The organism is Streptomyces sp. NPDC041784, assembly GCF_055591025.1.
On record NZ_JBVJAB010000017.1, the window covers coordinates 119,623 to 177,293 of the forward strand.

Consider the following 57,671-nt stretch of genomic DNA (forward strand, 5'->3'; position numbering starts at 1 on the left):
GATGACACCGGCGACACCGGCCGCGGCCTGGCTGTGCCCGATGTTGGACTTCACCGAGCCCAGCCACAGCGGCTGTTCCCGGTCCTGGCCGTAGGTGGCCAGCAGGGCGTGGGCCTCGATCGGGTCGCCCAGCCTGGTGCCGGTGCCGTGCGCCTCCACCGCGTCCACCTCGGCGGCCGAGAGCCGGGCGTTGGCGAGCGCCTGGCGGATCACGCGCTGCTGCGAGGGGCCGTTCGGCGCCGTGAGGCCGTTGGACGCGCCGTCCTGGTTGACGGCCGAGCCGCGGATCACCGCGAGCACCCGGTGGCCGTTGCGGCGGGCGTCGGACAGCCGCTCCAGGAGGAGCATGCCGACGCCCTCGGCCATGCCCATGCCGTCCGCGTCGGCGGAGAAGGCCTTGCAGCGGCCGTCCCTGGCCAGGCCGCGCTGGCGGCTGAACTCGACCAGCGGGCCGGGCGTTGCCATCACGGCGACGCCGCCGGCCAGCGCGAGGGTGCACTCGCCCGACCGCAGGGCCTGGGCGGCCAGATGGAGGGCGACCAGCGAGGAGGAACACGCCGTGTCCACGGTGACCGCGGGGCCTTCGAGGCCGAGCGCGTAGGCGACGCGACCGGAGAGGACACTGGTCGCGCTGCCGGTGAGCAGGTGTCCCTCGACGCCCTCGGCCGGTTCGTGGAGCCGGGGGCCGTAGTACTGGTGGCTGGCGCCGGCGAAGACGCCGGTGCGGGTGCCCTTCAACGCGGTGGGGTCGATGCCCGCCCGCTCCAGCGCCTCCCATGAGGTCTCCAGCACCAGGCGCTGCTGGGGGTCCATGGCCAGCGCCTCGCGCGGGCTGATCCCGAACAGTGCGGGGTCGAAGTCCCCGGCGTCGTGCAGGAAGCCGCCCTCGCGGACGTAGGTGGTGCCGGAGGTCTCCGGATCGGGGTCGTACAGCCCGTCGAGGTCCCAGCCGCGGTCGGTGGGCAGTCCGGAGATGCCGTCGCCGCCGGAGGTCACCAGTCGCCAGAGGGCCTCGGGCGAGTCGACGCCGCCGGGGTAGCGGCAGGCCATGCCGACGACGGCGACCGGCTCGTGGGCGGCTGCGGCGAGTTCGCGGTTCTGCTGTCGCAGGCGCTCGGTCTCCTTGAGGGACGCCCGCAGCGCTTCAACGACCTTGTCGGTGGTTGCAGTCATGTCTTGCCTCACACTTCGGGCGTCGTCAGGAGTCGTTGGTGTCGAGCGCCAGCTGGATGAGCCCCTCGACGTCCATCAGGTCGATCGCGCCGGCCTCGGCCTGTGCCTCGGGGCGCGGTGGCTCGTCGGCGGCGGGGTCGTCGGCCAGCTTGAGCAGGGCGTCCAGCAGTCCGGCCTCCTGGAGCCGGGCGAGCGGGATGGAGGTGAGGACGCGTCTGGTCTCCGCCTCGTCCGCCGGGAGGTCCGTGGGGAACTCCGCCCGGACGTCCGCCGGTTCGGGCTCCGTGTCGGGGCCGAGGATCTGTTCGCGCAGGAACTCCGCGAGCACCGTCGGGGTCGGGTGGTCGAAGACGGCGGTGACGGGGATGCGCAGTCCGGTGGCCTCGTTGAGCCGGTTGCGCAGTTCCACCGAGGTCAGCGAGTCGAAGCCGACATCCTTGAAGGGCCGGTTGACCTCGACCGACTCCGCGCCGCCCCGGCCGAGCACGGTCGCCACCTCGGCGCGCACCAGGTCCACCAGGGCCCGCTTGCGCTGGGACAGGGTGAGTCCGGTGAGCCGTCGGCGCCACTGGGTGGTGCCGTCCTCGTCGGTGTCCTTCGCCCCCGTGGCGGCCAGCAGTTCGCGGACCTCGGGGACGCCGCTCAGCAGCGGGCTGGGGCGGGCCGCGGTGAACGCGGTCGCGAACCGTTCCCAGTCCACGTCCGCGACCACCGGGTAGGTCTCGTCCCGGTCCAGGACGTGTCGCAGCGCCTCGATCGCCAGCCGGGGCGGCAGCAGGGGCAGTCCGCGCCGGTCCAGGGTGTCCCCGGCGATGTGGTCGGCGACCATGCCGCGTTCGGCCCACGGCCCCCAGGCCACCGAGGTGGCCGCGAGGCCGCGCGCCCGGCGGTGCTGGGCGAGCGCGTCCAGGTAGGCGTTGGCGGCGGAGTACGCGGCGTGTTCGGCGCTGCCCCAGACACCCGCGATGGACGAGAACAGGACGAACGCGTCGAGCGGGTGGTCGTGGAGCAGCTCGTCGAGGTGGGCCGCGCCGCGGACCTTGGCACCGGTCACCTCGGCCAGTTCGGCGTGGTCGAGCGTGTCCAGGGTGGCCAGCCGGTTGACGCCCGCCGTGTGGAAGACGGCGGTGAGCGGATGCTCCCGCCGGACCTCCGTGAGCAGGGCGGCGAGTGCGTCCCGGTCGGCCACGTCACAGGCCGCCAGGGTCACCCGGGCGCCGAGCCCGGCCAGGTCGGCTTCGAGGGCGGCGGCGTCCGGGGCGGCGCGGCCGGCCCGGCTGACCAGGACCACGTGGTCCGCGCCGCTCCGGGCGAGCAGGCGGGCGACCTGGCTGCCGAGCGCGCCGGTGCCACCGGTGACCAGCACCGTGCCGCGCGGCCGCCAGGGGCCGCCGTCCGCCGGGGTGCCGGCGGGCACGGGCACGAGCCGGCAGCCGAGGACGCCGGAGGCGCGGACCGCCAGCTGGTCCTCGGGCCCGGGGTCGGCGAGCACACCGCGCAGCCGGGTGCGGACGCCGTCGTCGATCGATTCCGGCAGGTCCACCAGACCGCCCCAGCGCCTGGGGTGTTCGAGGCCCGCCACGCGTCCCAGTCCCCAGGTCAGCGCCTGGAGCGGGCCGGCCACCGGGTCGGAGAGGTCCGCCCGTACGGCGCCCCGGGTGGCGCACCACAGCGGCGCGCCGATCTCCAGGTCGCCGAGCGCCTGGATCAGGGCCAGGTTGAGCACCTGCCCGAGCGGCAGTTCCGGGTGGGCCGGGTACGCGGTCTCGTCCAGGGCGAGCAGGGACAGCACGCCGTCCACCCCGGCCGCCGCCGGCTCGCGCAGGCGGGCGGCGAGCGCCGCGCGGTCGGTGTCGTCGGCGGTCACCGTCACCCGGACGGTGCGGGACGCCAGGTCGCCCAGGGCGTCGGCGGTCCGCCGGGCCTCCGGCGTCGGCGGGACCAGCAGCAGCCAGGTGCCGGACGGGGTGTGCGGGGCCCGTTCGGGCAGGGCCTGCCAGTCGATCCGGTAGCGCCAGCCGTCCAGGGTGCCGAGGTCGTGGCTGCGCCGCCGCCACGAGGAGAGCACGGGCAGCACGGCGCCCAGCGCGGAGCGGTCGTCCGCTCCGCCGACGCGCAGGGCGTCGGCCAGCGCCGCCAGGTCCTCCTGCTCGACGGCCGCCCAGAAGCGGTCCTCCGTCGGGTCGGCCGCGCGGACCGCCGGGGCGGCGGGCGTGGGCCAGAACCGCTCCCGCTGGAAGGCGTACGTCGGCAGCTCCACCCGCGCCGGGTCCACCCCAGGATCCCGGTCGCCGAGGACGGCCGCCCAGTCGACCCGGGTGCCCCGGGTGTAGGCCTCGCCGAGCGAGGTGAGGAAGCGTTCCGCTCCGCCCTGGTCGCGGCGCAGCGAGCCGACCACGCTGCCGTCGAGCACCGGCTCGTCGCCCGCGTCGAGGGTCTCCTGGACGGCCATGGACAGCACGGGGTGCGGGCTGATCTCGACGAACACCCGGTGGCCGGCGTCGAGCAGCGTGCGCACGGTCGGCGCGAACTGCACGGTCCGCCGCAGGTTGGTGTACCAGTACTCCGCGTCCAGGCCGGTGGTGTCGAGGCGTTCGCCGGTGACCGTGGAGTGGAACGGCACCCGGGAGGCGGCCGGCGCGATCGGGGCCAGCAGCTCCAGCAGTTCCGCGCGGATGGACTCGACCTGCGGCGAGTGCGAGGCGTAGTCCACCGGGATACGGCGGGCCCGGACACCCGTGGCGGTCAGCGCGGCGTGCAGCCCGTCCAGCGCCTCGGGGTCACCGGAGAGCACGACGGAACCGGGCCCGTTGAGCGCGGCGACGGCGAGCCGGTCGGCCCAGGGGGCCAGCCAGGGGCCGAGTTCGGCCTCGGGCAGCGCGACGGACATCATGCCGCCGCGTCCGGCGAGCGCGACCAGGGCCCGGCTGCGCAGGGCGACGACCCGCGCCGCGTCCGGCAGGGTCAGCGCCCCGGCCACGCAGGCGGCGGCGATCTCGCCCTGGGAGTGTCCGATCACGGCGTCGGGGTGCACGCCGCAGGAGCGCCAGAGCGCGGCGAGCGCGACCATGACCGCGAACAGCACCGGCTGGACGACGTCGACACGGTCCAGGGACGGCGCGCCCTCCGCCTCGCCGAGCACGTCCATCAGCGACCAGTCGACGTACGGGGCGAGGGCGTCCTCGCAGGCCAGCAGCTGTTCCCGGAAGACGTCCGAGGACGCCATGAGGTCGCGGGCCATGCCGGCCCACTGGGCGCCCTGGCCGGGGAAGACGAAGACGACCTTGCCGCCGGGTCCCGCGGTGCCCCGGACCAGTCCGGGGGCGCTCTCGCCCGCGGCGAGGGCCCGCAGCCCGTCCAGGAGGTCGTCCCGGTGCCGTGCCACGACCGCCGCCCGGTGTTCCAGCGCGGTCCGGCCGGAGTGGAGGGCGTGCGCCACGTCCGCGACCGCGGGGGCGGGCTCGGTACGCATTCGCGCCAGCAGACGGGCCGCCTGGCCGCGCAGGGCGGCGTCGCTCGCGCCGGACACCAGCCAGGCGGTCGGCTCCCCGGTCTCCCGCGTCTCCCCCGTCTCCCGCGTCTCCTCGGTCGACGCGGGACGAGGAACGTCCGGCGCCTGCTCGACGATCACATGGGCGTTGGTGCCGCTGACACCGAAGGACGAGACACCGGCCCGTCGGGGCCGTTCGGCCGCGGGCCACGGCGTGTGCTCGGTGAGCAGCGCCACCGCCCCCGCCGACCAGTCCACATGCGGCGACGGCTCGTCCACGTGCAACGTGCGCGGCAGCTCACCGTGCCGCATCGCCAGCACCATCTTGATCACACCCGCCACACCCGCAGCCGCCTGCGTGTGCCCGATGTTCGACTTCACCGAACCGAGCCACAACGGCCGGTCCCCCGCACGCTCCTGACCGTACGTCGCCAGCAACGCCTGCGCCTCGATCGGATCACCGAGCGTCGTCCCCGTACCGTGCGCCTCCACCGCATCCACATCCGCCGCACCGAGCCCGGCATTGGCCAGCGCCTGCCGGATCACCCGCTGCTGCGACGGACCGTTCGGCGCCGTCAGGCCATTGGACGCACCGTCCTGATTGACCGCACTGCCCCGCAGCACCGCCAGCACCGGATGCCCGTTGCGCTCCGCGTCCGACAGCCGCTCCACGAGCAGCATGCCGACGCCCTCACCCCAGCCGGTCCCGTCCGCCGTGGCGGAGAACGCCTTGCAGCGGCCGTCCTCGGACAGCCCGCGCTGCCGGGAGAACTCGATGAACAGCCCCGGGGTCGACAGCACCGTCACACCGCCGGCCAGTGCCATGGAGCACTCGCCCGACCGCAGCGCCTGGGCCGCGAGGTGCAGGGCGACCAGCGAGGAGGAGCACGCGGTGTCCACCGTCACGGCCGGGCCCTCGAAGCCGAAGGTGTAGGCGACCCGGCCGGACAGCACGCTGCCCGCGTTGCCGGTGCCGATGTAGCCCTCGGCGGCGTCCGAGGAGGCGCCGGACAGGACGCCGTAGTCCTGGTTGCTGATACCGGCGAACACACCGGTCGGGCTGCCCTTCAGCGAGACCGGGTCGATGCCCGCCCGCTCCAGGACCTCCCAGGAGGTCTCCAGCAGGAGCCGCTGCTGCGGGTCCATCGCCAGCGCCTCGCGCGGGCTGATGCCGAAGAAGTCGGCGTCGAAGTCGGCCACGTCGTGGAGGAAGCCGCCGGCCCGGGTGTACGAGGTGCCCTGGTGGTCGGGGTCGGGGTGGTAGAGCCGCTCCAGGTCCCAGCCGCGGTCGGTGGGGAAACCGGAGATCGCGTCTGTGCCCCCGGTGACCAGCTCCCACAGCTCCTCCGGGGACGTCACCCCGCCGGGGAAGCGGCAGGCCATGCCCACGATGGCGATCGGTTCCAGGTCCCCGCCGGCGGTGACGGCGGCGTACGGCACCGGCTCGTCCGCCGTCGATCCGGCCAGCTCCGCCACGAGGTGGCGTGCCAGCGCGGCCGGGGTCGGATGGTCGAACACGAGGGTGGCGGGGAGCCGGAGGCCGGTGGCCTGGCCGAGCCGGTTGCGCAGCTGGACGGCGGCCAGCGAGTCGAACCCGGCCTCCTTGAAGGCCTTGCCGGCGGGTACGGCCGTCGCCGAGGCGTGTCCGAGGACGAGGGCGACCTGGTCGCGCACCAGCGACAGCAGCGCCGGTTCCCGTTCGTCGGCGGGCAGCTCCGCGATCCGCGCGCGCCACTGCGCGGACCGGTCGGCGTCCGGCCGGTCCGTGCCGGTGAGGTGCCGGCGGGCCTCGGGGAGGTCCGCCAGCAGGGCGCTCGGGCGCTCGGCGGCGAACACGCCGGTGAACCGGCTCCAGTCGATGTCCGCGACGACGGTCAGCGCCGCCCCGCTCTCCACGGCCCGGCGCAGTGCCTCGACGGCCGGTTCGCGGTCCATCGGGGCCAGGCCGATGCGCCGCAGCCGGTCGTCGGCGGTGTCGTCGCCGGCGGCCATGCCCGCGCCCGCCCACGGGCCCCAGGCGATGGAGGTCGCGGGCAGGCCGTCGGCCCTGCGCCGCTCGGCGAGCGCGTCCAAGTAGGCGTTCGCGGCGGCGTAGTTGGCCTGTCCGGCGTTGCCGAGCGTGCCGGCCACCGACGAGAACAGCACGAACGCCGACAGCTCCCGATCCGCCGTCAGCTCGTGGAGGGTGCGGGCCGCGTCCGCCTTGGACCGCAGCACCTCGGCGAACCGTTCCGCCGACTGTCCGTCCAGCACACCGTCGTCCAGCACACCGGCCGCGTGGATCACGGCGGTCAGCGGCTGCTCGTCCGGCACCGAGGCCAGCAGGGCGGCCAGCGCCTCCCGGTCGGCGGCGTCGCAGGCCGCGACCGTCACCTCGGCGCCGAGCGCCGTCAGTTCGTCCCGCAGTTCGGCGGCGCCCTCGGCGGCCATGCCCCGACGGCTGGTCAGCAGCAGCCGGCCTGCCCCCTGCCGCACCAGCCACCGCGCGACCTCGGCGCCCAGGGCACCGGTTCCGCCGGTCACCAGTACGGTGCCGGCGACCTGCCAGGGCTCGACGGCCGTCGCCCGCGCGGCGCGGGTCAGTCGGCGGACGAACACGCCCGAGGCCCGGATCGCCAGCTGGTCCTCGTCCGCGAGGCCCGCCAGCACGGCCGTCAGCCGGGCCACGGACCGCTCGTCCGGCGTCTCGGGCAGGTCCACCAGACCGCCCCAGCGGTCCGGGTGCTCCAGGCCGGCCACCCGGCCCAGCCCCCAGATCGGCGCCTGTTCCGGGTGGGCGGGACGGTCGGACCGGCCCACGGACACGGCCCCGGTCGTCAGACACCACAGCGGCGCCTGCACCCCGGCGTCGCCGAGCGCCTGCACCAGCGCGAGCGTCCCGGCCAGCCCGTACGACGCGAGCGTCCCGCTCGGCTCGTAGGACGCGAGCGTCCCGGCCGGTTCGTACGACGTGGCCGGCACGCGTACGTGCGGCTCCTCGGTCCGGGCCAGCAGCGACACCACACCGTTGACCGGGCCGTCGGCCTCGGCGGCCAGTGCGGCGATCCGCTCGGCGAGGACGGCGCGTTCGGCCGCGTCGGCATCGACCACCACCGGCAGCACCCGCGCGCCGCGCGCGGTCAGCGCCGCCACGCACCCGGCGCCCCACGGGTCGTCCTCCGAGCGCTCCGGCAGCACCACGAGCCAGGTGCCCGACAGCACCGGCTCCGGCGCGTCCGCCACCGTCCGCCAGCTGATCCGGTACTGCCAGGAGTCCGCCGCGTTCCGGCTCCGGTGCCGCCTGCGCCAGGAGGCGAGGGCCGGCAGCACCGCGTCCAGGGAGTCCTCCCCCAGCTCCAGGGTCTCGGCCACGGTCGCCGCGTCGGCCCGCTCCACCGCGTCCCAGAACGCCGCGTCCACCCCGTCCACGGGGTCGGCGCCGAGCGGCGCGTCCGGCCAGTACCGCTCCCGCTGGAAGGCGTACGTCGGCAGGTCCACCTGCCGTGCGCCCCGGCCCGCGAAGAACGCCGCCCAGTCGACCGGAACGCCCCGCACGTGCGCCTCGGCGACCGCCGAGGTCAACGCGGGGCCTTCGGCGCGCTCCCGGCGCAGCACGGGCACGAGGACGGCCGTGGACCCCTCGGGCAGGCACTCCTGTCCCATCGCGGACAGCACCGCGTCCGGGCCGAGTTCGACGAACGTCGTGACACCGCGCTCGGCCAAGGTCCGCACACCGTCGGCGAACCGGACGGCCTCACGGACATGCCGGACCCAGTACTCCGGGTCGCACAGCTCGTCGGCGGTGGCGAGCCCACCGGTCAGGTTCGACACGACGGGGATGCGCGGAGACTCGTACGACACCCCCTCGGCCACGTGCCGGAACTCGGCCAGCATCGGCTCCATGCGCGGCGAGTGGAAGGCGTGGGAGACCGTCAGCCGCTTGGTCTTACGGCCCTCGAACGCTGCCACGACCTGCTCTACGGCATCCTCGTCACCCGAGATCACCACGGACGACGGGCCGTTGACCGCGGCGATCGAGACACGACCGCCGAGGACCGCCGTCACCTCCGCCTCGGTCGCCTGCACCGCCACCATCGCGCCGCCCTCCGGCAACGCCTGCATCAACCGACCCCGCGCGGCAACCAGCGCGCAGGCGTCGTCGAGGGACCACACCCCCGCGACATGCGCCGCCGACAGCTCGCCGATGGAATGCCCGGCCAGGAAGTCCGGCACCACACCCCACGACTCCAGCAGCCGGAACAGCGCCACCTCCAGCGCGAACAGACCCGCCTGCGTGTACACCGTCCGGTCGAGAGCCGTGCCGTCCTCGAACACCACGTCCCGCAACGGCCGCTCCAGCCGGCCCTCGAACCCGGCACACACCGCGTCGAACGCCTCGGCGAACACGGGGAAGGTGCCGTACAACTCACGCCCCATACCGGCCTGTTGCGACCCCTGCCCCGTGAACAGGAAGGCTGACTTGGCGCCTTGGGAGGTGAGCCCGCGCACCACGCCGGCCGCGTACCGGCCTTCCGCGAGCGCGGTCAGGGCGGTCAGGAGGCCGTCCCGGTCGGCGGCGGTCACGGCCGCGCGGTGGTCCAGCGCCGCGCGGGCGGTGGCGAGGGTGAGGGCGATGTCGGCCGGAGCGACGGTGTCCGCGGTCCGGGCGTGGGCGAGCAGTCGCCGTGCCTGGTCGCGCAGGCCGGGCTCGGTGCGGGCCGAGAGCAGCCAGGGCACCGTCGGGGAGGACACGGTGGTCTCGGTGGCGGCGGGCCGGTCGGCGGGCGGGGCCTGTTCGATGACGGCGTGGGCGTTGGTGCCGCCGATGCCGAAGGAGGAGACGGCCGCCCGGCGCGGGCGGTCCACCGAGGGCCACTCCTGCGCCCGCGTCAGCAGTTCCACAGCGCCCGCGGACCAGTCCACCTGGCGTGACGGCTCGTCGACGTGCAGGGTGCGCGGCAGCACACCGTGCCGCATCGCCATCACCATCTTGATGACACCGGCGACACCGGCCGCGGCCTGCGTGTGCCCGATGTTCGACTTGATCGAGCCCAGCCACAGCGGCCGGTCCTCGGGGCGGTCCTGGCCGTAGGTGGCCAGCAGCGCCTGGACCTCGATCGGGTCGCCCAGCCGGGTCCCCGTGCCGTGCGCCTCCACCACGTCGACGTCGGTGGTGGACAGTCCGGCACCGGCGAGCGCCTGGCGGATCACCCGCTGCTGCGAGGGGCCGTTGGGCGCGGTCAGGCCGTTGGACGCGCCGTCCTGGTTGACGGCCGAGCCGCGCAGCACCGCGAGCACCTGGTGGCCGTTGCGCCGGGCGTCCGACAGACGCTCGACGAGCAGCAGACCGACGCCCTCGGACCAGCCGGTGCCGTCCGCGGCGTCGGCGAAGGACTTGCAGCGGCCGTCGGGGGACAGTCCGCGCTGCCGGGAGAACTCCACGAACGTGGTCGGGGTGGCCATCACGGTGACGCCGCCCGCGAGCGCCAGTTCGCACTCGCCCTGGCGCAGGGCCTGGGCGGCGAGGTGCAGGGCGACCAGCGAGGAGGAGCAGGCGGTGTCGACGGTGACGGCCGGGCCCTCCAGGCCGAAGGTGTAGGCGACGCGGCCGGACAGGACGCTGCCCGCGGTGCCGGTGACGGTGTAGCCCTCGGCCTCGTCGGAGAGTCCCGCCGCCTGGGTGGCGTAGTCGTGGTACATCAGGCCGGCGAAAACGCCGGTGCGGGTGCCCTTGAGGGCGGCGGGGTCGATGCCCGCCCGTTCGAAGACCTCCCAGGAGGTCTCCAGGAGCAGCCGCTGCTGCGGGTCCATGGCCAGCGCCTCACGCGGGCTGATCCCGAACAGTCCGGCGTCGAAGTGCCCGGCGTCGTAGAGGAATCCACCGGTGCGGGAGTAGGTCGTAGCGGCGTGATCGGGGTCCGGGTGGTACAGGCTGTCGAGGTCCCAGCCGCGGTCGGTGGGGAAGTCCCCGATGCCCTCCTGTTCGGAGCGGACCAGCTGCCACAGGTCCTCCGGGGAGGCGACGCCGCCCGGGTAGCGGCAGGCCATGGCGACGATGGCGATCGGCTCGTCCGGGTCGGCGGCGGGCCGGGGGGCGGGCGCGGCGGCCGTCGGCCGGTGGTCGCGCAGGAGTGCGCCGTGCAGGTGGCGGGCGACGGCGCGCGGGGTGGGGTGGTCGAAGACCAGGGTCGGGGGCAGGCGCAGGCCGACGGCGGTGCCCAGCTGGTTGCGGAGTTCGATCGCGGTCAGCGAGTCGTAGCCGAGGTCCTTGAAGGCCTGGTCGGCTCCGACGGCGTCGGCGGAGCCGTGGCCGAGGACGGCCGCCACGTGGTCGCGGACCAGGGTGAGCAGGGTGCGGTGCTGTTCGGCCTCGGGCAGGGCGGCGAGCCGCTCGGCGAGCGAGGAGGCCGGCGCGTCGGAGGCGGCGGCCGGCGTGGTGCGGGTGGTGCCGGCGGGCCGCACGAGGTGGCGCAGCAGGCCGGGGACGGGTCGCCCGGCGGCCTGGGCGCGGAGTCCGGGGAGGTCGAGCCGGACCGGTACCAGCAGCGCCCGGTCCTGGTGGACGGCGGCGTCGAGGAGTTCCAGTGCCTGGTCGGTGGGCAGGGGCAGGATGCCCGAGCGGGCCATCCGGGTGAGGTCGGTGCCGGCCAGGTCGCCGGTCATGCCGGACGCCTGCTCCCACAGGCCCCAGGCGGGTGCCGTGGCGGGCAGGCCCTGGGCGTGGCGGGTCTGGGCGAGGGCCTCGGTGAAGGTGTTGGCGGCCGCGTAGTTGGCCTGGCCGGGGCCGCCGAGGACGGCGTTGACCGAGGAGAACAGCACGAACGCGGTGAGCGGCGCGTCCTGGGTGAGTTCGTGGAGGTTCCAGGCGCCGTCCGTCTTGGGGCGCATCACGTGGTCGACGCGCTCGGGGGTGAGCGCCTCGACGACACCGTCGTCGGTGAGGCCGGCGGTGTGCACGACGGCGGTGAGCGGGTGTGCCGCCGGGACGCGGGCGAGCAGGGCGGCGAGGGCGTCCCGGTCGGTCACGTCGCAGGCGGCCACGACGGCCTCGGCGCCCAGGGCGCGCAGTTCGTCGCGGAACTCGGTCATGCCGGGGGCGTCGAGGCCGCGGCGGCCGGTGAGCAGGAGGTGCCGGGCGCCGTGCGCGGTGACCAGGTGGCGGGCGACGAGCCGGCCCAGGGTGCCGGTGGCGCCGGTGACCAGCGCGGTGCCGTCCGGGTCGAGGAGCGCCTCTGTGGCGGGCGTGGCTGCGGTCGCGGTGGCGGCGGTCAGCCGGGGGGTGGTCACCGTGCCGCCGCGTACGGCCAGTTGGGGTTCGCCGGTGGCCAGCGCGGTGGGCAGGGCCGCCGCCGAGCGGGGGTCCTGGTCGAGGTCGAGGAGGACGAAGCGGCCGGGGTGCTCGGTCTGCGCGGAGCGGACCAGGCCCCACAGCGGGGCGTGCGCCAGGTTGGTGACGGGTTCCTCGGGCCGGGTGCCGATCGCGCCCCGGGTGACGACGACGAGCGTGGTCCGCGCCAGCCGCTCGTCGGCGAGCACCTCCTGGACCAGGGCGAGCAGCGCGGAGGTGGCGGCGCGGGCGGCGCCGGCCGGTCCCTCGGCGCCCACGGAGCGGTCGGTGTCCGTCCGGAGGGTCAGCAGGATCTCGGGGGCCGGTGCACCCTCGTCCAGCGCCTGCCCGAGGGCGGCGACGCCGGGGTGGTGCGCGACGGGTGCCCCGGTCGCGGACAGGGCGGTGCCCAGCCCCTCGTCCAGCGGGCCGAGGACGGTCCACTCCGCGGGGGTCTGCCGTACGGCCGTGGTGGGCGCGGGCACCCACTCGACCTGGTACAGGGAGCGGGTGGCGGCGGAGCGCAGCTGGTCGGCCGCCACCGGGCGCATGACGAGCGAGTCGACGACGGCGACCGGGCGTCCCGCGGTGTCGGTGGCGGTGAGCGTCAGTGTGGTGCCGTCGGCGGTGGTGTCGCCGGGTGTGAGGCGCAGCCGCAGGGTGTCGGCGCCGGTGGTGTGCAGGGTGACGCCGGTCCACGCGAACGGCAGGCGCGGGGTGGTGTCGCCGCTGTCGACGAGGTCGAGGAGTCCGGCGTGCAGGGCGGCGTCGAGGAGGGCCGGGTGGACGCCGAACCGGTCGGCCCGCTCGCGTTGGGCGCCGTTCAGGGTGACCTCGGCGAACACCTCGGTGCGCCGGCCCTCGCCGGTACCCGTTCCGGTGTCGGTGTCGGTGCCGGTGTCGCGGCGCCAGGCGGCGGTCAGGCCGCGGAACTCGGGGCCGTAGGAGTATCCGAGGCCGGCGAGCGCGGTGTAGAAGCCGTCCAGGGGGACGGGGGTGGCGTCCTGCGGCGGCCACTCGGCGAGCGGTTCCGGAAGGTCCCCGGGGCCGGCGGCGACCGGACCGGAAGCGGGCAGACCGGTGGCGAGCAGTCCGGTGGCGTGCCGGGTCCAGGGTGCGTCGGTGTCCTCGGCCTCGGGCCGGGAGTGCACGCCGACGGGCCGGTGGCCGGTCGGGTCCGGCGCGCCGACGGTGAGCCGCAGGCGGACGCCACCGTGCTCGGGCAGCACCAGCGGGGCCTCGATGGTCAGTTCGGCGAGGCGGTCGCAGCCGGCGGCGGCCGCGGCGTGCAGCGCCATGTCGACGAAGGCGGTGCCCGGGAGGAGGGTCCGGTCGAGCACCTGGTGGTCGGCGAGCCAGGGGTGGGTGTCGAGGGCAAGCCGGCCGGTGAAGAGCAGCCCGTCGGAGCCGGGGAGTTCGGCTGCGGCCATCAGCAGGGGGTGGTCGCCGTCGAGCAGTCCGGCCGCGGTGACGTCCCGGTCGGTGGCGGCGGGCAGCAGCCAGTACCGCTCGTGCTGGAACGCGTAGGGGGGCAGCGGGACCCGGTGGACGTCCGTGTCGCCGAACGCCTCCGCCCAGCGCACGGTGACGCCCGCGGTGTGGGCCTCGGCGAGCGAGGTCAGCAGCCGGGCGGGGCCGCCGTCGGCGCGGCGCAGGGTGCCGAGGACGACCGCGTCCTCGGTCCCGGCGGCGGCCAGGGTCTCCTCCAGGCCGATGCCGAGCACCGGATGCGGGCTGGCCTCGATGAACACCCGGTGGCCGTCGGCGAGCAGGGCTCGGGTGGTGCGCTCGAACTCGACGGGCCGGCGCAGGTTCTGGTACCAGTACTCGGCGTCGAGACCGGCGGTGTCGATCCGTTCGCCGGTGACGGTGGAGTAGAACGGCACCTCGCAGCCGCGCGGGGCGACGGTCGCCAGGTCGGCCAGCATCCGCTCGCGGATGCTCTCGACGCCGCTGGTGTGCGAGGGGTAGTCGATCGGTACTCGGCGTGCGCGGGGGCCGTTGTCGGCGCAGGCGGCGAGGAGTTCGCCGAGGGCGTCCGGGTCGCCGGCGACCACGGTGGAGGAGGGGCCGTTGACGGCGGCGACGGTGAGCCGGCCGGACCAGGCGGTGATCAGTTCGCGTGCCTGTGCGACGGGCAGCGCGAGCGAGACCATGCCGCCCGTTCCCGCGAGCCCCAGCAGGAGGCGGCTGCGCAGCGCCGCGATCCGGGCGGCGTCGGGCAGGGAGAGGGCGCCGGCCACACAGGCCGCCGCGATCTCGCCCTGGGAGTGCCCCACCACGGCCGAGGGCCGTACGCCGTACGACCGCCAGACCTCGGCGAGGCCCACCATGACCGCGAACAGCGCGGGCTGGACGACGTCGTCCCGGTCCAGCGCGGGCGCGCCGGGGGCGCCGCGCAGGACGTCGGTGAGGGACCAGTCGACGTGGGGCGCCAGGGCGTCGGCGCACTCCTGGATCCGGCGGGCGAACACCGGTGAGGCGTCGAGGAGTTCGGCGGCCATGCCGGGCCACTGGGAGCCCTGGCCGGGGAAGACGAACACGGCCTCGCGGTCCGCGCCGGGGACGGCGGCGCCCCGGACCAGTCCGGCGGTGTCGCGGCCCTCGGCCAGCGCGGTCAGCGCGCGCAGGGCCTGCTGCCGGTCCGTGACGGTCAGCACCGCGCGGTGCGGCAGCGCCGCCCGGCCGGTGGCCAGGGTGTGGGCCACGTCGGCCGTACGGAGTCCGGGGTGCGCGCCGAGGTGCGCGCGCAGCCGGCCGGCCTGCTCGCGCAAGCCCGCCTCGGAACGGGCGGACAGCGGCCAGGGCAGCGGCGCGTTGTTCTCGTCGGGCGCGGGTACGGGCCGCGGACGCGCCGCGGGTACGGCGTCCGGGCCGGCCGGGGTGACGACGTCCGGGTCGGACTCGATGATCACGTGCGCGTTGGTGCCGCTGATGCCGAACGCGGAGACGGCACCGCGCCGGACGGGCCCGCGGCCGGGCCAGGCGACGGCCCCGGTGAGCAGTTCGATCTGCCCGGCCGACCAGTCGACGTGGGTCGTGGGCCGGTCCGTGTGCAGGGTGGCGGGCAGCGTGCCGTGGCGCAGCGCGAGGACCATCTTGATGACGCCGGCGACTCCGGCGGCGGCCTGGCTGTGGCCGATGTTGGACTTCATCGAGCCGAGCAGCAGCGGCCGTTCGGCGGTGTGGCCGCGCCCGTAGGTGGCCAGCAGCGCCTCGGCCTCGATGGGGTCGCCGAGCCGGGTGCCGGTGCCGTGCGCCTCCACGGCGTCGACGTCGGCCGCGGTCAGCCCGGCGTTCGCCAGGGCCTGGCGGATGACCCGGGCCTGGGCGGGTCCGCTGGGTGCGGAGAGGCCGTTGCTGGCGCCGTCCTGGTTGATGGCGCTGCCGCGCACGACGGCCAGGACCTGGTGTCCGTTGCGCCGGGCGTCGGAGAGCCGTTCCACGACGAGCACGCCGACGCCCTCGGCCCAGCTGGTGCCGTCGGCGGCGTCGGCGAACGGCTTTGCGCGGCCGTCCGGTGCGAGGCCGCGCTGGCGGCTGAACTCGGCGAACATGCCGGGGTTGGGCATGACCGTCACACCGCCGGCCAGGGCCAGGGTGCAGTCGCCCTGGCGCAGGGCCTGGCCGGCCAGGTGCAGGGCGACCAGGGAGGAGGAACAGGCGGTGTCGACGGTGACGGCGGGGCCTTCGAGGCCGTAGGTGTAGGCGATGCGGCCGGAGGCGACGCTGGCGGTGTTGCCAGTGAGCAGGAAGCCCTCGACGCCGTCCGGCGCCTGGTGCATCCGGGGGCCGTAGTCCTGGGTCATGGCGCCGACGAAGACGCCGGTGCGGCTGCCCTTGAGGGTGCCGGGGTCGATCCCGGCGGATTCGAACGCCTCCCAGGAGGTCTCCAGCAGCAGCCGCTGCTGGGGGTCCATGGCCAGGGCCTCGCGGGGCGGGATGCCGAAGAAGGCGGCGTCGAACTCGTCGGCGTCGTGCAGGAATCCGCCCTGGCGGGTGTACGAGGTGCCGGGGTGGTCGGGGTCCGGGTGGTACAGCTTCTCCAGATCCCAGCCGCGGTTGGCGGGGAAGTCGGAGATGGCGTCGCCGCCCGTGATCAGCAGCTCCCACAGGTCCTCGGGGCTGCGCACGCCGCCCGGGAAGCGGCAGGCCATGCCGACGACGGCGAGCGGTTCGTCGTCGAGGGCCTCGGGGACCACCGGGGCGTCCGTCTCCTGCGCCGTGCCGGTGCCGCGGACCTCGGCGCGCAGCCGCTCGACCAGGGACTGCGGAGTCGGGTGGTCGAAGACGACGGCTGCGGGCAGCTTCAGTCCGAGGGCTCCGACAAGGCGGTTGCGCAGGGCCATGGCGGCCGAGGAGTCGATGCCCAGGTCGCGGAAGGCCCGGCCGGAGCCGGCCGCTTCGGCCGCCGACTCGCCGAGGACCGCCGTGTCACCTGTGACGGCCGCGTCGCCGAGCACCGCCGCGAGTTCGGTGCGCACCAACGTGGTGAGGGCGCGGGTCAGTTCGGTGTCCGGCAGGTCCGCGAAGCGGCAGGAGGGCGCGACGGCGGTCGGTGCCGTGTCCGGTCGTTCGTCCCGGTCGTCGTGGGCGGGCAGTTCCAGCGGCCGCGGGTCGGTCCCGGCGAGGGCGGTGGACCAGTCCACGGAGCCGCCGTGGACGTACAGCTCGGCCATGCCGGTCAGGAACTGACCGCGGCCGCCCTGGCGGCGGCGCAGGGTGCCGACGACGGCGGTGTCGGCGCCCGCGTCGTCCAGGGTCTGCTGGACTCCGAGGGTCAGGACCGGGTGCGGGCTGACCTCGACGAAGGCCGCCGGGCGTCCGGCCAGCGCGGCGCGGACGGCGTTCTCGAAGAGGACGGTGCCGCGGACCATGCGGTACCAGTACTCGGCGCCGAGCCGGGTGGTGTCGTACCGGCCGCCGGTGAGCCCGGAGTAGTACGGGATGTCCGAGGGGCCGCCGGTCAGGGGGGCGAGGTCCTGGAGCAGCCGGTCGCGGACGGTCTCGATCTGCGGGGAGTGGGCCGCGTACCCGACGGATATGAGCTGGGCGCGCACGCCCTCGGCGACGAGCCCTTCGCGGAGTGTGCCGATGGCCTCGGTGTCGCCGGAGACGACGGTCCAGGACGGGCTGTTGGCGCCGGCCAGGGCGAGCCGGTCGCCCCACGGCATCAGACGGGGCAGCAGCCGGTCGGCGGGGAGCAGCACGGAGAGCATCTCGCCGTGGCCCATCAGCGACACCTGGGCGCGGCTGAAGGCGGCGACGGCGCGCATGGCGTCGGGCAGCGACAGGGCGCCGGCGACCTGGGCGGCGGCGAACTCGCCCATGCTGTGGCCGACCACGGCGCCGGGCTCGACGCCGGCGGCCCGCCAGAGCGCGGCGAGGGAGATCATCACGGCGGCGAGGGCGGGCTGCGTGACGTCGGGCCGGGTCCAGACGGCGGGGTCCTGATCGGTCGTCAGGACCTCTTCGAGGGACCAGTCGGTGTACGGCTTCAGGGCTTCGGCGCACTCCGCGAGGGTGCGGCGGAACACCGGTGAGGAGTCCTGGAGTTCGCGTGCCATCGCCGGCCACTGGGGGCCCTGTCCGGGGAACACGAAGACGGGCCGGGCGCTGTCGCGGGCCGTGCCGAGGACGAGGTGCGGGGCGGCGGCGCCGTCGGCCAGCGCGCGAAGGCCGAGGGTCTGTTCCTCGCGGTCCCCGGAGACGATCACGGCCCGGTGCGGTCCCTCGGTGCCGACGGCGCCAGGGGTGTCAGGGGTGCCGAGCAGTGCCCGGGCGACATCGGCGACCGCCCACTCGGGCCGGGCGTCGAGGTGTTCCCGCAGCTGCCGTGCCCGAGCGCGCAACGCGTCCTCGGAGGACGCGGAAATCACCCAGGGCAAAGCCGGCGCATTGTCGTCAGACCTGTGCCAGGAATGCGATTCGTCCATACCCTTGCCCCCGCAGCCGATGGATGATTTCACCGGATTCACACCCGGGCAGGGGCGTGCTGATACACGAGGGCAATAATCCAAAATTCATCATTCACCGCATGGCATGGCATGACATGCGTGACAAACCGCCGGCCGCTTTCGCAGACCGGACGTCTCAAGCCCCCGTTGTGCATGCGCGCGTCCGAGACGCCGCACGATTTCCCCGTTACGGATGTGATGACCCCCGGGACGGGTTCCGCATGTCCCGGTGATCAACTCCTCGACTAGCTAATACCCTGCCTCGCCGGGCTGTCAAGGTCGGCAAGTTCACAGCGGAATCATGAATTCCGGTCGCAATGCCAGGAAATGAAGCCCTCTGACCTTGCGTTGTGGGAGCGCCGGACTGGCCCTAGGGCAGGCGCCAGTCCACCGGCTGCGCGCCCTGCCGCACCAGGAGGTCGTTGGCCCGGCTGAACGGCCGGGAGCCGAAGAACCCCCGGTCCGCCGACATCGGCGAGGGGTGCGCGGACTCGATCGCGGGGAGGTCCCCGAGCAGCGGCCGCAGATTGCGCGCGTCCCGTCCCCACAGGATGGAGACCAGCGGCTTTCCGCGCGCGGCGAGCGCCCGGATCGCCTGTTCGGTGACCTCTTCCCAGCCCTTCCCGCGGTGCGCGTTCGGCTTGCGCGGGGCCACGGTGAGCGCCCTGTTGAGCAGCAGTACGCCCTGCTGGGTCCAGGGCGTCAGATCGCCGTTGGACGGCTGGGGCACGCCCAGGTCGGTGGTGAGCTCCCGGTAGATGTTGATGAGGCTGCCGGGCAGATTCCGTACGTCCGGCGAGACCGCGAAACTCAGCCCGATGGCCATGCCGGGGGTGGGGTAGGGGTCCTGGCCGACAATCAGGACGCGTACGTCGTCGAAGGGCTGCTGGAAGGCCCGTAGGACATTCGCCCCGGACGGCAGATAGGTCCGCCCGGCCGCTATCTCGGCCCGGAGGAAGTCCCCCATGGCCGCGACGCGTTCGGCCGCGGGTTCGAGGGCCTTGGCCCAGCCTGCTTCGACGAGTTCGTTCAAAGGTCGAGGTGCCACGGAACGTCACTCTAGTGGCAGGCACTGACACCGGCCGCCGGACGCCGAAGCAGCGCACCGCGACACTCCTCGCGGCGTAGCCTCTCTGTTCGTCCAGACGCCGGAAGCGGTGGAAGAGAGGGAACCCCCGTATGACCGTCCCCACGGAGCCCGAACCGGCCGACGGCATCCTCGCGGTGGACTCCGGAGGCTCGGGCCTGCGGGTGGCGCTCGGCACCGCCGGGCGGGGCGCGCCGGCCGAGCGGTCGTCCGGGGTCCCGGTGCGCATCGGAGAGGGGGGCCTCGACCCCGACCTTCTGATGAGCCAACTGGTCCCCATGGTCCGGGCCTTGGCGGCGGAGACGGGCATCGCGCGGCCCGCCACGGCGGTCGTGGGGGCGGCGGGGCTCGCCACCCTGGGCGACGCGCTGCGCGCCGCGCTGCCGGGCGCCCTGGCGCGGGAGTTCGGGGTCCGGACGACGGCGCTGGCCGCCGACGCCGTCATCGCGTACGCGGGTGCCGTCGGGGCACGGCCGGGGGCCGTGGTCGCCGCGGGCACCGGTCTGATCGCGATCGGCACGGATCTGACGGCATGGCGCCGGGCGGACGGCTGGGGCCATCTGCTGGGCGACTGCGGTGGCGGCGCCTGGATCGGTCGGGCGGGTCTGGAGGCCGCGTTGCGCGCGTACGACGGCCGGCCGGGCGGGTCGGCGCGGCTGCTGGCGGCGGCCGAGGAGGAGTTCGGCCCGATGCCCGGGCTGCCGGGGCTGCTCTACCCGCGCCCGGACCGGCCGGCGGTTCTCGCCTCCTTCGCGCCCCGGGTGGCGGGGTGCGCCGCCGGGGACGACCCGGTGGCCGTGGGCGTGCTGCGCGCGGCGGCCCGGCACATGGCCGACTCGGCCGCCGCCGTGTGCCCGGCGGAGGGGGAACCCGTCGTCGCCCTCACCGGGGGCGTGGCGAAGCTGGGCGACCCCCTCCTCGTACCGCTGGCGGAGGAGTTCGCCCGACGGCTGCCGCGGGCCCGCCGGGTGCCCGCGGAGGGCGATCCGCTGCACGGCGCGGTGCGCGTGGCCGCGTGGCTGGCGGCGGGGGAGGTCGGTCTGCCGGCGGACGGCACGCTGTTCTCCGTGGTGAGAGGCGTGCGGGAGGGTCCGGGTCGTACGGCGTAGTCGTACACGGTTACCCAAAAGGGGGATTATTTCCTTCGGGGGGCAAGTCACCCGGAAAACACGCTGATCACTTCTGATCCGCACGTAACTCATCAGACAAAACCGGACGGATCCCGCTCACCTGCACCCTCCCCGAACAGGGGAGCCCAGGAAACAAGTAACATGCGGCGCCATGAGCTCCCCCACTGGGCCCTCGTCCGGCCTGCCCGTACGAATGCCGCGCCCCCGCCAGCCCGGGCGGCACCGCCGACCCGAGCCGTTGGCGGCGCCCGAGGGCGCGCCCGCGCTCGTCCTCGCGGTGCCTGGCACTCCGAGCGCCGCCACCCGCGGCCTCGCCGAGGAGATCGTGAGCATCGCCCGCTCCGAGCTGCCCGGCCTCGACGCGCGCATCGCGTACCTGGACGGGGACGACACCGACTTCCCCACGCTCCAGTCCGTCCTGGCGTACACCGCCGAGGAGCGCACCGCCCGCTACGAGCAGGCCCGCGCCGCCGGTCTCGACGTCAAGGAGCCCGACGGCCCGGTCGCCGTCGTCGTGCCGCTGCTGGCCGGCCCCGACGGGTCGCTGCTGCGCCAGGTCCGCCAGGCGGTCATGGAGAGCAAGGTCGCCGCGGACCTGGCCGATGTGCTCGGCCCGCACCCGCTGCTCGCCGAGGCGCTGCACGTGCGGCTCTCCGAGGCGGGTCTGGCCCGCGCGGACCGCGCCCGGCTGTTCACCGTGGCGACGGCCGCGGACGGCATCATCCTGGCCTCCGTGGGCGGCGAGGAGGCCGTGCAGGCCGCCGGGATCACCGGCATGCTGCTCGCCGCGCGCCTCGCCGTGCCGGTGATGGCCGCGGCCCTCGACCAGGAGGGTTCCATCGCCTCCGTGGCCGAGCAGCTGCGCTCCTCCGGCTCCCAGCAGCTGGCGCTGGCGCCGTACCTCATCGGCCCGGAGATCGACGCCACGCTGATCGAGGCGGCCGCCAAGGAGGCGGGCTGCGCCGCCGCCGAGGCGCTCGGCCCCTACCCGGCCATCGGCAAGCTGGCGCTGGCCAAGTACACGACCGCCCTCGGCATCGCCCCGCAGCAGCCCCAGGGCACGCCGGTCCGCTGAGACCACGACCGGCAGCCGTACCACCGCACCACGCGAAAGGGCCCGCCCCTCAGGGGAGCGGGCCCTTCGCTGTGCGGGGGCCCGACGGACAGCCGCGTCCGTGGCCGCGGTGTGCGCCGAGTCCGTGGCCGGGGCGTGAGCCCGCGGCCGCCCCGGACGTGAGCCCTGCCCCAGGCCGCGGCGTGCGCCGTGGCCGGAACCATGCCGCCGGCCGCGCTCAGGGGCCGGGCGTGAGCCGCACTCGATGCCATCCGGCCGGCCGGGGCCGTGAACGGCGAGACAGTCACGCCCGGGACAAACCGTCAGCCGCGCTCGACGCCCCCCACCCGCCACGGCCGGGAACCGTGGCACGGCCGCGCCCGGCACCGACCGTCAGCCGCGCCTGGTGCCATCCCGGCCGGCCACGACCGGGGGCCGTGCGGGTCGGCCGAAGCCGAGGTCCGTGCGGCGGCCGCAGCCTGGGCCGGGCGTCAGCCGAACCCGTGTCCCGAGCCGTCAGCCATGCCCCCCGTACGGCGGCCGCAGCCGAGCCCAGGCGGCCGGCCACGCCCGAAGGCTGAGCCTCAGCCGCGCCCGCAGGCCACGCCGTCGGCGATGACCAGGCCCAGGACTTACGCGAAACAGCCGAAACCGAGGCTCGTTCCACAGCCGCAACCTGGGCCGCGCCGTCAGCGAAACCCGCAGCCCGTGCGGCAGCGTCCCCGCCTCCGTACCGCCGCCCGTAGCCGAGGGCGGAAGGCCGACCGAACCCATGGCCGGGTGTCAGCCGAGCCCGAGGGGCTCGCGGCCGGCCGAGTCCATGGAGCGGACGTCGACCGAGCTCCAGAGCCAGGCGGCCGATCAAGCCCACGGTCGGTCGTCAACCGATCCCCAGAACCTGGAGGCCCGCCGAGCCCATGGACCGGGCGTCAACCGAGCCCGAGGGGCTCGCGGCCAGCCGAGTCCATGGAGCGGACGTCAACCGAGCTCCAGAGCCAGGCGGCCGATCAAGCCCACGGTCGGTCGTCAACCGATCCCCAGAACCTGGAGGCCCGCCGAGCCCATGGACCGGGTGTCAGCCGAGCCCGAGGGTGGCCTGGCGGTCGGTCCCGGCCGGGACCGGGCGTCAGCCGTGCCCGTGGCCGACGTGGCCGACCGAAGCCGAGGCCCGGGGCGCCGGCCGTACCCGCAGCCCGCGCGGTCGGCGCGAAGCCGAGGCCCACACCGTCAGTCGCGGCAGAGGCCGCACGGCGGCGGAAGCCGAAGCCGAATTTCGTGCCGGAGATTCGTACCGGAGAGACGTGTCCGGGGCGCCGGGCCGTCAGCCGTGGCCGATGCCCCCCGCGCGGCCGAGGATCACGCAGGAGGCCGCCGGGACGGGGATCGAGCCGGTGTGGCGGGGGAGGCCGGTGGACGGGTCGAGGGCGAACCAGGTGACGTCGCCGGAGCGCTCGTTGGCGACGTACAGGAAGGCGCCGGAGGGGTCGAGGGCGATGTCCCGGGGCCAGTCGCCCTCGCACGGCACGGTGCCGACCAGGCGCAGTGCCTCTCCCCCGGCCTCGACGGCGAACACGGAGAGTACGTCCTCGCCGCGCGTCGCGGTCCACACGAACCGGCCGTCGGGCGCCACGGCGATGCCCGACGGATAGGCGTCCCCGGCGGGCGCGCCGGGCAGGACCCCGGTCTCCGCGAGCGGCTTCAGGGAGCCGTCCGGGGCGTCCCAGCGGCAGACGGTGACGGTCGGGGTGAGTTCGTTGACGACGTAGGCGTACGCGCCGCCCGGGTGGAAGGCGAGGTGGCGCGGCCCGGAGCCGGGGCGCAGCGCGTGCTCGCGGTGCACGACGAGGCCGCCGTCCCGCAGGGCGCACACCCGCACCGAGTCCGTGCCGAGGTCCACGCTCACCGCCCAGCGCCCGCTCGGGTCGGGCTGCACCTGGTGGGCGTGCGGCCGCTGCTGGAACCGGGTGTGGGGTCCGGAGCCGGTGTGGCGCAGGATCCCGGAGGCGGCGCGGGCGAGCGTGCCGTCGGCGCGGACGGGTACGGCGGTGACGCTGCCGGAACCGTAGTTGGCGGTCAGGACGTGCCCGTCGAACACGCTGAGGTGGGTCGGCCCGCTGCCGTCGACCGGCACGGGCGCCCCGGCGGGCTCGGGCACGTCACCGGTGACGCGGTACGCGGCCACCGTGCCCTCGGCCGTCTCGCTGACCGCGTACAGCGTGTCGCCGACGGCCGAGAGGGCCAGGTAGGAGGGGTCGGGCAGGCCGTTGAGGCTGCTCAGAACGGTGAGCGCGCCGCTGTGCGGGTCCACGGCGGCCGTCACGATCCCGGGGCCGCCCGCCGCCGTGAACGAACCGATGAACGCCCGCCGTCCCCGTCCGCCGAGATCTGCCACCGCTGTCCCCTCTCGGTCCGTGCTGTCCGGGGCTGACGGTAGCAGTCGATCAGCAGCGGTCTAGACCAAGTATGGCGGTGCGGCGGACCTGTTCGCGCAGGGTTTCGGCGGGCGGCGAGGCCCGGGAGGGGCTCGGCGCGGGCCGCTCACCGGGCGTGCCGACGGCTGTCCGTACGGGCGGGAAGAGGGCCGGCGCCGGCGGTGATCAGACGCGGGCCGGCACGCGCCCGGATCCGCTCAGCGGGACGGCGAGTTCGAGGAGGGCCTGTTCGAGGGCGTGCAGATGGGCCAGGACCGGCTCGGTCTCGGTGGTCCGGGGCGCGGCGGCGGTCTCCGTCCCGGTGCGCCGTGCGCCGGCCGGTGCGGCGGTGAGCGCCTCGACGGCCGCCTCCACGCGCCAGCAGGCGGCGGCGAGGCGGGCGTCGTGCGAGGCCTCGGGGTCGGCGGCGACGGAGGCGAGGCCGCGCACCTCGCGCGCGCAGTCGTCGAGCAGCGCGAGGACGTGCCGGGCGCGGGCCTTGCGGGCGCGCATCGGGGTGAGGGGGTGCACCAGCGGCGCCAGGGACTGCCGAACCCGGGCGAGGATCTGCTCCAGCTCGGCCACCCGTCCGGCCGGGTCCGCCGTCGGGGAACCGGCGAGCCGTGCGGCGGCCTCGGCGGTGCAGGCGTGCACGCAGCGCAGCGCGCGCTCCACCCAGGCGTCGGTCACGGAGTGCGTGGTCACCGGCAGCACCAGCAGGACGGCGAGCACGGCGCCCAGCGCCCCCACGGCCGTCTCGGTCACCCGCAGGGCGAGCAGGGCCGGGTCGAGCAGACCGAGCAGGCCGTAGAGCATGCTCGCCATGACCGTGACGGCCAGCATCATCCAGGTGTAGGAGACGGCGGCGGTGTAGAAGATCCCGAAGACGCTGACCGCGACGATCACGGCCGTCGCCACCGGCTCCCCGTGCAGGGGCACGGCCACGAGCAGGCCCAGCACGATCCCGAGGACGGTTCCCAGGAACCGGCGGAAGCCGCGGACCAGCGTCTCGCCGCGCGAGGTCGTGTTCACGAAGACCCACCAGGTCGCGCCCACGGCCCAGTACCACCGCTGGTCGGAGAGCGCCTGCCCGGCGGCGAGGGCGAACGCGGCGCCCACGGTCGCCTGCACGGCCTGCCGGGTCGTGATCCGTGCGAGCCCCGGGCCGCCGGTCGGGACGGCGACGGCGGCCGGAACGGGCAGCCGTCGCTCGTAGCGCCACAGCCCGAACCGCACCGCCGAGGCCGCGGCCAGCGACAGCAGCACGGCCGCGTACAGCTCCGGGAGCTGGCCGGGGACGGTGTGCAGGAACTGGGCGGCGAAGTAGGTCATGAACGCGAACACACCGAGCGAGTGACCGCGCGGGCCCCAGCGCCGGGCGTACACCCCGGCACCCACCACGGCGAGGAACGCCAGGTCACGGCCGAGGGGCAGGTCGTGCAGCCCCGCCGCGAGGCCGAGCACCGGCAGGCCGACGACCGGCAGGAGCGCGGTGGTCACGGCCTGGCCGCGCACGGTCGCGTCGGTCACGGTGAAGAGGGCGAGCAGCGCGGCCAGACCACCGGTGATGGCCGCCACCAGCGAGTGCCCGGCCAGGCCGCACAGCGCGACGGCGAGCCCGATGCCGAGCACCGCCCGGGAGGCGAAGCGCAAGCGCACCCGCCCCGGGTCCGGCGCCACGAACGCCCTTTTCAGCAAGTTGCCCCGCCCTTTCCGCACCGTGATGCGGCACGACATGAGAAAGGCGCCGCGGGGTCCGCAGCGCCATTGACCCGTATATCTCAGCATCCGGGAGGCTGATGGTTCAACCGGCGTCAGGGCAGATGGGCCAATGGCACAGAAAGGGCGGGCGCACGACGGCCACCGGCGGGCCAACGGACCACTCGTCCGCCGTTAGAGTCGGTGACGATCACGCACGGGCGCGAGAAGGCACGCACGGACACGAGAAGGGCGGGCACCATGGCCGTCGACGAACTCGACACCCGCATCCTGCGCCTGCTGCTGGAGCAGCCGCGCACCAGCGTGCGGGAGTACGCCCGTGTCCTCGGTGTCGCGCGCGGCACGCTCCAGGCCCGCCTCGACCGGCTGGAGCGGGACGGGGTGATCACCGGCACGGGTCCGGCCCTCTCCCCCGCCGCGCTCGGCCACCCGGTCCTGGCGTTCGTGCACATCGAGGTCACCCAGGGCAACCTCGACGACGTGGGCGACGCGCTGGCCGCCGTTCCGGAGATCGTGGAGGCGTTCTCGATCACCGGTGGGGGCGATCTCCTCACCCGGGTCGTGGCGCGCGACAACGCGCATCTGGAGGATGTGATCCAGAAGCTGATCGGCCTGCCCGGCGTGGTGCGCACCCGGACCGAGGTGGCCCTGCGCGAGCGCGTGCCGCACCGTTTGCTGCCGTTGGTCGAGTCGATCGGGCGCGCGGCCGGGAAGTGACCCACCCGGGCCGCACCTTTGCGTCCCGCTCCCGCCAGGACCGTTGACGCCCTCCCGTCGCCCCTTTAACGTCTGGTCGACCATTCGCACATCGTTCGTAATATCGAACACTCTGTCACGGGCCGGCCGAACGCCCCTCGCGGGCCGAGGCGACCACCCCTTGTGGACCGGAGGAGCAGCACATGGCACCGCCCCTCAGCAGACGGACCCTTCTCCAGAGCGCGATCCTCGCCGCCGCCCTTCCCGGGGCCGGCGCGGCGGGGGCCCCGAGGGCCGCCGCGGCCACGCTCCCGCCGCCGGCCTCCTGGACGCTCCAGCCCTTCGCCCTGAAGGACGTCGTCCTCGGCGCCGGCGTCTTCGCCGCCAAGCGGCAGCTGATGCTCGACCACGCCCGCGGCTACGACGTGAACCGGCTCCTCCAGGTCTTCCGCGCCAACGCCGGCCTCTCCACCCTCGGCGCGGTCGCCCCGGGCGGCTGGGAGGGCCTGGACGGGGAGGCCAACGGCAATCTGCGCGGCCATTACACCGGCCACTTCCTGACCATGCTGTCCCAGGCGTACGCGAGCACCGGCGAGGCGGTCCACGCGGACCGCATCCGCACGATGGTCGGCGCGCTGACCGAGGTGCGCGAGGCACTGCGCCACGACCCGGCCGTGCTCAGCGTGCCGGGGAGGTTCGGTACGGCCGTGGAGCACGTCCGCGGCTCCCACCGGTACGTCGACCTGCCCGCCGGCGTCCTGGGCGGCGCCGCGCAGGCCACCCTCGCCGCCTGGGTGAAGCCCACCCACGACGGCAACTGGGCCCGGGTCTTCGACTTCGGCGACAACACCACCCGGTACCTGTACCTCGCCACGCGCAACGCGAGCGGCGTGCCCCGGTTCGCGATCACGACCGCAGGCCCGGGCGGCGAGCAGGGGCTCGACGGCACCGCCGCGCTGCCCCTGAACCAGTGGAGCCACCTCGCGGTGACCCTCGCGGGCGGCACCGGCACGCTGTACGTGAACGGCACGGCGGTGGCCCGCAACCCGTCCATGTCCCTCACCCCGGCCGCCCTGGGCACCCTCGCCAACAACTGGCTCGGCCGTTCCAACTACGCCTCGGACCCCGTCTTCGCGGGCGTGTTCGGCGGGTTCGACGTCTGGTCGCGCGCCCTGACGGCCGCCGAGATCACGGCGTTGCAGACCACTGCGGGCAGCGGCGACCTGGTCTCGTACGCCTGTGACGAGACGTCCGGCCCGACGCTCGCCGACGGCTCCGGGCGTGGGCTGACCGCCACCGTGCGCCGCACCTGGGGCGGCCCCAGCCACCCCGGGTTCCTCGCGGCCTACCCGGAGACGCAGTTCATCCACCTGGAGTCGATGACCGGCAGCGACTACACCCGGGTGTGGGCGCCGTACTACACGGCTCACAAGATCCTGCGGGGTCTGCTGGACGCCTACCTCGCCACCGACGACGCGCGTGCGCTCGACCTGGCGTCCGGGATGGGCGACTGGATGTACTCCCGGCTGTCGAAGCTGCCCGCCGCCACCCTCCAGCGGATGTGGGGGCTCTTCTCCAGCGGCGAGTTCGGGGGCATCGTCGAGGCGATCGTCGATCTGCACGCCCTGAGCGGCAAGGCCGAACACCTCGCGCTGGCCCGGCTGTTCGACCTCGACAGCCTCATCGACGCGTGCGCCGCGAACACCGATGTCCTCGACGGGCTCCACGCCAACCAGCACATCCCGATCTTCACGGGCTGCCTGCGGCTGTACGACGCGACCGGCGAGCAGCGCTACCTCACCGCCGCGCGGAACTTCTGGGACATGGTCGTACCGCACCGCATGTACGGCATCGGCGGCACCAGCACGGGCGAGTTCTGGAAGGCGCGGGACGTCATCGCGGGGACCGTCAGCGCGACCAACGCGGAGACGTGCTGCGCGTACAACATGCTGAAGCTGAGCCGGACGCTGTTCTTCCACGAGCAGGACCCGGCCTACATGGACTACTACGAGCGGACCCTGCTCAACCAGGTCCTCGGCTCCAAGCGGGACACCGCCGACGCGGAGAAGCCGCTCGTCACGTACTTCATCGGGCTCACCCCCGGCCATGTGCGCGACTACACGCCCAAGCAGGGCACCACCTGCTGCGAGGGCACCGGCATGGAGTCCGCCACCAAATACCAGGACTCGGTGTACTTCAAGGCCGCCGACGGCGGTTCGCTGTACGTCAACCTGTACAGCCCGTCCACGCTGACCTGGGCCGAGAAGGGGGTCACCGTCACCCAGAGCACCGACTTCCCGCGCGAGCAGGGCAGCACGCTCACGGTCCGGGGACGTACCGGCGCCTTCGCGCTGCGGCTGCGGGTGCCGGCCTGGGCGACGGCCGGGTTCCGGGTGACGGTCAACGGGCAGGCGGCCGGCGGGACGCCGGTGCCCGGGAGTTACCTCACGGTGTCGCGGACCTGGCGGGACGGGGACACCGTCCGGGTGGCGATGCCGTTCCGGCTGCGGGTCGAGAGGGCCCTCGACGACCCGTCGCTCCAGACCCTCTTCCTCGGCCCGGTCAACCTGGTCGCCCGCAACTCCGCCACCACGTACCTGGAGTTCGGGCTCTACCGCAACGCCGCGCTCTCCGGGGACCTGCTGCCCTCGCTCACCCCGGTCGCCGGGAAACCGCTCCACTTCACACTGAACGGCACCGAGTTCGCCCCCTTCTTCGAGGGCACCGAGGATCCGACGCACGCGTACGTGCGGCGCGCCGAGCCCCGGGTGGTGTTCGGAAACAGCGACTCGGGCGTGGCCAACCCCGTGAAGGCGGACGGGACGAGTCTGCTGGACGAGGTGTGGGCCCGGGCGCCGTTCGCCACCAAGGCGGCCCTGGTCGCCCGCGTGCGGACGGTGGTGGACGCCTGGGTGGCCGCCGGGCTGCTGAGCGCGGCCGACGGGGCGAAGGCGGTGTCCACCGCGAACGGGGCGACCTTCGTGCCGTGAGCCGTCCCGCCGCTACGACCGGCGGCGGGGCTACGACCGGCGGCGGGGCTTGCCGCCGCCGGTGCCGCGCCGGGCGCCGCCGCCCTTCGCGCCACCGCCCTTCGCGCCACCGCCTTTGGCTCCGCCGGCCTTGGCTCCGCCGGCCCGGCCGCGGGTGCCGCCGCCACCGGTGCCCGTGCCCTGTCTGCCGCCGCCCGTGCTCTTGCGCTGCGCCCCGCCCGCCTGCTGCCCACGGCGCTCGCCCTGCCGCTCCCGCTCCCCCGCCGGAGCCTGCCGGTCCCGGCCGCGCGTGCTGTTGACCGTGCGACCGCGGACGACACCGATGAAGTCCTCGACCTGGTCGGTGGTCGCCTCCTCCGGCCAGGACAGGGCGATGCCCGACTGGGGGGCGTCCACGACCGTGCGGTAGGTGAGGTCGCGGCGGTGGTGAAGGCGGGCCAGCGACTGCGGGACGACCAGGACACCGATGTTCGCCGCGACGAGTTCGATCGCGTCCGCCGTGGTCGCCGGACGTTCGAAGGCGGGCTCGCCGGGCGGCTCCTCCCAGCCGATGACGTCGTCGAGGGGGTGCAGGACCACCTCGTCGGCGAGGTCGTCCAGGGTGATCTCCTCGGCCGCGGTGATCACATGGTCCTTGGGGACCACGACGACCGTCGTCTCGGTGTACAGGGGGATCGCGCTGAACACCGTACGGTCGACCGGGAGGCGGACGAAGGCCGCGTCGGCCGAGCCGTCGCGCAAGACGTCGGAGGCCTCGGCCGGGGTCACCTGGAGAAGGGTGAGCGGGATGTCGGGCCGGCGCTCCTGCCAGATCCGCACCCACTTGGCGGGCGTCACTCCGGGGACGTACGCGAGCCGGAACGAGAGGGAATCCGCCGAGTCGGTCATCCCGCCAGGTTACCGGCTGTGGTCGGAGGTCTCGTCGGCGGCCGATACCCTGGACCGTATGAAGTCGCAGCAGACCACCCAGACGATGAAGCCCGCCACCGCGGCGAAGAAGCTGGGTGTGTACCTCCCCGCCACGCCCGCCGAGTTCCAGGAGGGCGTGGTCTCGCGCGCCGAGCTGAACGAGCTCCAGGCGAACCCGCCCGAGTGGCTGCGGGCCCTGCGCGAGACCGGTCCGCACCCCCGTCCGGTGGTCGCGGCCAAGCTGGGCGTGTCCATCGCGGGCCTGGCCCGGGGCGGGGTGACGGAGGCGCTGACCACCGAGCAGATCGACGCGCTGAAGGACGCGAAGCCGGAGTGGCTGGAGAAGGAGCGCGCCACCCAGGCCGAGGTCCGCAAGGAGGCGGCCCGCCTCAAGAAGCGCGACGCCGAGCGCGCGGCCGACGAGGACTGACCCCGTACTCGGCATCCTCGCTCAGCGGCGCGGCGCGAGGATGCTGAGCGCGTTCGCGCAGACGACGGCCCCGATCGCCGTCCAGTCGACGAGCCCGAGCCCCTGGCCGAGGCCGATCCAGCCGACCAGCGCCGCGAGCACCGGGTTCACGCTCATGAACAGGCCGAAGGCGGCCGGCGGCATGGTGCGCAGCGTGACCAGGTCCGCGAGGTAGGGCACGGCGGAGGACAGCACACCGGCGGCGACGGCACAGCCGACGCCCGCCGCGGTGGGCGGCTCCCGGAGCACCAGGACCACCCCGACCGGCAGGAACGCCAGGGCCGAGACCGCCGCGGCCGCCGCCGAGCCCTGCACGCCGGGCAGCCTGCGGCCGACGGTCCGGTTGAGCAGGATGTACGACGCCCAGCACACCGCCGCCAGCAGGCCGAGGCCCATCCCCAGGTAGTCGGTGGAGGGCTGGGGGCGCATCAGCGTGACCGCGCCCGCCGCGGCGATCACCGCGCAGCAGGCGTCGATCCGGCGGCGCGCGGCCGCCAGGGCGATGGTCAGCGGGCCGAGGAACTCCAGGGTGACGGCGAGCCCGAGGCCGATGCGGTCGATGGCGGTGTAGAGGGACAGGTTCATCGTCCCGAACACCAGGGCCAGCAGCAGGACCGGTCCCCACTGCCGGCGGGTGAAGGAGCGCAGCCGGGGGCGGCCGACGGCCAGCAGGACGAGCGCGGCCACGTACTGGCGTACCGCGACGACCCCCGTGGGACCGAGGACGGGGAAGGCCAGGGAGCCGATCGCGGCGCCGGTCTGGTTGGACAGACCGCTGCCGACCATGACGGCGATGCCGACGGCGGGCCGGCGCGACCCCTCGGGCTCCGGTGCGGGAGCCACCGAGGGAGCGGTGGTCGAGGGGGAGGGAGCGGCAGGCATATCGGGATGGTCCCCCGGCCCCGGCATTGCGCAAAATGCATGCGTCGCGAGATCTATACGCTGGAGTCATGGATGCTCCGGGTGTGGAACTGCGCCAGTTGCGGTGTCTGGTCGCGATCATCGACGAGGGCGGTTTCACCGACGCCGCCGCCGTGCTCGGCGTCTCCCAGGCGGCCGTCTCCCGCACCCTGGCGTCGCTCGAACGGGCCCTGGGCGTACGGCTGTTGCGGCGCACCTCGCGGGTGGTGACGCCGACCGCGACCGGCCTGCGCGTCGCGGCGCACGCGCGGCGGGTGCTCGGTGAGGTGGACGCGCTGGTGAGCGAGGCCGCCTCGGGACACACCCGGCTGCGGATCGGATACGCCTGGTCGGCGCTCGGGCGGCACACCCTCGCCTTCCAGCGCCGGTGGGCGGCCGAGCACCCGGGGACCGGGCTCCAGCTCGTGCGGGTGAACTCCGCCAGCGCGGGGCTGGCCGAGGGCGCCTGTGACATGGCGGTGGTGCGCAGGCCGCCGTCGGACCGGCGGTTCGACGCGGCGATCGTGGGGCTGGAGCGGCGGCTGTGCGCGCTGGCCTCCGACGATCCGCTGGCCCGGCGCCGCTCGGTGCGGCTCGCGGACCTCGGCGGACGCACGCTCCTGATCGACCGCAGGACCGGGACGACCACCCTCGATCTGTGGCCGCCGGAGGCGCGGCCCGCCACGGAGGAGACGCACGACGTCGACGACTGGCTCACCGTGATCGCCACCGGCCGCAGCGTCGGCATGACCGCCGAGGCGACCGCCGACCAGTACCCGCGGCCCGGTGTCGTCTACCGGCCGGTGCGGGACGCCGAGCCCGTCGCCGTCCGTCTGATCTGGTGGCGCGACGACCCGCACCCGGCCGCCCAGGCCGTGCTGGAGCTGCTCACGGAGCTGTACCGGGCGCCGTGACCACCCGGGAGTCGCCCGCGGCCGTCCGGTTTGACTACGATCTGAGCAGGTTCACCGACGTGGGTGTTTCGAGGTTGCTGGGGGTTGGGATGGTTGCTGGTCGTGTGGTGCGCTTCGACAGCCAGCGTGGTTACGGGTTCATCGCGCCCGACGACGGCGGGGAGGATGTCTTCCTGCACGTCAACGACATGCTGATGCCCGAGTCGCAGGTGCGGCGGGGCATCGTGGTGGAGTTCGAGATCGAGGACGGCGAGCGGGGCCCGAAGGCGTCCGGCGTGCGGCTCGCGCGCGGGGCGGACGGCAAGCCGCTGGCCGCCGACGACGACGTGCTGTGCGATGTGCTCAGCACGGAGGAGTTCACCCGGGACGTCACGGAGGCGCTGCTGACGGCGGCGCCCTCGCTCACCGGCGAGCAGATCGTGCAGGTCCGCAGCGGACTGGCGCAGTTCGCCAAGAACCACGGCTGGGTCGAGGGCTGACCCGCTTCCCTCACGGCCGCGCGTTCCCTCTGGGCAGGGCCGCGCGCGGCCGTTAGGGTGCCCGGATGGCAGCGATCTTCCGCACTCTGACCACGGGCTACGTCGGCGCGCGCACCGCGAGCACGGTGAGTCTCGTCCGCGACGGTGACACGGTTCTGGTGGTGGATCCCGGCATGGTCGCCGACCGGTCGCTGATCCTCGACCCGCTGGCCGCCGAGGGCGTGGCACCGCACCGGGTGACCGACGTGGTGTTCAGCCACCACCACCCGGACCACACCCTCAACGCCGCGTTGTTCCCGACGGCCCGGTTCCACGACCACTGGGCGATCTACCAGGACGACGTGTGGACCGACCGGCCCGCCGACGGCTTCGCCCTGTCGCCGTCGATCCGTCTGGCGGCCACGCCCGGACACACGCCCGAGGACATCAGCACCCTTGTCGACACGGCCGATGGACTGGTCGTGTTCACCCACCTGTGGTGGCACGCGGAGGGCCCGGCGGAGGACCCGTACGCCACGGACCCGGACGCGCTGCACGACTCCCGCGCCAAGATCCTGGCCCTGTCCCCCGCGCTGATCGTCCCCGGCCACGGCATCCCCTTCGCACCGGACGCGGGCACGCCGGCCTAGGCGGGCCGCCCTGGGCCGGCCTCCCGGATCCCGTATCCGGTGGCCTGATCTCCCGTTGTCAGTGGCCTGATCTACAGTTCCCGTCACTTGATCACTGCGGGTGCGGGAGGCACACATGGGGTGGGTGTCGGCCGGCGACTACGAGGTCGCCCTCGACGACGGCAAGGTGGTGTGCCGCAACGCGGCCGGGCGGATGTTGAAGTCCGTCCCGCCCAAGATCGCCGACGATCCCGCGGTGGTGGGGCTGCGTCAGCTCACCGAGTGGCTGGAGCGGCACGAGCGGCAGTGCCTGACCGACGTGGAGCGGTGGATGGTGCGCTCGCTGCCGGTGCCGTTCGCCGTCGTCGTGCGGGTGTGGGCCGACCCGGCGTGGCAGGCCGCCCTGCGCGACCTCGTCGTCACCGGGGCCGACGGCGAGGTGGCCGGATTCCTGCGGGACGCCGACCCCGAGCGCGGCCTCGGGCTGGTCGACCTCGACGGCGACAGCGTGCGCATCACCCCGGACCTCGTCCGGCTGCCGCACCCGGTGCTCCTCGCCGACCTGGAGGAGCTGCGCGAGTTCGCCGTCGAACTCGGCGTGACACAGCGCGCCCAGCAGCTCTTCCGCGAGGTGTGGCACCGGCCCGCCACGCTCGACGCGGAGGGCACCTCCGTCGAGGAGTACGCGGGCGGGCGCTTCAAGGAGCAGCGGTTCCTGCACGGCCGGGTGAGCCAGCTCGGCTACCGCGTGCGCGGCGGCAACGCCGTCTGCTCCGTCCTGGAGGACGACCGCACCGTCGAGGCCCGTGTCTGGGTCGGCGACTACGAGGGCTACGAGGAGTCCGAGACCGGCCCGCTGGTCTTCACCGACGCCGCAGGCCGGGTGCTGAGGCTCGGTCAGGTCGGGCCGGTGGCCTGGTCGGAGGGCATGCGCATGGCCGCGGCGCTCTACGCGGGACGCGACATCGAGGACGAGGAGCGGGCGGCATGACGGCGTACGACGACACCACGGCCGGCGTGCTCCTCGACGCGGGCGCGATCCTGCCGACGGGCGGCACGGCCCGCGAGGACGCGGACACGCTCACCGTCCGCACGTACACGCACCCGGCGCTGGGCGACCGGGCGGTGGTCCGGCTGGTGCCGGGCACCCTCGGCGAGGCGGAGGACCTGGCGCTGGACTTCCTCGGCCTGGCCCGGGACCCGGATGCCCCCGAGGTCGGCCAGGTCCGCCGGGAGGCGCTCGGCTTCCCGGCCTGGGCGCTGGTCAACGACCCGGCGAACGGCCATCACGCGCTGGCGCTGGTCAGGGACATCGAGCGGCTGGCACGACAGGCCAAGTCCCGTCCCGGTACGGCCAAGGAGGGCTTCGAGGAGCTGGGCACCCGGCTCGGCCGGGCGGTGCCGCACTTCCTGCCCACCTTCTACGAGCAGGCCGCCCGGGTCTTCCTCCAGCACGAGAACACGACGTACGCCGCCGCGTTCTTCGGCAAGGCCCGCGACGCCGAGCGGGTGCACGCGCTGACGGTGGACGAGGAGCGGCAGCGGGCGGTGTTCCTGGAGTTCGCGTTCGCCGGGGCGCTGACGGTGAAGGCGCTCAGGGAGCACGTCAAGGCGCTCGCGGAGCGTCTCGACCCGGCCGAGGCGTGGGCGCAGTTCCGGCAGCTGACGGTGGAGCGCTGCGCGGCCGGCATGCCTCCGTACGCCTCGCTGCCGCAGGACGCGCGCGGGCTGATCAAGGCGGCCGGGCTCGGCCGGGTCACCGAGGAGTGCGGGCTGGTCGCGGACCTGCTCGCCTCACCGGCGGCGGTCCGGGCCCCGGCGTCCTTCTGGAACGCCTACCGGGCGACGCTCGCCGTCCTCGCCGAGCGGCGGCCGCAGGTGCGCCGACGGCTGCTGGAGATCATGCCGGCCGGACTGGGCCGCAGCGTCGAGGACGACGAGTTCTGGCTGGGGCTGCTGGCGGAGTGCGGCGCGGACCTGCTGCTCACGGGCGAGGCCGGAGCGGCGGCGGACGAGGTCGACGCCGCGGACTGGCTGGGCCGGTGGGCGCTGCACCGCAAGCACGGCGGCAATGTGTGCGGCCGTTCCCCGGCCACCCTCGCGCTGGTGGGGCGGATGGCGCCCCGGCTGCGCGCGCTGGGCCGGCCCGTCGACCTCACCACGGGCCGCTGGGGCGCCGGTGCGGACCTCGACCTGCTCGACCTGTGCGTGGCGGAGGGCGTACCGCTGACCCTCCCGGACGAGGGCACGGTGGTGTTCCTGGGCCTGGACCGCTGGCTGCGCGAGACCCGGCCGGGCCGCCGCGACCTGACGGCGACGGCGGCGGACCCGCGGTCCCGGCGCCTGCTGTACGGCGAGATCGGCACCCAGGGCGGTCAGCGGCCGAAGGACGAGGTGCTTCAGGCCCTGGCCGCCCACCCGGTCATCGCCGACGTGCTGCGCGAGTGGCTGGAGGACGCGGCCGGGGAGCTGACCGCCGCGGTCGGGCTGCCCGCCGCGCGCGCCGCGCTGGAGCGGATGCGCTCCTTCCGTGTGGTGGCCGCCCAGGTCGCCCCGGCCGCCGTGGCCCGGGTCGCCGCGCACGAGCCGGCGCCGCTCCTCGGGCGGACCCTGCGGGCGGGCGTCCTGGACGAGCTGGGCTGGCCCGCCCTCGACGAGGCGCTGCGCCGGATCGAGGCCGAGACCAAACCCCAGCGCGACCACGACAACACGCTGAACGTCACCGAGGCCTGGCCCGCGCTGATCGTCGCCCGCGGGCACAAGGCGTTCGTCGTCGGCCCCGAGGGGATCCTGCTGGACCACGAGCTGCGGCTGCCCGTGGAGCTGGACCGCTGGCAGCGCCCGTCGTTCCGCTACTCGGACGGCCAGCTGCTGGTGATGTGGCGGCAGAACGGCAAGCAGTTCGGCTACTGGACCGGCCGTCCGGCCGATGTGTTCCCGCTCGGCGGCGAGCAGATCCCCCAGTACTGGTACGGCAGCGGCGACGCGGGCGATCCGTCGATCCCGCTGCCCGGCGGCGGCCGTGCCACCGGCGGACGGACCCTGCACGCGGGCGACACCGTGCTGCCGGGCCGCCGCCCGGTCCTCGGCGACGGCACCACGTACTGGCGCGAGGGCCGGCAGGGCCGGCAGCAGGTGTGGCTGGAGTACGACCCGGCGACCGGTGCCCAGGGGCGGGTCTCGCTGCCCGCGTTCCTGCGGACCGGCGCCCGTGAGGGCGCGCAGCTGCTCCAGCCGCACTGCGAGGTGCTGCCGCTCCAGCCCGGCCTGGAGCACAGCCCGTTCGGCACGGACGGCACGGTCCTCGGCCGCTGGGTGCGCACCGAGGGCGAGGGCGAGGGCGCCCGCACGGTCACCGGAACGCCGGACGGCCGGACCGTCACCCGGCCGTCGGGCGGCGGCCGTGCCCCGGGCGTTCCGCTGGGCGCGCTGCGGCTGCCCGGCGGCGCCGAGCCCGTGGTGGTCCGCCAGCACCGGCAGATCGCCCTGTACGCGGGGGACGACACGTCGGCCGCCGGAGAGCTGGGCCGGGTGACGCCGATGGAGCGCGGGAGCGAGTTCGCCGCCGGTACGCCGTTCGTGCCGCCGGTCGCCTTCTGGCACGCGCTGCGGCCGCGCGACGAGCGGGCGTCGGCCGTGCTGCGCGCGCTGACCGACGAGCGGGCGGCCGAGCTGGTGCGCGCCGGGGCCGAGGCCCTGGCGGAACGGCAGGCGCGGATCGTCGCGACCGGGGGTGCGGGGGCCACGGCCGGGGGCAAGCCGGTCGTGCCGACCGCCGACGAGGTGCTCCGGGGGCTGGTGGCCCGGGAGCTGCCCGGACTGGGCGACCCGCGGCTCGTCACCGGGGTGACCACGCTGCTGCGCGCGGTGCTGCGGCTCGCCGAGTCGACGGCCTCGTTCGTGGCGCCGCCCGCCGAGCGTCCGACGACGGAACGCCGGCCCGTCGACGGCGTGTTCGCCCTGTTCAAGCCCGAGTACGGCGACGACCAGACGGTGCGCGAGGCCACCACCGGGCTCGTCGGCCACCACCAGGGCTGGTACGGCGGCTACCAGCGCTGGAGCGTGCTCCAGCAGATCCGCGCCGTCAACCACGTGCTGTCGGGGCGGTCGGCCGACGGCAGGCCGCTGGAGCGGCGGGCCCGTGACACCGGCGCCGAAGAGGGCTGGCGCACCGAGGAGTTCAGGGTCCCGGGCATCGTCTCGGTCTGGCCGGCCCTGCTGGACGTGCTGCGGCCGCTGGCCTATCGCGCCGCGTCGCCGACGGTCACCGAGACGCACCGCGAGGCGCTGCTCCTGCTGTGCGAGGCGATCGCGGACGGGCCGCTGGCGGCGCCCGGGGGCGCGCTGCGGGAGGTCGTGCTGAGCGAGCCGTTCGACAAGAGCGGGAAGCCGGAGCGGGCGGGCCAGGTGCTGCGCCGGGAGGGCCGTACGGTCGTCGTGCTGGGCTGCCAGAGGGTCGACGGGGAACACGGCCGGGTGCACTGGCTCGCCCTGGACCACGATCCGGCCGGCGCCTTCGGCGCGGTCGCCCACTTCGCCCTGGAGCGGGAGACGGCCCACCCGGCGGTGTTCCCCGCCGACGCGCTGACCGCCGTCGTCCGGCTCGTCCGGGACAAGGGCGCGGCGCCCTGGCGGCCGGAGGCGCCGGACGCCCTCGCCGCCGCGACGGGCGGCGCTCTGGGGCCCGTGCAGGCGGCCCTGCTGCTGGCCGCACGGCCGGCCCAGCTGACCGCCGAGGTGAGCGCGGCGACGGGGCTGAAGCCGCGTCAGAAGGAGGTGGGCGACGGCCTGCTGTCCTCGGTCGGGTCGGCGGACTCGGCGGCGCTCGTCGGCGCGCTGCTGCCCTCGGACCCCGGCGACCTGTGGACGGCCGGTCCGGACGTCGACGCGGCCGGCCGGGTGTGGGCCGAGCGGCTCGGCGGGGTCGTCCGGCTGCCCGAGGACCTCGTCGGCGAGCTGTCCCTCGGCGGTCTGCCCACCGGCTCCGTCGAGGAGGTCCTCAACCCGGGGCGCACCGCCTGGATCAGCCGCACCACGGTCCAGCGGCCCGACAAGGACGGCAACCTGGTCGCGGACGACCCGCGGGCGCTGCCCGGCCGCTACGACCTCACCCGTGCCGCGGCCACCCTGGCCGGGCTCGCCTACTCCCTGCCGTACGGCCACCCGCTGCGCGCCCCGCTGCCGGAGACCCTCGCCGCGCTGCGCCGCCGTGTCGCGGACCCGGGGCTCCTGATCGACCTGGACCTCGCGTGGACGGAGCGGGGTTCGTCGTCCGCGGTCGAGCTGCGCAAGGCGTACGGCCTGCCCGCCACCGGTGGTGCGGACGCGCACGGCCTGACGCGCGTCGGCGAGGCGTTGGTGCTGCGCCCCTGGCACGGGAACCAGGAGGCCGTCCTGGTCCGCACGGGCGCGCTCGACGGCCCCGACGACCCGGTGTTCGGGCTGATGGAGGGGCTCGTCGGCCCGGCCCGGGGGCAGGGGATGAAGGCGCTGCGGACCATCCTCGGCGACGAGCTGGCCCGCGCGCTGGCGGCCGGTATCGGCCCCGAGGCCCCCGCCGGGTACGCGCAGGACCCGACCGTCAGCGTGCCCGCGCTGGTCGCCGAGGTCGCCGGGAAGCACGGCCTGGGCGAGGACGCGGCGGCGCTCTATCTGATGCTGCTCGCCCTGCCCGACCCCACGGACCGCAACTGCGCCCGCTGGACCGGCTGGAAGCCCGCCCGGACGAAGAAGGCCCGCGCCGAACTCGCGGCGACCGCGCTGGTCGTTCAGGCCAAGCGGCCGCGTGCCGGGCGCACCCTCTTCCTGCCGTGCGGCTGGCTGGACCTGAAGTCGCCCGCGCTGCCGGTGGAGCTGTGGAAGCGGGATCTGTATCCGGTCCTCGGCACCTCACGGGCCGTCCCGCTGGTGCCGGTGCCCGAGCTGTTCACCCGCGCGTGGGACCGCGTCCGCGGGGGCGACGCCCCGGCCTACGAGGAGCTCACCACCCACGCGACCCGCAGGGGCCGCCGCCGATGACGGCCGTCCTGGCGTCCCGCCCGAGGAGCGGGACGCCAGGACGCGCAACGCGTCCCTTTCGAAACCCGTCCCCTTTAGGTCAGGATCTGACCTCGATCGCTTCTAACGTGGGTCTCGACCTCGGAACGGCACTCACGGAAGAAGAGGACCATGAGCGACTCCACCCCCCTCGGCCAGACCGTCACCGGCGAGCGCGCCGACCTGCTGGCGGCGCTGGCCAAGCACCGGCACTTCCTTCGTTTCACCACCCGCGACCTCACCGACGAGCAGGTGGGGCAGCGGACCACGGCCAGCGAGCTGTGTCTGGGCGGCCTGATCAAGCACGTGACCGGGACGGAACGCGGCTGGGCCGACTTCATCGTGAACGGCCCGTCGGCCCTGGGCGACTTCGACGCCATGACCGAGGCCGACTTCGCCGCGCGGGCCGACGAGTTCCGGATGCTGCCCGGCGAGACGCTGGCGGGAGTGCTGAAGGAGTACGGCGAGGTGGCCGCGCGGACGGACGAGCTGGTCGCCACGCTGCCCAGCCTGGACGCCGACCACCCGCTGCCGACGGCGCCGTGGTTCGAGCCGGGCGCACGGTGGTCGGCCCGCCGGGTCCTGCTGCACATCATCGCCGAGACCGCCCAGCACGCCGGTCACGCCGACATCATCCGGGAGTCCCTGGACGGGGCCAAGAGCATGGGCTGAGCGGTCTCCCTTCGGCCGGCCCCCCGCCCCACCGCCCGGCCCCCGGTGAGCCAACCGGCCGCCCGCGTCAGCCGACCCGGAGGACATGCGTGTCCCAGGCGTCCAGGGCCACGAACAGGCCCGGGTCGGTGAGTTCGTCGCCCTCGCGGTCGTAGGTCCGGTCCGTGAGCAGGTCGGTCAGGCGGTGCCGGCGGCCCCGGAGGTCGTCCCAGGGCAGGGGCAGCCGGGCCTGGGCCGGACGGCCGGAGTGGTTGACGACCACGACGTGGCGGGCGTCGGGGTCCGTCCAGGTCCAGGCGAGCAGGTCGCGGTGGGAGTCGTTGTCCGGCCAGCCCCTCGGGGTCAGCTGCCGCCACGCGCCACGGCGTACGGCGGCGGCGGCCGGCAACAGGCGGTCGTGGAAGGCGCGCAGGGGTTCGTCGGGGGCTTCGTCGGGCCGGCGGGAGAGGAAGACCGGCAGGCGCACCCGGCGGCCCTCGAACTGGCCCTCGTGCCAGAGGGTCGCCCCGGGCAGGGTGGCCACCGTCACGGCGGCGGCGCGTTCCCGAGCGCCCGGCAGGGCCGTGGCGGCGCGCGGTTCGTCGTGGTTCTCCAGGAAGCGGACGAGGCCGCGCTGGTGGCCGAGGTCCGCGTCGAGATGGGCGCGGACGGATCCCGCGTCCTCGTGGACGAGCCGGTCGTAGAGCCGCTTGTCGTAGCAGTGGTCGAAACCCTGCTGCCGGAGGGCCTGTTCGAGGTCCCAGTACGCCTCCGCGACGAACAGGAGGCCGGGGTGGCAGGCGCGGACGCGCGGCAGGACGTACGGCCAGAAGTCCTCGGCGGGGGCCGGGCCCGCCCGGTCGCCCCAGGTCTTCGCGAAGACGTCGTTCATCATCAGCATGGCCATGTCGCAGCGCACGCCGTCCGCCTGGTCGCCGACGGAGACCAGGGTGTCCACGGTCGCCTCGCGCAGGGCCGTGCTGAAGGCGTTCAGCTGGACCACGTCGGGCCAGGGCGGGAAGTAGGGGTCGCGGCCCCGGGCGAAGACCTGTCCGCCGCTGTCCAGGAAGGCGTCCGGGGCGACGGCCAGGTCCTGTGCCGTGCCCCGGATCAGACGGTCGGGGTGGGCGGTGAGCCAGGGGTGGTCCGGGGCCACGTGATTGGGGACGTGGTCGAGGATCAGCCGCAGGCCGCGGGCGGCCAGTCGGGCGCGGGCGGCCGCAAGACCGTCCGGGCCCCCGAGCGCCGCGTCGACGACGTAGTTCCGTACGCAGTACGGGGATCCGGCGATGTCCGTCTCGGTCAGGTCGGGCAGCGCCGCGCGGAACGCGGCGAGGAGGCCCTCGTCGCGCAGGGCGATCCGCAGTCCGTCCGGGCTGCGCTCCCAGACGCCCATCAGCCAGACGGTGTCGACGCCGGGCCGCGCCACCTCGTCCCAGACCTCGCCGGGCACCTCGCCCAGGGTGACCCGGCGCCCGTAGCGCACGCTCAGCTCCCGCAGCCAGACAAGGGTGTTGATCTCAAGGACGACCGTCATGACAGGGGCTCCTCACGGTCGCTCCCGGGTTCGAGGGACTCCCGGCCGCCGCGCTGCCAGTCGTCGGCGCCCAGGGAGTGGAACAGGGTCGTGGTCACCGCCACCAGTCCCGTCCAGCCGGTCTGGTGGGAGGCGCCGAGGCCCGCGCCGCTGTCGCCGTGGAAGTACTCGTAGAACAGGATCAGGTCCTTCCAGTGCGGGTCCTCGGCGAACTTCCGCCGTGCGCCGTGCACCGGGCGGTGGCCGTCGGCGTCGGGCAGGAAGGTCGCGGTGAGCCGGTCGGAGATCTCGCGGGCGACCTCGTAGAGGTTCATCCGCCGGCCGGAACCGGTCGGGCACTCCACGGTGAACTCGGGGCCGTGGTAGCCGTGCAGGTTGAGCAGGGCACGGATCAGCAGGATGTTGATCGGGAACCAGACCGGGCCGCGCCAGTTGGAGTTGCCGCCGAACATGCCCGAGTCGGACTCCGCGGGCAGATAGCCGACCCCGTACGTCTCGCCGCGCACCTCGAAGGTGTACGGGTGGTCCGCGTGGTGGCGGGAGAGGGACCGGATGCCGTGCGGGCCGAGGAACTCGTCCTCGTCGAGCATGCGGGCCAGGACGCGGCGCAGCCGGTCCTCGCCGAACAGGGCGAAGAGATAGCGGCCGTCGGCGTCGGGGCCGGCGGTCACGTGCTGTGACACGAACGCCTCGACGGCCGGATGCCGTTCGATGAACTCCTTCGCTCCTCGCACGAGTTCGGGGAAGCTGCGGTCCGCCCGGCCGCCGATCACGCTCGTCGCCGCCAGCGGAATCAAGCCGACGAGGGAGCGCACCTTGAGAGGCGTCGCCTTGCCGTCGGGCAGCCGCAGCACGTCGTAGAAGAAGCCGTCCTCCTCGTCCCACAGGCTGGCGTTGTCCCGGCCGATGCGGTTCATGGCGACGGCGATCCACGCGAAGTGCTCGAACAGCATCTGCGCCTGCTCGACGTAGACCGGGTTGTCGACGGCGAGTTCGATGGCGATGTCGAGGAGGTTCTGGCAGTACAGCGCCATCCAGGCGGTGCCGTCGGCCTGGTCGAGGTGGCCGCCGGTGGGCAGCGGGGCGCTGCGGTCGAAGACACCGATGTTGTCCAGGCCGAGGAAGCCGCCCTGGAAGACGTTGTTGCCGTCGACGTCCTTGCGGTTGAGCCACCAGGTGAAGTTCTTCGACAGCTTCTGGAAGGCGTTCTCCAGGAACGCCCGGTCGCCGCGCCCGGTGCGGTGCTTCTCCAGCTCGTACACGAAGAGGACGGCCCAGGCGTGCACGGGCGGGTTGACGTCCCCGAAGTTCCATTCGTACGCGGGGATCTGGCCGTTGGGATGCAGAGAGCGGCGGCGCAGCAGCAGCTCCAGCTGGCCCTTGGCGAAACCGATGTCGACCATGGCGAGGGCGACGGTGTGGAAGGCGAGGTCCCAGGCCGCGAACCACGGGTACTCCCAGGTGTCCGGCATCGACATGATCTCGTCGTTGACCAGGTGGTACCAGGCGCTGTTGCGGACCCGGGGGTCGGCGGCGAGCGGGTCGACGCCGTGCTCGGTGAGCCAGCGCTCGACGTCGAGGCCGTAGTACTGCTTGCTCCACAGCATCCCGGCCAGCGCCTGCCGGACCAGCCGGCGCTCCCGTTCGCCCATGCCGTCGGGGGTGAGGCCGGCGTAGAAGGCGTCCGCCTCGGCCCGGCGCGTGTCCATGACGGCGGTGAAGTCCCGCCAGGGGTCCGCGAGTTCGGTGTCGGTGAGGCGCAGGCGGACCGTGGCGCTCCGGCCGCCGGGGATCGTCAGGACGTGGTGGACGGCCGCCTTGGTGCCGGTGCGCGCCGGGTTGACGGCGGCCCTCTCGCCGTGGACGACGTACCGGTCGATGCCGTCCTTGACGTACGGGGTGGCGTCGGCGCTGCCGAAGACGCGCTCGTTGTTCGTCTCGTTGTCGGTGAACAGGGGCTCGCCCCGGTGGTGGAGCCAGCGCGGGCCGAGTTCCTCGTGGTCGGCGCGGATCGCCCCGTCGGCCGCGCTGAGCGCGGGGACCGCCGTGCCGCCCGCCCAGGACCAGGTGTGCCGGAACCACAGGGTCGGCAGCAGATGCAGGGTGGCCTCGTCGGGGCCGCGGTTGTGCGCGGTGATCTCGACCAGCAGGTCCTCCGGAGCGGCCTTCGCGTACTCGACGACGACGTCGAAGTAGCGGTCCTCGTCGAAGACGCCGGTGTCGAGCAACTCGTACTCGGGGTCGTGGCGGCCCCGGGCCCGGTTGGTGTCGACGAGGTCGGCGTAGGGGAACGCGGCCTGCGGGTACTTGTAGAGGTACTTCATGTACGAGTGGGTGGGCGTGTTGTCGAGGTGGAAGTAGTACTCCTTGACGTCCTCGCCGTGGTTGCCCTCGCTGTTGGTCAGCCCGAACATCCGTTCCTTGAGGATCGGGTCGCGGCCGTTCCAGAAGGCCGGGGCGAAGCACAGCCGCTGCTTGTCGTCGCTGACGCCGGCGATGCCGTCCTCGCCCCAGCGGTAGGCGCGGGAGCGGGCCTGGTCGTGGGTGAAGTACGACCAGGCGTCGCCGTCGGCGCTGTAGTCCTCCCGGACGGTCCCCCACTGCCGCTCGCTCAGGTACGGCCCCCAGCGCCGCCAGGGCGCCACGCCTCCGTCGGCCTCCGCCAGCCGCCGCCGCTCGGCGTCCGGCGTGCCCTCGCCGTTCGTCATCACCCGTCCTCCTCGCCACCGGCCCGGTCTCCACAGTCGGGGGTCCGGGGGTGGGCCGCAATGACACGGAGGAGCCGGGTCGGAGCGCCCGGCGCGGGGGCCGCGCGCCCCGCTCCGGCCCGTCCGGGGCCAAGTCCCCGGGCCGCGCGGCACCTTGTGGTCGGAAAAGGCGTGGCGGTGCGGCGGGCAGGCCGTTACGATCACCGCGATGACCATTCACTCTGTTGCCAGATTGGGGGACCCGTCCGCGCAAGGTGAGTGCTGATGCTCACTCAGACCGCGAACGAGGATTCCCGACTTTCCCTCTGGCTGCGCGTGCGCGAGTTCGCCGTGCCGGCCTCCATGATCGAGACCGCGACCGCCCGTCGCCTCACCGGTGACTGGGCCGGGGCCTGTGCCGCCGCGGCCGTCGATGTCGATCTCCAGTTGCGTTCCGTGGCGCGCCGCCATGGCCGGGAGCTGGCGGACCGGATCCGGTCCGATCTCCGCCATCTCGCTCCCGACCTGCTGCGCTGGCACCTGCCGAGGATCGCTCCCGACGGGCTGCTGCGCCCGGGCCTGACCATTCCGCTCGCCCGGTACGACCCGACCGGGGCCGAGGGCGGACGGCCCGTGCGGCTCGTGGTGCGCACCCCGCCGGCCTGGGCGGACGCCGGTCAGCGCATCAGCCTCGCGCTGTGGGACGGGCCCCGCTCCGAGGGCGGCGGCCTTCATCCGCATCCGCGCCCCAGCCGGCGTTTCCGTCTCGACCTGCACCGTCATCTGTGGGACGCGCGCAGGGCGGGCGAGCTGCGGGTACGGGCGGGGGCGGACCGGCCTCCCGAAGCGGCGGCGGAAGCGGAAGCGCTGGGGCCGGCGGTGACCGGCGAGCGGCGGTGTGCCGTGGACCGGTGGGCGGCCGAGGCGCGGCTGTTGCTGCGGGCCGACGGGGCCGTCGAGCCGTCCGGCTCCCCTCGCACCCGTACGGTCGTCGTACGGCTCGGAGGGCGACGGCGGGTGGCTCTGGACCTGCGCACGGACGATCCGCGTCCGGTCATCGGACCGGTACCCGGCGGTGGCGCCGCCTCCGGGCTGCCGATGCTGCCCGACGCGGCGACCTGGGTGCTGCCCGACCTGGAGCTGCTGCGCGCCGGGCTGATCGGGGCCGACCGGCTGCATCCGCTGGTCGCCGCCGCGCTGGCGCCGGATCACGCGCCGCCGTCCGACGCCGGTCCCGCCGGGCCCCCGGGCCGGCCGGGGCAACCGCGTGTCGTCGAGTGCCGGGGCGCCCGGCACCGGATCGGCCTGGTCGACGGGGTGCTGGCCCCGCTGGACCACGATCCGGTCGAGATCCGGCGGGAGGAGTTGCTGGCCGCGCTGACCGGCACGCCCCTGCCCTGTCTGCGGATCATCGACGAGGCACACCGCCGTCCGGACTGCCTGCCCGATGTCCGCGAACGTCTCCGGCACGGCGATGTCGCCGGTGCGCTGGCCGTCGTCGAGGGGCTGCTGGGTCAGGACGCCGTCCTGCGCGGCGGCGCCCTGCGCGACGCCCTGGAGACGGCCGCGCGGGGGCGGATCGTGTACGGCCTGTTCCGGGCGGGCCTGACCGTGCCGGGGCCCGCCCCGCTCCGCTTCGACGACCGCAGCCCCGCCCGTGCCGGGCGCTCACGCCCCCGCCACGCGGCCGTTCACTGACCGCTCACCGACCCGACCCTCGTACGGCGCTCACCCACCTCCCCTCGGGGCCTTCGGCACCTCGGCCTGCCCCCGTCACGAACCCAAAGGTGATCAAACATGCCCATATGCACCCCGCTCGCTCCCACCGGCTCTCTCCCCGCCCCGCCCCTCGCGTCCCCCGCATCCTCCGCGTCTCCCGCATCCCCCGCGTCCCAACTCGACGTCGCCGGCGACCTGCTGGCCCTGTTGCGCGACTCGACCACCGAACCGCGCCCCGACGTCCAGCTGGAGGCGCTGACCCTGGCCGTCGCCGCCGATCTGCCGGTGCTCCTGTGGGGCGAGCCGGGGATCGGCAAGACCGCCGCCCTCACCCAGCTCGCGACGGCCCTGGACCTGCCGCTGACCACGGTGATCGCCAGCGTGCACGAGCCGTCCGACTTCTCGGGCCTGCCGGTCCTCGGCGACGATCCCGCGGAGCAGGGCGTTCCGATGGCCCCGCCGGACTGGGCCGTGCGACTGGTCCGGGCCGGCCGGGGGCTGCTGTTCCTGGACGAGTTGTCCACCGCGCCGCCCGCCGTGCAGGCCGCGCTGCTCCGCCTGGTGCTGGAGCGGCGGATCGGCGCCCTCCGGCTGCCGCCCGGCGTACGGATCGTGGCCGCCGCCAATCCGCGGTCCTCGGCGGCCGACGGCTGGGAGCTGAGCCCGCCGCTGGCCAACCGGTTCGTGCATCTCCAGTGGACCCACGACCACGAGGTCGTCGTACGCGGACTCGGCGGTACCTGGCCCCGGGCGACGCTGCCCCGGCTCGACCCGGACAGGCTCGCGGCGGCCGTGGACTTCGCGCGCCGCGCGGTGTGCGGACTGCTCGCCGCCCGGCCGACGCTCGTGCACCGGCTGCCCAGCGCCGAGACCCGCCGGGGCGGGCCCTGGCCGTCGCCCCGCAGCTGGGACATGACGCTGTGTCTGATCGCCTTCGCGACGGCGGCCGGTTCGTCCCGGGAGGTGCTGTCGATGCTGGTGCGGGGCACCGTGGGGGACGGTCCGGGGCTCGAGCTGCTGGCGAGCGTGGACCGGATGGACCTCCCGGACCCCGAGGCGGTGCTCGCCGACCCGGCGGGTGCCGAGCTGCCCGAGCGCGGGGATCTGCGCCAGGCCGTCCTCGACGGGGTGGTGGCGGCGGTCCGGGGGCGTCCGGACAAGGCGCGCTGGGACGCGGCCTGGGCGGTGCTGGTGCGGGCGCTGGAGACCGGCGCCCCGGACCTGGTGGTCGTCCCCGCGACCACGCTCGCCTCGCTGCGCCAGGAGGAGTGGGACGTCCCGGAGTCGATCGAGCGGCTCGCCGGGGTGGTGTCGCTGTCCCGGCGGGCGGACCACGCGGCGGCCCGGTCGGCGGCGGTCGGTGCGAAGGCCGGCCGATGACGACGGACGAGCCGAGGGCGACGTCGACGGACGAGCCGACGGACGAACCGATGGCGACGGCAACGGCGACGGCGACGGCGACGGCGACGGCGCAGCTCACGGCGGCCGAAGGGCCGAGGTCGGGGCTGGACCTCGACAAGCTCTTCGCCGCCCGCCTCCACGCCGCCCGGGCCCGCCCCTACCTGGCGACGGCGCTGTTCGCCCTGCACACCGTGGAGTCACGGCACGTGCCGACGATGGCCGTCGACCGGCACTGGCGGTGCTATGTCTCGCCCGGGTTCGTGGACCGGACGCCGGTGGAGGAACTGGCCGGGGTGTGGGTTCACGAGGTGTCCCACCTGCTGCGCGACCACCACGGGCGCAGCGACCGGGTCGCGCGCGAGCGCGGGCTGACCGGGCCGGCGGAACGGCTGCGGATGAACATCGCCGCGGACTGCGAGATCAACGACGACGTGTTCGGCGACGGGCTGCTCGAACCGGAGGGCGCCGTCCAGCCGGGCTTCCTGAACCTGGTTCCGGGCAAGCTCATGGAGGACTACCTGCGTGAGTTCCGGCTGGGGCGGCACACGGAGAGCCTGGCGTGGCTGGACTGCGGCAGCGGCGCCGACGGGCTGGAACGGGAGTGGGACCTGGGCCGGGACGGCGCGCACGGCCTGAGCGCGCAGGAGCGCGACGCGGTGCGGTTCCGGGTGGCGCAGGGCATCAAGGCCCGGCCGGGAAGCACTCCGGAGGCGTGGCGGCGGTGGGCGGAGGAGGCGTTCCATCCGCCGCAGCCGTGGCGGGAGCTGCTGGGCGCGGCGGTGCGCTCGGCGGCCTCCGGGCCCGGCGCGGGCGAGGACTACACGTACGGCCGTCCGTCGCGGCGCTCGGCGTCCGTGCCCGGTGCGGTCCTGCCGAGCCTGCGGCGCAGGCCGCCGCGGGTCTGCGTGGTCATCGACACGTCCGGGTCGGTGAGCGACGCCGAGCTGGGCAGCGCGCTCCTGGAGGTCGCGGCGATCTCCCGGGCCGTGGGCGGCCGACGGGACCTGGTCAGCGTGGTGCCGTGCGACGCGGCGGCCCGGGTGGTGCACCCGCTGTGCAGTGCCGGGGGCATCCCGCTGGTGGGCGGCGGGGGCACGGATCTGCGTACGGGGTTCGCCAAGGCGCTGCGGTCCCGGCCGGCGCCCGACGTGGTCGTGGCCCTGACCGACGGCCAGACGCCGTGGCCGAGCGCACCGCCGCCGTGCCGGACGGTGGTGGGACTGTTCCCCCGGGGCTCGGCCTCCTGGGACGAGGACGACCCGGACTACGAGCCGACGGATCCGCCCGCCTGGGCCCGGGTGGTGGAGATCGGCTCGGCTCCCGGCGGGCGGTGAGAGCGCTCGCCCCGTTCCCGAGGCTTTTCGCGCCGATCCCGCCTACGCTGGAGGCCTCGCCGGTGCGGAGCGGGCCAGGGAGGCTGCGATGACGGACGCGTCGAACGACCCCCGCGCACACCGGGACGGTGGCTATCTCCCGGTCGCCGACCACGGGCTGATCGGCGATCTGCGCAGTGTGGCCCTGGTGGGGACGGACGGCACGATCGACTGGTACTGCTGCCCCGCCTTCGACTCCCCGAGCGTCTTCGGCGCGATCCTGGACGCCGAGCGCGGCGGTTCCTTCGCGCTGGCGGCGGCGGTCCCGGCGCGGACCAAGCAGTTCTACTTCCCCGACACGAACGTCCTGATCACCCGGTTCTTCACGGAGGACGGGGTCGGCGAGGTGCAGGACTTCATGCCGCTGGGCGGCGGGGACGGCCGTACCGGCGAGGTGGAGCGGCACCGGCTGATCCGGCGGGTGCTGTGCGTACGCGGCACGGTCCCGTTCCGTACCCGGGTGGCCCCGCGGTTCAACTACGGCGCCCGCCCGCACACCCTGCGCACGGAGGGCGACCTGGCGGTCTTCGCGTCCGACGGGCTGTCCCTGGCGCTGACCGCCACCGTGCCCCTGGAGACCGACGGGGTGGACGTGCACGCGGACTTCAAGCTCGCCGAGGGCGAGTCCGCGGTGTTCGCACTCGACCAGGTCGGCGGTGAGGTGGCGCCGCGCCGGTGCGCGCGCACCGAGGCGGAGGAGCAGTTCGCCGCGACGGTGGCGTACTGGCGGCACTGGCTGTCCGCGTCCCGGTACCGGGGCCGCTGGCGGGAGATGGTGCACCGCTCGGCCCTCACCCTGAAGCTGCTCACCTACGCGCCCACCGGGGCGATCGTCGCCGCGCCGACCACCAGCCTGCCCGAGCGGCTGGGCGGCGAGCGCAACTGGGACTACCGCTACGTCTGGGTCCGCGACGCCGCGTTCTGCGTCTACGCGCTGCTGCGGCTGGGCTTCACCGGCGAGGCCGAGGCGTTCATGGAGTTCGTGACCCGGCACATCAGTCCGGGCGACGGCAAGCCCTCCGGCCCGTTGCAGATCATGTACGGCATCGACGGGCGCACGGATCTGGCGGAGAGTGAACTCACCCATCTGGAAGGGCACCGGGGTTCCGCGCCGGTGCGGGTCGGCAACGCCGCCGCGGACCAGCTCCAGCTCGACATCTACGGTGCGCTGGTCGACTCCATCTACCTGTACGACAAGTGGGCCAAGCCGGTGTCCAGCGACCAGTGGGACGATGTGTGCGCCCTGGTCGACTGGGTCTGCGACCACTGGGACCAGCCGGACGAGGGTGTCTGGGAGACCCGGGGCGGCCGCAAGAACTTCCTGTACTCGCGGCTGATGTGCTGGGTGGCGCTCGAGCGGGCCGTGCGGATGGCGACCCGGCGGGGCCTGCCCGCCGATCTGCCCCGCTGGCGGGGGGTGCGCGACACGATCTACCGGCGTATCCACAGCCGGGGCTGGTCGCAGACCCGCAAGGCGTTCGTGCAGCACGAGGACGGGGACGTGCTGGACGCGGCGGTGCTGATGATGCCGCTGGCCAAGTTCATCGCCCCGACCGACCCCAAGTGGCTGTCCACACTGGACGCGCTCACCCATGACCTGGTGTCGGACTCCCTCGTCTACCGCTACGACCCGCGGTCCAGCCCCGACGGGCTGCACGGTGACGAGGGCACGTTCTCCATCTGCTCCTTCTGGTACGTCGAGGCCCTGGTGCACGCCGGCCGGCTGGACGAGGCCCGGCTGGCCTTCGAGAAGATGCTGACGTACGCCAACCATCTCGGCCTGTACGCCGAGGAGATCAGCCACACCGGTGAGCAACAGGGCAACTTCCCGCAGGCGTTCACGCATCTGTCGCTGATCAGCGCGGCGTTCAACCTGGACCGGGCGCTGGGCTGACCCGCCCGGCCGCTCAGTGTCCCCGGAACGCCTCCTCCAGCCACCACGCCCCTCGGTCGGCCACCACCTTGGCGTCGAGGAGCAGGGGCGCCGAGCGGGGCCCGGCGAGCCAGTCCTCGACGGCCCGCAGGTCCGCCCGGGTGCGCACGGTGACCGCCTCGAAGCCGTACCCGCGGGCCACGGCGGCGATGTCCGTCGCCGGGAACCGGACCGTGTCGAGGGGATGCCCGTGCGGCCCGAAGTGGTGCACCTCGGCGCCGTAGGCGTCGTCGTTGTGGACGACGACCAGCATCGGCAGCCCGAGCCTGCGTACGGTGTCGAGTTCGGCGGCGCCCATCAGCGCGCCGCCGTCGCCGAGCACGGCCACCGGGAGCCGGTCCGGGCGGGCCAGGGCCGCGCCGATCGCGGTCGCGAGCCCGAGGCCGTTCCTCCACCAGGGCGAGCACCCGGGCGGGCGCCCCGGATCCGGTGACGATGGGCAGCGGTCCGGCGACGACGACGCTCCCGGTGGGCGGCAGCGCCGCCAGGTTCCGCAGCTGGGTCAGCCCGTACTTGTCGCTGCCCATGAGGTGGGCGTGGCAGGGGAAGGCGGGGTCGAAGCCGTGCGCCCGTCCGGCGTCGGTGCCCACCGTCTCCACCCCCAGGCCGATCACCGGCGCCTCCTCGGCCACCCAGCGGGCGCACTCGGGCGAGAGACCGGGGGTGTGCGGGCCGTTCTCGTCCGCGTTGAGGAACGCCTCCTGGGAATGGCCGCGGGCGTCCCAGCCGGTGCGCAGCAGCAGCCAGCCGCCCTCGGGGAGCGGTCCGTGCGCGGCCTCCCACGCCTTCACGTGGTCCACCTCCACGAGGAAGTCCGGGTCCGCCCGCACCTGCGCGGTGAAGTCCAGTACGGCGGCCGGCGCGATCAGCCGGCCCGCCGGCACGGACGCCACGTCGTCGAGGTCCTTGCCGGTCACCCAGTGGTTCGGGGCGTCGAAGTGGGTGCCGGTGTGCTCACCGCTGCGGAAGTTGTTCCAGTACCAGGCCGGGCCCCGGTCGTCGTACCGGCTGATCTCCTCCAGTGCGAACACCGCCGTCTGGCCGAACGGGGGCGGCAGTTGGATCACCGGTGTCTCCGAGGACAGCGGGGACGTCAGATCGACCACTTCGATCGACCCGCCGCGCAACGCGGACACCAGCGCGGCAAGGACGGACGGCTCGGACATCGGACCTCCTGGGCGGAAGACGGGACCTCGCGACGGAACGCACAGCATGGCACTCTGATGTGACGGTTCTTCAGCGATCAGCAGGGTGGAGGACAGGGTGCTCGCCAGGGGTACGGCCGCGACGGCGGTGGTGACGGTGTGCGCGGCCGGTGTGCTGACCCTGGTCGGCTGCTCCTCCGGGGACGGTGAGGGAACGGCGGAGGGGAAGAGCAAGGGCACGGCCACGGCGGTCGCCACGGCGACCCCGTCCGCCACTCCCTCCCCCACCACGTCCGCCATCCCCTCTCCCTCCCCCTCTCCCTCCCTCTCGACCTCGCCTTCCGCCCCGGTCCCGGGCTCCGCGAGCCCTACGCCGGTGCCCGTCACCGGGCCGGAGCAGAAGCTGGTGACGATGACGGTCACCGGCGGTTTCGCCGGGGTCGACCACGAGGTGGTCCTGCGGGGCGACGGCACCGTACGCGCCACCGACAAGGGCGAGGCCACGGTGCACGACCTCTCCGAGGCCCGGTTCACGGAACTGCGCACCCTGCTCGGTGACCCGGCGCTGGACGACGTCCCCGACCTCACGATGGGCCAGGGGGTGGCCGACATGTTCCAGTACGTCGTGCGGTTCGACGGCCGTACGGTCATGACGGACCGCACCTCCGCCGCTCCCCCGCTGGACGCCCTCATCGACGCCCTGAGCGAGTGGCTGCCGTCGAACTGACCCCACGTCACCTGCCCCAGATCTCTCGGTACGCCTCCCGGTAGCCCGCCGGGTCCCAGCTGGTGGCGCCCTCGCTGTTGGCGGCCGTGGCGATGTGCACGGGGGCCGCGTACCCGGTGGCGGGGCTGCCGGAGAAGGCGCGGTTGAACTCGTCGACGATCTGCCACCCCTGCTGGGACAGCGGCTCGGGCACAGTGGCCGCCTGGTACTGCTCGCTGTCGATCCGCTGGAAGGCGGACGGATCGCCGTCCCCGGCACCGATGTTGTACGGCGGGCCGGCGCCCTTCTCGCCGGCCGCGCGGAAGGCCGGGGCGGCGTCGGCGAAGTACAGGTCGTTGATGGCCACGGAGTGGGTCCACGCGCTGCCGAACCGGGCGAGGAGGGAGGAGACCTCGCGCGGGGTGCGGCTGGCGGCGTCCGGGATCGGGATGTTCTCGTAGGCGAGGAGCCGTACGCCCGGGCAGGTGGCGAGTTCGTCCCTGATCAGCTCGGACTTGTTCCTGGCGAAGGGGATCGAGGCGTCGGTGATGATCACGGTCCCGGCGCGGCCGCCGGAGTCCGCGATGACCCACTGCGCGCTGATCCGGGCCACGGCCTCGACGCGGGTGGTGACGTTGGTGAAGAGCGGGGGCCGGCCGCTGGGGCCGGGGGCGGCGACCGCGTGCCAGCCGATGAGCGGGATGCCCAGCTCGTCGGCCCGGGCGACCTGCCGTGACGTCGCGTTGGGGTCGAACCCGCCGATGACGATGCCCGAGGGTCTGAGGGCCACGGCCTCGCTCATCGCGGCCTGGATGCCGGCGGGCGTACCGCCGCCGTCGATCACCCGGACGTTCCAGCCGATGACCCGCGCGGCCTGTTCCACCCCGTCGGCGGCGCCCGCGACTCCGGGGTTGGTCATGGTCTGGGCGACGAAGACGAGCGTCCTGCCGGACACCGCCCGGGGGCCGGTGGTCGGTCCCGTCCAGGGCACGTCGGTCGCCTCCGCCCGGGTGACGGCGGCCCGGGCGCGGGCGTGGACGGCGGGGCAGCCGTTCGGGCCCGAGGCGGTCTCGTCGGGGCCCTCGGACGGTCCGCGTTCGCAGCCGACCAGGACGGTCGCCGTGGCCAGCAGGGCGCAGGAGGCGAGCCGCACCCTGCGGACGGTGCCGGAGGTGGCTCTGCGGGTGCCGTGCACGGGAACTCCTGGGCGGGGAGCGGGGGCGGGGGCGAAGGGGGGCGGGGGCGAAGGGGGGCGGGGGGCACGCGGTCAGCGGTACGAGGTCAGGGCGGAGCCCCCCGCGAGGACGGCGGTCCGGGTGGCGCGGCGGATGCGGCGTCGGCCGTCGCGATGCCGCTGCTCAGCCGGCGGCGGGCCGCGTAGCCGGCCAGGCCGACGGCGATGAGCAGGGTGCCGCCGTAGAACAGCGGGACCGTCCAGAAGTCGGCGCCCAGCTGGCCGATGCCGGTGAGGCCGACGGCCAGGACGGCGACGGCCACGACGGTGCCGAGGGCGTTGGGCCGGCCCGGTCTGATCGCCGTGGAGCCGAGGAGGGCGCCGGCGAACGCGGGCAGCAGGTAGTCGAGGCCGACGCTCGGGTTGCCGATCTGCTGCTGGGCCGCGAGCAGCACCCCGGCGCAGCCGACGATCAGCCCCGACGCGGTGAACGCGTACACGGTGCAGATGCGGGTGGAGATGCCGACGAGGTCGGCCGCGCGCGGGTTGGAGCCGACGACGTACAGGTACCGGCCGAGCGGGAGCCGCTCCAGGACCAGCCAGAGCACGGCGGCGAGGGCGAGCACGTAGAACGCGGGGACGGGGAGGCCGAGGAAGGTGGAGTCGTAGAGGTCGGTGAAGGCGGGCGGGAGGCCCTGGGGGCCGGGGACGATCCGGCCGCCGTCGGTGACCCAGCCGGTGACGGCGTACATCATGCTGCCGGTGCCGAGGGTGGCGATGAAGGAGTCGATCCGGCCGAAGACGACGACGACACCGTTGAGGACACCCACGACCGCGCCGCCCGCGATCACCGTGAGGCAGGCCAGCGGCCAGGGCCAGCCCTCGTCGACGATGAGCCGCATCACCATCACATGGGCCAGGCCTAGGCCGTAGCCGATGGAGAGGTCGAAGGCTCCGGTGACGATGGGGACCATCGCGGCGAGCGCGAGGATGGCCGGGATGGACTGGTTGGACAGGATCGAGTCGAGGGTGTCCAGGGTGGGGAAGGTGCGCGGCAGGGCGAGCGAGAAGACCAGGACGAGCAGGGCGGTGAGGGCGAGCAGACCGTAGGCGCCGACGAGGTGGCCGCCGGGGCGGCGGGGCGAGGAGGGGGGTGGGGCGGTCATGGGCGGGTCCCGGTCGCGGGCGGGGGGAGGGCGGAGGCCGCCCGGGTGAGCGCGGCGGGGGTGAGGGCCGGACCGCTCAGCTCGGCCGTCACCGCCCCGCGGACCAGGATCAGGGCGCGCCGGCAGACGTCCGCGACCTCCTCGAAGTCGGTGGAGATGAGCAGGACGGCGAGGCCCCGGGCCAGTGCCTCGTCGAGGAGGCGGTGGATCGCGGCCTTGGCGCCGATGTCCACGCTCGCGGTCGGTTCCTCGAGGATCAGCAGGCGCGGGCCCACCGGGAGCCAGCGTCCGATCATGACCTTCTGCTGGTTCCCGCCGGACAGGGTGGCGATGGGGGCCTCGCTGTCGCTGGGGCGCACCGCGAACCGCGCGATCAGGCGGGCGGCCTCGGCGCGTTCACGGCGGGGCCGGATCCAGCGTGGCGCCGACCGGCCCCCGGCCCGGGGGTTGGCCAGGAGGTTCTCCCGTACGGTCAGCTGGGCCAGGCAGCCCTCGCGCAGCCGGTCGCCGGGGACCAGGCCGACCCCGAGCGCGACGGCGTCGGCGACCCTGCGGGGTCGGTAGGGCCGGCCGTCGAGCAGGGCCGCTCCGCCGAGCAGCGGCCGGGCCCCGGCCAGGGCGCGGCCCAGTTCGGCGTGTCCGGCGCCCGAGAGGCCGACCAGGCCCAGGGCCTCCCCCTCCCGCAGTTCCAGGGTCACCCTCCGCACACCCGGGGTGCGGACGCCGTCGAGGGTGAGGACGGCCGGTCCGTCGCCGCCGGCCGGGGCCACGGGGGACCGGCCGACCGGCTGCCCGCCGACGATGTCGTGCACCAGGCGGGCGGGGCTGTGGCCGGCCAGCGGACCGCGGCTGACGAGCCGGCCGTCGCGCAGCACGGCAAAGGCGTCGGCGACCTGGTACACCTCGTCGAGGCGGTGGCTCACGTAGAGGAGGGCGTGGCCGCGGTCGCGCAGCCCGTGCAGGACGTCGAAGAGGCGGGCGCAGTCGGTGGCCGGGAGGCGGGCGGTCGGCTCGTCGAGGACGATCAGCCGCGCGTCCGCCGCGAGCGCCCGGGCGATCGCGACCAGCGAGCGCTCGGCCGGGGCGAGCCGGGCGATCGGGGCGTCGGGGTCGAGGTGTCCGGCGACGGTCCCCAGGGCGTCGGCGCAGCGCTCCCGGGTCAGCCGCCAGGAGATCAGTCCGGCGCGGCGCGGATAGCCGGTGCTCAGGGCGATGTTCTCGGCGACGGTCATCCACTCCACGAGACCGAGGTCCTGGTGGATGAAGGACATGGCGCGGGCGGCGGCATGGCTGCCGAGCGGGTGCCCGTCGACGGTGATCCGGCCCGTGTCGGCGCGGTGGACGCCGGCGAGAATCTTGATGAGCGTGGACTTCCCGGCCCCGTTGGGCCCGAGGAGGGCCAGGACGCTGCCGGCGTGGACGTCGAGATCCACGCCGTCCAGGGCGACGGTCCCGCCGAACCGCTTGCCGAGCCCGCGGATGCTGACCACGGGGTGCGCTCCGGAGGGGGGTGCCGCGGACGGGTCGGGAGTGTCGTGCACGGGACATCTCCGGGGGTCGGCCTGTTCACGGGGATAGTAGCCGAGCAAATGTAATTATTTACGGCATTTACGACATCCTGGGCGCGGGTTTCGGGTCACGCGCCCCTGCGAGTTTCGGGTCACGCGTCGTCGAGGCCGCATTCGGCCCAGATGACCTTGCCCTCGGGCAGATGGCGGGTCCCCCAGGTCCGCGCGAGCTGCGCGACGAGGAACAGACCGCGGCCGCCCTCGTCGTTGAGGCTGGCCTGGCGCAGATGCGGAGCGGTGTTGCTGCTGTCGGAGACCTCGCAGATCAGCGTGCGGTGGTGCAGCAGCCGTACCCGGACGGGACCGGAGCCGTGCCGGATGGCGTTGGTGACCAGCTCGCTCAGGATCAGCTCCGCGACGAACGCCGTCTCCTCGAGGCCCCAGTCGGCCAGTTGCCGCATCGCGGAGGCGCGGAGGCCGCCGACCAGGGCCGGGTCGGGGGGCAGGTCCCAGGCGGCGATCCGGCCGGGGTCCAGGGCATGGGTGCGGGCGACGAGCAGGGCGATGTCGTCGCAGGGGTGGTCGGGGGCGACGCTGTCCAGGATCGCCTGGCAGGTGTCCTCGGGGGTGCGCTCCGGGTGGTGGGCCAGGGCGCCGCGCAGTTGGTCGAGGACGAGGTCGACATCACGGTCGCGGTCCTCGATGAGCCCGTCGGTGTAGAGGATCAGCTGGCTGTTCTCGGGGACCTCGATGTCGACCGCGTCGAACGGCAGCCCGCCGAGGCCGAGCGGGGGCCCGGCGGGCAGTTCCGGATAGGACACGGTGCCGTCGGGGCGGACCAGCGCGGGCGGCGGATGGCCGGCGCGGGCCATCACGCAGCGCTGCGCGGTCGGGTCGTAGATCACGTACAGACAGGTCGCACCGATGATGCCGGCGCCCTCGCCGTCGGGGTCGTCGCGGTCCAGGCGCCCCACGAGGTTGTCGAGGTGGCCGAGGACCTCGTCGGGCGGGAAGTCGAGCTCCGCGAAGCTGCGCGCGGCGGTGCGCAGCCGGCCCATGGTGGCGGCGGAGAGCATGCCGTGCCCGACGACGTCGCCGACCAGCAGGCCGATCCGGGCCCCGGAGAGCGGGATGACGTCGTACCAGTCCCCGCCGACGTCGGACTCCGCGGGCAGATAGCGGTGCGCGACCTCGACGGCGTCCTGGTCGGGCAGCCCGTGCGGCAGGAGCCTGCGCTGGAGGGCGAGGACCATGCTGCGCTCGCGGGTGTAGCGCCGGGCGTTGTCGGTGGACAGGGCGGCGCGGCTGGCGAGTTCCTGCGCCAGCGACCGGTCGTCGTCGCC

At 74.6% G+C, this 57,671-nt stretch carries 29 protein-coding genes and 2 pseudogenes (2 of these 31 only partly in view); 16 read left to right on the forward strand and 15 right to left on the reverse strand.

Features of this window, described 5'->3' with window-relative positions; genetic code table 11:
• The 3 genes from ACZ6D7_RS31705 to ACZ6D7_RS31715 all read right to left on the reverse strand — a co-directional run.
• On the reverse strand, positions 1-1,185 hold the start of the coding sequence (locus tag ACZ6D7_RS31705) for a type I polyketide synthase (protein ID WP_469498208.1). Its footprint begins 15,135 nt before the window's first position; 1,185 of the gene's 16,320 nt are visible here — the first part of the coding sequence; it begins with the start codon at positions 1,183-1,185; the stop codon falls past the left edge of the window.
• Between the two features lie 13 nt (positions 1,186-1,198).
• Positions 1,199-17,848: a type I polyketide synthase gene (locus tag ACZ6D7_RS31710; protein ID WP_469498332.1), complete on the reverse strand. Its 16,650-nt coding sequence runs from the start codon at positions 17,846-17,848 to the stop codon at positions 1,199-1,201.
• A 448-nt stretch (positions 17,849-18,296) separates the two neighbouring features.
• Positions 18,297-18,974 carry a uracil-DNA glycosylase gene (locus ACZ6D7_RS31715; protein WP_469498211.1) on the reverse strand — a complete coding sequence of 226 codons (678 nt, stop codon included), beginning with the start codon at positions 18,972-18,974 and terminating at the stop codon, positions 18,297-18,299.
• Between the two features lie 131 nt (positions 18,975-19,105).
• Here ACZ6D7_RS31715 and ACZ6D7_RS31720 point away from each other — a divergent pair, with 131 nt between their 5' ends.
• Together ACZ6D7_RS31720 and ACZ6D7_RS31725 are read left to right on the forward strand one after the other, a co-directional pair.
• Complete coding sequence (locus ACZ6D7_RS31720) at positions 19,106-20,122, forward strand: N-acetylglucosamine kinase (RefSeq protein WP_469498213.1); 1,017 nt, start codon at positions 19,106-19,108, stop codon at positions 20,120-20,122.
• Between the two features lie 172 nt (positions 20,123-20,294).
• Positions 20,295-21,218, forward strand: a complete 924-nt coding sequence (locus ACZ6D7_RS31725) for a sirohydrochlorin chelatase (protein WP_469498215.1) — start codon at positions 20,295-20,297, stop codon at positions 21,216-21,218.
• Positions 21,219-22,518: 1,300 nt separating this feature from the next.
• Here ACZ6D7_RS31725 and ACZ6D7_RS31730 read toward each other — a convergent pair.
• On the reverse strand, positions 22,519-23,589 hold the full coding sequence (locus tag ACZ6D7_RS31730; RefSeq protein ID WP_469498218.1) for a lactonase family protein: 1,071 nt from the start codon (positions 23,587-23,589) through the stop codon (positions 22,519-22,521).
• A gap of 205 nt (positions 23,590-23,794) precedes the next feature.
• Complete coding sequence (locus tag ACZ6D7_RS31735) at positions 23,795-25,306, reverse strand: FUSC family protein (protein WP_469498221.1); 1,512 nt, start codon at positions 25,304-25,306, stop codon at positions 23,795-23,797.
• Between the two features lie 261 nt (positions 25,307-25,567).
• Here ACZ6D7_RS31735 and ACZ6D7_RS31740 point away from each other — a divergent pair, with 261 nt between their 5' ends.
• Together ACZ6D7_RS31740 and ACZ6D7_RS31745 are read left to right on the forward strand one after the other, a co-directional pair.
• On the forward strand, positions 25,568-26,044 hold the full coding sequence (locus ACZ6D7_RS31740) for an Lrp/AsnC family transcriptional regulator (protein WP_469498335.1): 477 nt from the start codon (positions 25,568-25,570) through the stop codon (positions 26,042-26,044).
• Positions 26,045-26,226: 182 nt separating this feature from the next.
• Positions 26,227-29,013, forward strand: a complete 2,787-nt coding sequence (locus tag ACZ6D7_RS31745) for a beta-L-arabinofuranosidase domain-containing protein (protein ID WP_469498224.1) — start codon at positions 26,227-26,229, stop codon at positions 29,011-29,013.
• A 30-nt stretch (positions 29,014-29,043) separates the two neighbouring features.
• Here ACZ6D7_RS31745 and ACZ6D7_RS31750 read toward each other — a convergent pair whose 3' ends face one another.
• Positions 29,044-29,901: a LysR family substrate-binding domain-containing protein gene (locus tag ACZ6D7_RS31750; protein WP_469498227.1), complete on the reverse strand. Its 858-nt coding sequence runs from the start codon at positions 29,899-29,901 to the stop codon at positions 29,044-29,046.
• Between the two features lie 58 nt (positions 29,902-29,959).
• Between ACZ6D7_RS31750 and ACZ6D7_RS31755 the strand changes: the two genes are divergently transcribed.
• Entirely contained in the window at positions 29,960-30,352 is a 393-nt protein-coding gene (locus ACZ6D7_RS31755; RefSeq protein WP_469498230.1) for a DUF5997 family protein, read from the forward strand.
• Between the two features lie 21 nt (positions 30,353-30,373).
• Here the strand turns inward: ACZ6D7_RS31755 and ACZ6D7_RS31760 are convergent, their stop codons facing one another.
• Positions 30,374-31,273 (reverse strand): EamA family transporter, encoded by a 900-nt coding sequence (locus tag ACZ6D7_RS31760; protein WP_469498232.1) that lies wholly within the window; start codon positions 31,271-31,273, stop codon positions 30,374-30,376.
• 68 nt (positions 31,274-31,341) lie between these two features.
• Here ACZ6D7_RS31760 and ACZ6D7_RS31765 point away from each other — a divergent pair, with 68 nt between their 5' ends.
• From ACZ6D7_RS31765 to ACZ6D7_RS31790, 6 genes are all read left to right on the forward strand, one after another.
• Positions 31,342-32,205, forward strand: coding sequence for a LysR family transcriptional regulator (locus ACZ6D7_RS31765; protein ID WP_469498235.1), 864 nt, complete (start codon positions 31,342-31,344; stop codon positions 32,203-32,205).
• A gap of 89 nt (positions 32,206-32,294) precedes the next feature.
• Positions 32,295-32,684 carry a cold-shock protein gene (locus tag ACZ6D7_RS31770; RefSeq protein ID WP_469498238.1) on the forward strand — a complete coding sequence of 130 codons (390 nt, stop codon included), beginning with the start codon at positions 32,295-32,297 and terminating at the stop codon, positions 32,682-32,684.
• 65 nt (positions 32,685-32,749) lie between these two features.
• Complete coding sequence (locus tag ACZ6D7_RS31775) at positions 32,750-33,313, forward strand: MBL fold metallo-hydrolase (protein WP_469498241.1); 564 nt, start codon at positions 32,750-32,752, stop codon at positions 33,311-33,313.
• 115 nt (positions 33,314-33,428) lie between these two features.
• Positions 33,429-34,283: a DUF4132 domain-containing protein gene (locus ACZ6D7_RS31780; protein ID WP_469498244.1), complete on the forward strand. Its 855-nt coding sequence runs from the start codon at positions 33,429-33,431 to the stop codon at positions 34,281-34,283.
• A complete protein-coding gene (locus tag ACZ6D7_RS31785) occupies positions 34,280-39,310 on the forward strand; it encodes a hypothetical protein (protein ID WP_469498247.1) in 5,031 nt (1,676 codons plus the stop codon). Before ACZ6D7_RS31780 ends, ACZ6D7_RS31785 begins: the two co-directional genes overlap by 4 nt.
• 150 nt (positions 39,311-39,460) lie before the next feature.
• Positions 39,461-40,000: a DinB family protein gene (locus tag ACZ6D7_RS31790; RefSeq protein ID WP_469498249.1), complete on the forward strand. Its 540-nt coding sequence runs from the start codon at positions 39,461-39,463 to the stop codon at positions 39,998-40,000.
• 67 nt (positions 40,001-40,067) lie between these two features.
• Here ACZ6D7_RS31790 and ACZ6D7_RS31795 read toward each other — a convergent pair whose 3' ends face one another.
• Positions 40,068-41,516: an alpha-amylase gene (locus ACZ6D7_RS31795; protein WP_469498251.1), complete on the reverse strand. Its 1,449-nt coding sequence runs from the start codon at positions 41,514-41,516 to the stop codon at positions 40,068-40,070.
• Positions 41,513-44,224, reverse strand: coding sequence for an MGH1-like glycoside hydrolase domain-containing protein (locus ACZ6D7_RS31800; protein WP_469498254.1), 2,712 nt, complete (start codon positions 44,222-44,224; stop codon positions 41,513-41,515). Before ACZ6D7_RS31800 ends, ACZ6D7_RS31795 begins: the two co-directional genes overlap by 4 nt.
• 264 nt (positions 44,225-44,488) lie before the next feature.
• On the opposite strand from ACZ6D7_RS31800, the gene ACZ6D7_RS31805 reads away from it, so the two are divergent.
• The 4 genes from ACZ6D7_RS31805 (at position 44,489) to ACZ6D7_RS31820 (ending at position 50,590) form a co-directional block, all read left to right on the forward strand.
• Positions 44,489-45,901 carry a hypothetical protein gene (locus ACZ6D7_RS31805; RefSeq protein ID WP_469498258.1) on the forward strand — a complete coding sequence of 471 codons (1,413 nt, stop codon included), beginning with the start codon at positions 44,489-44,491 and terminating at the stop codon, positions 45,899-45,901.
• A 99-nt stretch (positions 45,902-46,000) separates the two neighbouring features.
• Complete coding sequence (locus tag ACZ6D7_RS31810) at positions 46,001-47,302, forward strand: AAA family ATPase (protein WP_469498260.1); 1,302 nt, start codon at positions 46,001-46,003, stop codon at positions 47,300-47,302.
• Positions 47,303-47,352: 50 nt separating this feature from the next.
• Entirely contained in the window at positions 47,353-48,657 is a 1,305-nt protein-coding gene (locus ACZ6D7_RS31815) for a vWA domain-containing protein (protein WP_469498338.1), read from the forward strand.
• Positions 48,658-48,745: 88 nt separating this feature from the next.
• Positions 48,746-50,590, forward strand: a complete 1,845-nt coding sequence (locus ACZ6D7_RS31820) for a glycoside hydrolase family 15 protein (protein WP_469498265.1) — start codon at positions 48,746-48,748, stop codon at positions 50,588-50,590.
• 13 nt (positions 50,591-50,603) lie between these two features.
• Here ACZ6D7_RS31820 and ACZ6D7_RS31825 read toward each other — a convergent pair.
• Positions 50,604-51,014 (reverse strand): annotated as a pseudogene (locus ACZ6D7_RS31825) (thiamine pyrophosphate-dependent enzyme); the annotation flags it as partial.
• Between the two features lie 4 nt (positions 51,015-51,018).
• Positions 51,019-51,795 (reverse strand): annotated as a pseudogene (locus tag ACZ6D7_RS31830) (cyclase family protein); the annotation flags it as partial.
• A 97-nt stretch (positions 51,796-51,892) separates the two neighbouring features.
• On the opposite strand from ACZ6D7_RS31830, the gene ACZ6D7_RS31835 reads away from it, so the two are divergent.
• Entirely contained in the window at positions 51,893-52,501 is a 609-nt protein-coding gene (locus ACZ6D7_RS31835; RefSeq protein WP_469498267.1) for a hypothetical protein, read from the forward strand.
• A gap of 7 nt (positions 52,502-52,508) precedes the next feature.
• Here ACZ6D7_RS31835 and ACZ6D7_RS31840 read toward each other — a convergent pair whose 3' ends face one another.
• The 4 genes from ACZ6D7_RS31840 to ACZ6D7_RS31855 all read right to left on the reverse strand — a co-directional run.
• Positions 52,509-53,675: a substrate-binding domain-containing protein gene (locus ACZ6D7_RS31840; RefSeq protein WP_469498269.1), complete on the reverse strand. Its 1,167-nt coding sequence runs from the start codon at positions 53,673-53,675 to the stop codon at positions 52,509-52,511.
• A gap of 86 nt (positions 53,676-53,761) precedes the next feature.
• A complete protein-coding gene (locus ACZ6D7_RS31845) occupies positions 53,762-54,820 on the reverse strand; it encodes an ABC transporter permease (protein ID WP_469498272.1) in 1,059 nt (352 codons plus the stop codon).
• Positions 54,817-56,361, reverse strand: a complete 1,545-nt coding sequence (locus ACZ6D7_RS31850; protein ID WP_469498277.1) for a sugar ABC transporter ATP-binding protein — start codon at positions 56,359-56,361, stop codon at positions 54,817-54,819. Before ACZ6D7_RS31850 ends, ACZ6D7_RS31845 begins: the two co-directional genes overlap by 4 nt.
• Positions 56,362-56,480: 119 nt before the next feature.
• Positions 56,481-57,671 carry the 3' portion of a SpoIIE family protein phosphatase gene (locus ACZ6D7_RS31855; RefSeq protein WP_469498281.1) on the reverse strand. 1,902 nt of this gene lie beyond the right edge of the window, so the window shows 1,191 of its 3,093 coding nt (coding positions 1,903-3,093); its start codon lies off the right edge, out of view; its stop codon occupies positions 56,481-56,483.

What these genes read in the sequence shown, in the direction of transcription:
- ACZ6D7_RS31720 (WP_469498213.1), top strand. Translation starts at nt 19,106, where the DNA reads ATGACCGTCCCCACGGAGCCCGAACCGGCCGACGGCATCCTCGCGGTG.
- ACZ6D7_RS31725 (WP_469498215.1), top strand. Translation starts at nt 20,295, where the DNA reads ATGAGCTCCCCCACTGGGCCCTCGTCCGGCCTGCCCGTACGAATGCCG.
- ACZ6D7_RS31740 (WP_469498335.1), top strand. Translation starts at nt 25,568, where the DNA reads ATGGCCGTCGACGAACTCGACACCCGCATCCTGCGCCTGCTGCTGGAG.
- ACZ6D7_RS31745 (WP_469498224.1), top strand. Translation starts at nt 26,227, where the DNA reads ATGGCACCGCCCCTCAGCAGACGGACCCTTCTCCAGAGCGCGATCCTC.
- ACZ6D7_RS31750 (WP_469498227.1), bottom strand. Translation starts at nt 29,901, where the DNA reads ATGACCGACTCGGCGGATTCCCTCTCGTTCCGGCTCGCGTACGTCCCC.
- ACZ6D7_RS31755 (WP_469498230.1), top strand. Translation starts at nt 29,960, where the DNA reads ATGAAGTCGCAGCAGACCACCCAGACGATGAAGCCCGCCACCGCGGCG.
- ACZ6D7_RS31760 (WP_469498232.1), bottom strand. Translation starts at nt 31,273, where the DNA reads ATGCCTGCCGCTCCCTCCCCCTCGACCACCGCTCCCTCGGTGGCTCCC.
- ACZ6D7_RS31765 (WP_469498235.1), top strand. Translation starts at nt 31,342, where the DNA reads ATGGATGCTCCGGGTGTGGAACTGCGCCAGTTGCGGTGTCTGGTCGCG.
- ACZ6D7_RS31770 (WP_469498238.1), top strand. Translation starts at nt 32,295, where the DNA reads ATGGTTGCTGGTCGTGTGGTGCGCTTCGACAGCCAGCGTGGTTACGGG.
- ACZ6D7_RS31775 (WP_469498241.1), top strand. Translation starts at nt 32,750, where the DNA reads ATGGCAGCGATCTTCCGCACTCTGACCACGGGCTACGTCGGCGCGCGC.
- ACZ6D7_RS31780 (WP_469498244.1), top strand. Translation starts at nt 33,429, where the DNA reads ATGGGGTGGGTGTCGGCCGGCGACTACGAGGTCGCCCTCGACGACGGC.
- ACZ6D7_RS31785 (WP_469498247.1), top strand. Translation starts at nt 34,280, where the DNA reads ATGACGGCGTACGACGACACCACGGCCGGCGTGCTCCTCGACGCGGGC.
- ACZ6D7_RS31790 (WP_469498249.1), top strand. Translation starts at nt 39,461, where the DNA reads ATGAGCGACTCCACCCCCCTCGGCCAGACCGTCACCGGCGAGCGCGCC.
- ACZ6D7_RS31795 (WP_469498251.1), bottom strand. Translation starts at nt 41,516, where the DNA reads ATGACGGTCGTCCTTGAGATCAACACCCTTGTCTGGCTGCGGGAGCTG.
- ACZ6D7_RS31800 (WP_469498254.1), bottom strand. Translation starts at nt 44,224, where the DNA reads ATGACGAACGGCGAGGGCACGCCGGACGCCGAGCGGCGGCGGCTGGCG.
- ACZ6D7_RS31805 (WP_469498258.1), top strand. Translation starts at nt 44,489, where the DNA reads ATGCTCACTCAGACCGCGAACGAGGATTCCCGACTTTCCCTCTGGCTG.
- ACZ6D7_RS31810 (WP_469498260.1), top strand. Translation starts at nt 46,001, where the DNA reads ATGCCCATATGCACCCCGCTCGCTCCCACCGGCTCTCTCCCCGCCCCG.
- ACZ6D7_RS31815 (WP_469498338.1), top strand. Translation starts at nt 47,353, where the DNA reads ATGGCGACGGCAACGGCGACGGCGACGGCGACGGCGACGGCGCAGCTC.
- ACZ6D7_RS31820 (WP_469498265.1), top strand. Translation starts at nt 48,746, where the DNA reads ATGACGGACGCGTCGAACGACCCCCGCGCACACCGGGACGGTGGCTAT.
- ACZ6D7_RS31845 (WP_469498272.1), bottom strand. Translation starts at nt 54,820, where the DNA reads ATGACCGCCCCACCCCCCTCCTCGCCCCGCCGCCCCGGCGGCCACCTC.